This is a genomic window from Rhodococcus sp. NKCM2511 (assembly GCF_014905595.1).
GTDB classification, from domain to species: domain Bacteria; phylum Actinomycetota; class Actinomycetes; order Mycobacteriales; family Mycobacteriaceae; genus Rhodococcoides; species Rhodococcoides fascians.
This window is the reverse complement of record NZ_BNHJ02000003.1, coordinates 56,962-113,764: the sequence shown is the minus strand read 5'-3', so window position 1 is coordinate 113,764 and position 56,803 is coordinate 56,962. Positions and strand designations below refer to the sequence as shown.

At 64.8% G+C, this 56,803-nt stretch carries 54 protein-coding genes and 1 pseudogene (1 of these 55 cut by a window edge); 20 read left to right on the top strand and 35 right to left on the bottom strand.

What is annotated here, in order from left to right; translation table 11 throughout:
• Window positions 1-36: 36 nt before the first annotated feature.
• The 4 genes from JLZ96_RS19950 to JLZ96_RS19935 all read right to left on the bottom strand — a co-directional run bounded on the left by JLZ96_RS19950 (window position 37) and on the right by JLZ96_RS19935 (window position 5,978).
• A complete protein-coding gene (locus JLZ96_RS19950) occupies window positions 37-1,788 on the bottom strand; it encodes a CocE/NonD family hydrolase (protein WP_201011090.1) in 1,752 nt (583 codons plus the stop codon).
• Window positions 1,785-2,993: a lipase family protein gene (locus tag JLZ96_RS19945; protein ID WP_032369919.1), complete on the bottom strand. Its 1,209-nt coding sequence runs from the start codon at window positions 2,991-2,993 to the stop codon at window positions 1,785-1,787. Before JLZ96_RS19945 ends, JLZ96_RS19950 begins: the two co-directional genes overlap by 4 nt.
• A 91-nt stretch (window positions 2,994-3,084) precedes the next feature.
• On the bottom strand, window positions 3,085-4,527 hold the full coding sequence (locus JLZ96_RS19940) for an MFS transporter (protein WP_201011089.1): 1,443 nt from the start codon (window positions 4,525-4,527) through the stop codon (window positions 3,085-3,087).
• Window positions 4,524-5,978 carry a condensation domain-containing protein gene (locus JLZ96_RS19935; RefSeq protein WP_201011088.1) on the bottom strand — a complete coding sequence of 485 codons (1,455 nt, stop codon included), beginning with the start codon at window positions 5,976-5,978 and terminating at the stop codon, window positions 4,524-4,526. Before JLZ96_RS19935 ends, JLZ96_RS19940 begins: the two co-directional genes overlap by 4 nt.
• 260 nt (window positions 5,979-6,238) lie before the next feature.
• Between JLZ96_RS19935 and JLZ96_RS19930 the strand changes: the two genes are divergently transcribed.
• Window positions 6,239-7,261 (top strand): alpha/beta hydrolase family protein, encoded by a 1,023-nt coding sequence (locus tag JLZ96_RS19930; protein WP_201011087.1) that lies wholly within the window; start codon window positions 6,239-6,241, stop codon window positions 7,259-7,261.
• 36 nt (window positions 7,262-7,297) lie between these two features.
• Window positions 7,298-8,262, top strand: a pseudogene (locus tag JLZ96_RS19925) (glucosyl-3-phosphoglycerate synthase).
• A gap of 176 nt (window positions 8,263-8,438) precedes the next feature.
• Here the strand turns inward: JLZ96_RS19925 and JLZ96_RS19920 are convergent.
• The 10 genes from JLZ96_RS19920 to JLZ96_RS19875 form a co-directional block, all read right to left on the bottom strand.
• Window positions 8,439-10,028, bottom strand: coding sequence for an AMP-binding protein (locus JLZ96_RS19920; RefSeq protein ID WP_032381245.1), 1,590 nt, complete (start codon window positions 10,026-10,028; stop codon window positions 8,439-8,441).
• A 100-nt stretch (window positions 10,029-10,128) separates the two neighbouring features.
• Window positions 10,129-11,397: an ABC transporter permease gene (locus JLZ96_RS19915; protein WP_027498372.1), complete on the bottom strand. Its 1,269-nt coding sequence runs from the start codon at window positions 11,395-11,397 to the stop codon at window positions 10,129-10,131.
• A complete protein-coding gene (locus JLZ96_RS19910) occupies window positions 11,394-12,614 on the bottom strand; it encodes an ABC transporter permease (RefSeq protein ID WP_032365197.1) in 1,221 nt (406 codons plus the stop codon). Before JLZ96_RS19910 ends, JLZ96_RS19915 begins: the two co-directional genes overlap by 4 nt.
• A complete protein-coding gene (locus tag JLZ96_RS19905) occupies window positions 12,607-14,109 on the bottom strand; it encodes an ABC transporter ATP-binding protein (RefSeq protein ID WP_201011086.1) in 1,503 nt (500 codons plus the stop codon). Before JLZ96_RS19905 ends, JLZ96_RS19910 begins: the two co-directional genes overlap by 8 nt.
• 18 nt (window positions 14,110-14,127) lie before the next feature.
• Entirely contained in the window at window positions 14,128-15,219 is a 1,092-nt protein-coding gene (locus JLZ96_RS19900) for a BMP family protein (RefSeq protein WP_236254174.1), read from the bottom strand.
• Between the two features lie 77 nt (window positions 15,220-15,296).
• Complete coding sequence (locus tag JLZ96_RS19895; protein WP_048316288.1) at window positions 15,297-16,727, bottom strand: nucleobase:cation symporter-2 family protein; 1,431 nt, start codon at window positions 16,725-16,727, stop codon at window positions 15,297-15,299.
• 57 nt (window positions 16,728-16,784) lie between these two features.
• Window positions 16,785-17,291, bottom strand: a complete 507-nt coding sequence (locus JLZ96_RS19890) for a YbjN domain-containing protein (protein ID WP_094665551.1) — start codon at window positions 17,289-17,291, stop codon at window positions 16,785-16,787.
• Window positions 17,288-18,616 carry a D-inositol-3-phosphate glycosyltransferase gene (gene mshA / locus JLZ96_RS19885; RefSeq protein WP_032369922.1) on the bottom strand — a complete coding sequence of 443 codons (1,329 nt, stop codon included), beginning with the start codon at window positions 18,614-18,616 and terminating at the stop codon, window positions 17,288-17,290. Before mshA ends, JLZ96_RS19890 begins: the two co-directional genes overlap by 4 nt.
• Window positions 18,617-18,683: 67 nt before the next feature.
• Window positions 18,684-19,532: an alpha/beta fold hydrolase gene (locus JLZ96_RS19880; protein WP_201011084.1), complete on the bottom strand. Its 849-nt coding sequence runs from the start codon at window positions 19,530-19,532 to the stop codon at window positions 18,684-18,686.
• A gap of 11 nt (window positions 19,533-19,543) precedes the next feature.
• Entirely contained in the window at window positions 19,544-20,845 is a 1,302-nt protein-coding gene (locus tag JLZ96_RS19875) for an ROK family transcriptional regulator (RefSeq protein WP_201011083.1), read from the bottom strand.
• Window positions 20,846-21,178: 333 nt separating this feature from the next.
• Here JLZ96_RS19875 and JLZ96_RS19870 point away from each other — a divergent pair, with 333 nt between their 5' ends.
• Window positions 21,179-21,934, top strand: a complete 756-nt coding sequence (locus tag JLZ96_RS19870; protein ID WP_027498379.1) for an SDR family NAD(P)-dependent oxidoreductase — start codon at window positions 21,179-21,181, stop codon at window positions 21,932-21,934.
• Between the two features lie 70 nt (window positions 21,935-22,004).
• Here the strand turns inward: JLZ96_RS19870 and JLZ96_RS19865 are convergent, their stop codons facing one another.
• From JLZ96_RS19865 to JLZ96_RS19855, 3 genes are all read right to left on the bottom strand, one after another.
• On the bottom strand, window positions 22,005-23,243 hold the full coding sequence (locus JLZ96_RS19865) for an Ig-like domain-containing protein (RefSeq protein ID WP_201011082.1): 1,239 nt from the start codon (window positions 23,241-23,243) through the stop codon (window positions 22,005-22,007).
• Window positions 23,244-23,365: 122 nt separating this feature from the next.
• Window positions 23,366-24,916, bottom strand: a complete 1,551-nt coding sequence (locus JLZ96_RS19860; RefSeq protein WP_032390621.1) for an MBL fold metallo-hydrolase — start codon at window positions 24,914-24,916, stop codon at window positions 23,366-23,368.
• Between the two features lie 61 nt (window positions 24,917-24,977).
• Complete coding sequence (locus JLZ96_RS19855) at window positions 24,978-25,994, bottom strand: UDP-N-acetylmuramate dehydrogenase (protein ID WP_201011081.1); 1,017 nt, start codon at window positions 25,992-25,994, stop codon at window positions 24,978-24,980.
• A 58-nt stretch (window positions 25,995-26,052) separates the two neighbouring features.
• Here JLZ96_RS19855 and JLZ96_RS19850 point away from each other — a divergent pair, with 58 nt between their 5' ends.
• From JLZ96_RS19850 to JLZ96_RS19835, 4 genes are all read left to right on the top strand, one after another.
• Window positions 26,053-26,562 (top strand): DUF2505 domain-containing protein, encoded by a 510-nt coding sequence (locus JLZ96_RS19850; protein WP_032365188.1) that lies wholly within the window; start codon window positions 26,053-26,055, stop codon window positions 26,560-26,562.
• Window positions 26,563-26,640: 78 nt separating this feature from the next.
• Complete coding sequence (locus tag JLZ96_RS19845; RefSeq protein WP_032365187.1) at window positions 26,641-27,144, top strand: DUF2505 domain-containing protein; 504 nt, start codon at window positions 26,641-26,643, stop codon at window positions 27,142-27,144.
• Between the two features lie 77 nt (window positions 27,145-27,221).
• Window positions 27,222-27,917: a methylase gene (locus JLZ96_RS19840; protein WP_032386176.1), complete on the top strand. Its 696-nt coding sequence runs from the start codon at window positions 27,222-27,224 to the stop codon at window positions 27,915-27,917.
• A 26-nt stretch (window positions 27,918-27,943) separates the two neighbouring features.
• Window positions 27,944-28,885 (top strand): N-acetyltransferase, encoded by a 942-nt coding sequence (locus JLZ96_RS19835; protein WP_201011080.1) that lies wholly within the window; start codon window positions 27,944-27,946, stop codon window positions 28,883-28,885.
• Between the two features lie 3 nt (window positions 28,886-28,888).
• Here the strand turns inward: JLZ96_RS19835 and JLZ96_RS19830 are convergent, their stop codons facing one another.
• Window positions 28,889-29,476 (bottom strand): type IV toxin-antitoxin system AbiEi family antitoxin, encoded by a 588-nt coding sequence (locus JLZ96_RS19830; protein ID WP_032365186.1) that lies wholly within the window; start codon window positions 29,474-29,476, stop codon window positions 28,889-28,891.
• A 110-nt stretch (window positions 29,477-29,586) separates the two neighbouring features.
• Here JLZ96_RS19830 and JLZ96_RS19825 point away from each other — a divergent pair, with 110 nt between their 5' ends.
• The gene (locus JLZ96_RS19825; protein ID WP_027498387.1) at window positions 29,587-30,333 is read left to right on the top strand and encodes a DUF2993 domain-containing protein; all 747 of its coding nucleotides are present in this window, start codon (window positions 29,587-29,589) and stop codon (window positions 30,331-30,333) included.
• A 61-nt stretch (window positions 30,334-30,394) separates the two neighbouring features.
• Here JLZ96_RS19825 and deoC read toward each other — a convergent pair whose 3' ends face one another.
• On the bottom strand, window positions 30,395-31,045 hold the full coding sequence (gene deoC / locus JLZ96_RS19820; protein ID WP_032369790.1) for a deoxyribose-phosphate aldolase: 651 nt from the start codon (window positions 31,043-31,045) through the stop codon (window positions 30,395-30,397).
• Window positions 31,046-31,103: 58 nt separating this feature from the next.
• Here deoC and JLZ96_RS19815 point away from each other — a divergent pair, with 58 nt between their 5' ends.
• Complete coding sequence (locus tag JLZ96_RS19815; RefSeq protein ID WP_201011079.1) at window positions 31,104-31,946, top strand: class I SAM-dependent methyltransferase; 843 nt, start codon at window positions 31,104-31,106, stop codon at window positions 31,944-31,946.
• Window positions 31,947-31,959: 13 nt separating this feature from the next.
• Complete coding sequence (gene purU, locus JLZ96_RS19810; RefSeq protein WP_032365183.1) at window positions 31,960-32,844, top strand: formyltetrahydrofolate deformylase; 885 nt, start codon at window positions 31,960-31,962, stop codon at window positions 32,842-32,844.
• 10 nt (window positions 32,845-32,854) lie between these two features.
• Here the strand turns inward: purU and JLZ96_RS19805 are convergent, their stop codons facing one another.
• From JLZ96_RS19805 to JLZ96_RS19785, 5 genes are all read right to left on the bottom strand, one after another.
• A complete protein-coding gene (locus tag JLZ96_RS19805) occupies window positions 32,855-33,886 on the bottom strand; it encodes an alpha/beta fold hydrolase (protein WP_201011249.1) in 1,032 nt (343 codons plus the stop codon).
• 73 nt (window positions 33,887-33,959) lie between these two features.
• The gene (locus tag JLZ96_RS19800) at window positions 33,960-34,250 is read right to left on the bottom strand and encodes a DUF2516 family protein (RefSeq protein ID WP_027498392.1); all 291 of its coding nucleotides are present in this window, start codon (window positions 34,248-34,250) and stop codon (window positions 33,960-33,962) included.
• A 67-nt stretch (window positions 34,251-34,317) separates the two neighbouring features.
• Window positions 34,318-35,112, bottom strand: coding sequence for a heparin-binding hemagglutinin (locus JLZ96_RS19795; RefSeq protein ID WP_032365180.1), 795 nt, complete (start codon window positions 35,110-35,112; stop codon window positions 34,318-34,320).
• Window positions 35,105-35,572 carry a helix-turn-helix domain-containing protein gene (locus tag JLZ96_RS19790; protein WP_027498394.1) on the bottom strand — a complete coding sequence of 156 codons (468 nt, stop codon included), beginning with the start codon at window positions 35,570-35,572 and terminating at the stop codon, window positions 35,105-35,107. Before JLZ96_RS19790 ends, JLZ96_RS19795 begins: the two co-directional genes overlap by 8 nt.
• 73 nt (window positions 35,573-35,645) lie before the next feature.
• The gene (locus JLZ96_RS19785; RefSeq protein ID WP_027498395.1) at window positions 35,646-36,920 is read right to left on the bottom strand and encodes a DUF445 domain-containing protein; all 1,275 of its coding nucleotides are present in this window, start codon (window positions 36,918-36,920) and stop codon (window positions 35,646-35,648) included.
• Window positions 36,921-37,060: 140 nt separating this feature from the next.
• Between JLZ96_RS19785 and JLZ96_RS19780 the strand changes: the two genes are divergently transcribed.
• Window positions 37,061-37,738, top strand: a complete 678-nt coding sequence (locus JLZ96_RS19780) for a TetR/AcrR family transcriptional regulator (RefSeq protein WP_228139367.1) — start codon at window positions 37,061-37,063, stop codon at window positions 37,736-37,738.
• On the opposite strand, the gene JLZ96_RS19775 is transcribed toward JLZ96_RS19780, so the two are convergent.
• Window positions 37,735-37,908, bottom strand: coding sequence for a hypothetical protein (locus tag JLZ96_RS19775; RefSeq protein ID WP_167326064.1), 174 nt, complete (start codon window positions 37,906-37,908; stop codon window positions 37,735-37,737). The genes JLZ96_RS19780 and JLZ96_RS19775 overlap by 4 nt on opposite strands.
• Window positions 37,909-37,980: 72 nt before the next feature.
• On the opposite strand from JLZ96_RS19775, the gene JLZ96_RS19770 reads away from it, so the two are divergent.
• A complete protein-coding gene (locus tag JLZ96_RS19770) occupies window positions 37,981-38,526 on the top strand; it encodes a type 1 glutamine amidotransferase domain-containing protein (RefSeq protein WP_176457040.1) in 546 nt (181 codons plus the stop codon).
• Between the two features lie 16 nt (window positions 38,527-38,542).
• Window positions 38,543-39,532, top strand: a complete 990-nt coding sequence (locus tag JLZ96_RS19765) for an iron-siderophore ABC transporter substrate-binding protein (RefSeq protein ID WP_201011078.1) — start codon at window positions 38,543-38,545, stop codon at window positions 39,530-39,532.
• 1 nt (window position 39,533) lies between these two features.
• Here JLZ96_RS19765 and JLZ96_RS19760 read toward each other — a convergent pair whose 3' ends face one another.
• The gene (locus JLZ96_RS19760; RefSeq protein ID WP_027498399.1) at window positions 39,534-39,995 is read right to left on the bottom strand and encodes a PPOX class F420-dependent oxidoreductase; all 462 of its coding nucleotides are present in this window, start codon (window positions 39,993-39,995) and stop codon (window positions 39,534-39,536) included.
• Window positions 39,996-40,027: 32 nt separating this feature from the next.
• Here JLZ96_RS19760 and JLZ96_RS19755 point away from each other — a divergent pair, with 32 nt between their 5' ends.
• On the top strand, window positions 40,028-40,885 hold the full coding sequence (locus JLZ96_RS19755) for a PPK2 family polyphosphate kinase (protein WP_032381231.1): 858 nt from the start codon (window positions 40,028-40,030) through the stop codon (window positions 40,883-40,885).
• A 79-nt stretch (window positions 40,886-40,964) separates the two neighbouring features.
• Here the strand turns inward: JLZ96_RS19755 and JLZ96_RS19750 are convergent, their stop codons facing one another.
• The 4 genes from JLZ96_RS19750 to aceA form a co-directional block, all read right to left on the bottom strand.
• Window positions 40,965-42,005, bottom strand: a complete 1,041-nt coding sequence (locus JLZ96_RS19750; RefSeq protein WP_048316316.1) for an NAD(P)-dependent alcohol dehydrogenase — start codon at window positions 42,003-42,005, stop codon at window positions 40,965-40,967.
• A 96-nt stretch (window positions 42,006-42,101) separates the two neighbouring features.
• A complete protein-coding gene (locus JLZ96_RS19745) occupies window positions 42,102-42,383 on the bottom strand; it encodes a hypothetical protein (protein ID WP_205914000.1) in 282 nt (93 codons plus the stop codon).
• An 85-nt stretch (window positions 42,384-42,468) separates the two neighbouring features.
• Window positions 42,469-43,344 carry a 3-hydroxybutyryl-CoA dehydrogenase gene (locus JLZ96_RS19740; RefSeq protein ID WP_201011077.1) on the bottom strand — a complete coding sequence of 292 codons (876 nt, stop codon included), beginning with the start codon at window positions 43,342-43,344 and terminating at the stop codon, window positions 42,469-42,471.
• A 164-nt stretch (window positions 43,345-43,508) separates the two neighbouring features.
• Entirely contained in the window at window positions 43,509-44,798 is a 1,290-nt protein-coding gene (aceA, locus tag JLZ96_RS19735; protein WP_027498404.1) for an isocitrate lyase, read from the bottom strand.
• 532 nt (window positions 44,799-45,330) lie between these two features.
• Here aceA and JLZ96_RS19730 point away from each other — a divergent pair.
• Window positions 45,331-46,245, top strand: a complete 915-nt coding sequence (locus tag JLZ96_RS19730; protein ID WP_201011076.1) for a DUF559 domain-containing protein — start codon at window positions 45,331-45,333, stop codon at window positions 46,243-46,245.
• An 86-nt stretch (window positions 46,246-46,331) separates the two neighbouring features.
• Here the strand turns inward: JLZ96_RS19730 and JLZ96_RS19725 are convergent, their stop codons facing one another.
• A complete protein-coding gene (locus JLZ96_RS19725) occupies window positions 46,332-46,736 on the bottom strand; it encodes a hypothetical protein (RefSeq protein WP_032389035.1) in 405 nt (134 codons plus the stop codon).
• Window positions 46,737-46,884: 148 nt separating this feature from the next.
• Between JLZ96_RS19725 and ramB the strand changes: the two genes are divergently transcribed.
• The gene (gene ramB / locus JLZ96_RS19720; RefSeq protein WP_027498407.1) at window positions 46,885-48,297 is read left to right on the top strand and encodes an acetate metabolism transcriptional regulator RamB; all 1,413 of its coding nucleotides are present in this window, start codon (window positions 46,885-46,887) and stop codon (window positions 48,295-48,297) included.
• Between the two features lie 17 nt (window positions 48,298-48,314).
• Window positions 48,315-49,088: an LLM class flavin-dependent oxidoreductase gene (locus JLZ96_RS19715; RefSeq protein ID WP_201011075.1), complete on the top strand. Its 774-nt coding sequence runs from the start codon at window positions 48,315-48,317 to the stop codon at window positions 49,086-49,088.
• 26 nt (window positions 49,089-49,114) lie between these two features.
• Here the strand turns inward: JLZ96_RS19715 and JLZ96_RS19710 are convergent, their stop codons facing one another.
• Window positions 49,115-50,110, bottom strand: a complete 996-nt coding sequence (locus tag JLZ96_RS19710) for an MBL fold metallo-hydrolase (protein ID WP_236254173.1) — start codon at window positions 50,108-50,110, stop codon at window positions 49,115-49,117.
• Between the two features lie 9 nt (window positions 50,111-50,119).
• Window positions 50,120-51,442, bottom strand: coding sequence for a malate dehydrogenase (quinone) (gene mqo / locus JLZ96_RS19705; RefSeq protein WP_201011074.1), 1,323 nt, complete (start codon window positions 51,440-51,442; stop codon window positions 50,120-50,122).
• A 70-nt stretch (window positions 51,443-51,512) separates the two neighbouring features.
• On the opposite strand from mqo, the gene JLZ96_RS19700 reads away from it, so the two are divergent.
• The 3 genes from JLZ96_RS19700 to JLZ96_RS19690 all read left to right on the top strand — a co-directional run bounded on the left by JLZ96_RS19700 (window position 51,513) and on the right by JLZ96_RS19690 (window position 55,644).
• Window positions 51,513-52,175 (top strand): TetR family transcriptional regulator, encoded by a 663-nt coding sequence (locus JLZ96_RS19700; protein ID WP_201011073.1) that lies wholly within the window; start codon window positions 51,513-51,515, stop codon window positions 52,173-52,175.
• A gap of 95 nt (window positions 52,176-52,270) precedes the next feature.
• Window positions 52,271-53,710, top strand: a complete 1,440-nt coding sequence (locus tag JLZ96_RS19695) for a gamma-aminobutyraldehyde dehydrogenase (protein WP_201011072.1) — start codon at window positions 52,271-52,273, stop codon at window positions 53,708-53,710.
• Window positions 53,707-55,644 (top strand): primary-amine oxidase, encoded by a 1,938-nt coding sequence (locus JLZ96_RS19690; RefSeq protein ID WP_201011071.1) that lies wholly within the window; start codon window positions 53,707-53,709, stop codon window positions 55,642-55,644. The genes JLZ96_RS19695 and JLZ96_RS19690 overlap by 4 nt, the downstream gene beginning before the upstream one ends.
• Before the next feature lie 97 nt (window positions 55,645-55,741).
• On the opposite strand, the gene JLZ96_RS19685 is transcribed toward JLZ96_RS19690, so the two are convergent.
• On the bottom strand, window positions 55,742-56,170 hold the full coding sequence (locus JLZ96_RS19685; protein WP_052053133.1) for a hypothetical protein: 429 nt from the start codon (window positions 56,168-56,170) through the stop codon (window positions 55,742-55,744).
• Between the two features lie 223 nt (window positions 56,171-56,393).
• On the bottom strand, window positions 56,394-56,803 hold the 3' portion of the coding sequence (locus JLZ96_RS19680) for a hypothetical protein (protein ID WP_201011070.1). 112 nt of this gene lie beyond the right edge of the window; 410 of the gene's 522 nt are visible here — the last part of the coding sequence; its start codon lies beyond the right edge, outside the window; its stop codon occupies window positions 56,394-56,396.

The window sequence follows — 56,803 nt, the reverse complement described above, 5'->3', positions numbered from 1 at the left end:
ATCACAGCGAGCCTTTCGGGTGAGCAAAATCGAAGATCACGGGACTACGGGAAGAGAGAACTGGTTGATCGGATCCGTCGAGGACACGGTGACGTCCGCTGGGCCCGGCCCACCTGCGAAGGACGGATCCGTCGCGGTGATCTCGACGGCGACGCGATGACCGCGGTCGAATCGATGGACGATGCTGGGCAGCGAGATGGTCACCGGTTCACCGGATCCGGTGAGTACGGCGGGTGCAAGGAGTCCGTGAATCGGGCTCCGCGCACCGTCGGGTGCTACGTCGAGCACGGTGACGAAGACGGTCGCGGGACCGGACACCGTGGGACCGATGGACAGTTCCGGTGCGCCGACGACGTCGATGGGTTCGGTCAGTGGCGGCGTCGTCCAGTTCGCGGCAGAGCCGGGTAGCGAGACCCGCGGCACGGGCAACTCGGCCGCGAGATTCGGCAGTCCGAACGTGGTGGGCATCGACGCACCTGCACCCCGAATCGTCTGCGTCCACACTTCGTTCGACGAATCCCCCTCCGCCAGTGATCCATTCGAAAAACGGAACGTGCGGCGAGCACCGACGGGAAATGTCTCGGATTCGACGTAGGCCGGCGACGCGACACCGGTATAGGGCACCCAGTCCCGGAAGTAGGTGAAAGCCGGTCCTGGGTCGACGTCACGATCCTTGAGGTGTCGGTCGAGCCAATTGCCCACCAGTGCCGCTTCGTGCTGAGTGAACGGGTCGGGGGCCTTGATGTCGAACTCACCCGGATAACCCTTGCGATCGTTGTGTCCCCACGAGTGCCAGACCATGGACGTTTCCACTCCCCGCGCCCGCAGGGCCTCGAATGTAGCTGCGGCCTCGTCGAGACTGAACAGCGAATCTTTCTGCCCCTGCGTGAGCAACACCGGCACATCGACTCGATCGAGATAGTCCACCGGTGAGACATGACGCATCGCCGCCAGAGTTCCCGGGTCGGGTTCGCGATTGGCCGTGAAGGCGGACGCGGCGTCGCACACCCACTGGGCGTAGTTCGGGCACCCCTGTGCCCGTGCCGGATCGACGGCGTATCCGCCCGGTCCGGTCAGAACGGCACCGGCGGCCAGAAATGCCGAACCGAACACGCTCTTGACCGGCCCGACGGATCTGCGGCCGGCCCCGTCCGGTGCCAACGACCGCGCCAGATCGTTCCAGGTGATCATCGACGCGACGGTGTCCAATCGTGGATCGACCGCCGCCGTCGCCAATCCCGTTGCGCCGGCATAGGAACCGCCGAGGTAGCCGACGCGCGGGTCACCCGGCGCGTCGAGGCGAACCACATCCAGTGCGGGGGCGGCCACCGTCCGTGCGGGATCGGTGAACACCCCGCCGCTCGCACCGGCGAGATAGCCGATCAGAACCGATGCGGCCATGCCGTCGTAATCGGGATCGGCGAAGTAGATCTTGCATGTCGAGCCGCCGAAACCCAGAGCCGAGTACGTCAGAACCACGTAGCCGTGAGTGGCGAATCTGGCAGCGGCACCGGCCTGGTCGTCCTTGGATCCGCCGAAACCGTTGCTGGTCAGAATGGCTGGAGCTCGGTGGTCCGGTCCCAGCCCGACAGGAACGTACACATCTCCGACGACGGTGCAGTGCTGGTCGTGTTCCGGCCCCACTACGACGTCGAAGTACCGAGTCTGCACCGAGAAGTCGCCGAGCGTCTGCGGTGCCAGGACCGGAAGATCCGCTGCATATCCGGGCGCGGAAGCCGCGACCAGTGCCGTCGTCACAGCAGCGACGACGGTTGCCAGTCGTCTCATCGGAGGCAGTTCGTCGGCGGCGCGACACCCCGGAACCTGTTGTCCAGGAATGTCAGTGCCGCGGGAAGGCCCTCGAACGCAGCCTGGATGTGCTGCGGTGCGTGCACGACGTCGAACTGCAGTGTGGCACCACTCGCGCAGTACCGAGCAGCAGTGTCACGCAACGCACCGATCGGAATGAGCGGATCGTTGTCGCTTCCCCACAGAAGTGTGGGTGCCGTCGGCACACCGGCGTACTTGACCAGACTGTTCTCGTCGATGATCTGCTGCGCCTCGGGGCTGTCCACCAACGACGTAGTGGTCGAGACCGCCAGCGCGCTCTTGAAGGCTCCGGTCGCAAGGATCACCGGCGTGCACGCATTCGACACCTGATCCTTCAACGCCAGACCGGTGGGATTGAGCTGCGCGGTGATCGGCAGGCGATCCGGGTATTCGCGTTCGAGTCCGAGGGCGGCCGCGAACGCGAGACCGAATGCCTGATGGGGCTGAAAACCCAACGCGCGAGCAATGTTGTCCAGATCCGCAGGCACACCCCCGGCTGCGGCACCCACGATGTTCAGCTCGGGTGCATAGCTGGGAGCGAGCGCCGCGGCCCACGCCGTCGCCATACCGCCGCCGGAGTAACCGGCCATACCTACCGGACTCGCTACCAAACCGAGTTCCGGCACGCGCTGTGCGGCGCGGACGCCGTCGAGCGTGATCTGTCCGCCCAACTTGGCTGCGCCGTACGCACTTTTCGGCCCGAGGTGGTCCGGTACCGCCACGGTCCATCCACGCATCAGCGCGAGGTTGAGAAATTCACGTTCCTGCACACCGGTCGTCGGGTCGGCACCGAACAGGGACTCCGACGGTGCGCACTGCAATCCGAGCGCATTGACGAACGGCTGATACGACAGCAGAGGCCCACCGGGTGCACGGTTCGTCGGTGCCAGAACCGTTGTCACTGCGGCGATGGCGTCGCCTCGGGAATCGGACGACCGGTACTGGAGCTGCCAGATGTCGGCACCGGGATACAGGGGGCTCGAAAACCGCCGACTGGCAACGACATCGCCATTGTTCTTCCCGTTCAGGTCCGCAGGCGCCGCATACAACGTGCCGGGTACCGGGGCCGGATCACCGGGCGCAGCCGACGCATGGGGAGCAGATACGAACAACAGCGACATCAACCCGACGACGAGTGTCGAGGTCACGAGGGTGCGAAACATGGTGTAACTCTTCTCGATTTCGATCGGCCCGAACTCCTGGTCCGGGTGAGACATTGTCGGATACTGTTGCGGAACAATCACTTACGAATATTCACGGCACACCCTGGGAGACCATCGACGAGCTGCGTTCGATGACGCCGCGGGGCAGCGCGGCCGCGAATGCGGTGGCCACCACCATGGTCGCGGCCAGCCCGAACAACACCGTCCGCTGAGACGCCAGATAGTCCGCGGCAACCGGCTCCGCAGGAAGCAGACCGAAGTACAGGGCCCCGGTCACCGCGGTTCCCACAGCCGATCCCACTTGTTGGACGGTCGGCAGAATTCCCGAGGCCGAGCCGATGGCGTGCGGGGCCACCCCCGCGACGATGGTGCTCTGCAACGGCGCGATCACCGACCCGAGACCCGCGCCGAGTACCCCGAGCGGCACGACCGCCCACCAGGGAAAGCCGGCACGGTCCAGGTATTCTGTGGTGACGCCGAGAACGAGCAGAGCCAGTCCCATAGCGGCCGCGCCGGCCGCAACGACGCGAGAATCCCAGTGGTGGAACGAGATCGGCGCGGCCACGGAAGCGAGCACCGCCCCGAGCGCGAAGGGAACAGTGATCGCTCCCACCGTCGACGCGCTCTCACCCAATCCGGATTGCAGTGTCACCGACATCGTCAGAACGAACCCGGTGAAGGTCCCGTACACGAGAGCCGATACGGCGCATCCCACGGAGAATCCTCGCTCACCGAAGACGCCGATGTTCACCATGACGTGTGCTCCTGCAGCACGTCGACGACGCTCCCACATCGCGAACCCGGCCAGTGTCGTCAGACCGAGCGCAACCGCGGGCAACGCTGCGGCGACACTCGAGCTGATCATGACGGGACAGACGATCAGCAGGGCCCCGATCGACCATAGGACGGCACCGACCGGGTCGAACCGCCCGCCGTGTCCGGCCGGGACCTGCTCGGTACCCGATGCCACGAACCTGCGGCCGAGAACGATCGCCGCCGCCGCGATCGGGACGTTGATCAGAAACAGTGCTCGCCAACCGGTTCCGAGGATGTCGAGGTGCAGCAGCGCTGCGCCGATGGACGGCCCAGCGAGTCCGGCCAGCCCCGCGGTGCCACCGTACAGCGCGAACGCGGTGGTGCGCCGCGTGCCGGAGTAGGCCGCTGTCACGATCGCCACCGTCTGCGCCGACATCGCCGCTCCCGCGAGCCCCTGCAGCACGCGGGCGAGGACGAGCAGTTCGACGGTGGGCGCGTAGGCGCAGAGCACCGACGTCACGGCGAACAGTGCAGTGCCGGTGACGAATACCGTTCTGCGCCCGAACACCTCACCTGCGCGCGCCATCGTGAGCAGCGCGCAGGCGAAGGCGAGCAGATATGCCGTCGGGATCCAGACCTGCTGGGTGCCCGACGCGTCGAGGTCACGCGCGATCGTCGGCAACGCCACGGTGACGGCGGTGACGTCGATCATCTGCATCGTGACGGCCAGCAGGCAGGCACCCAGCGTCAGCCACGACCCGCGGCGAGGGAGCGTCATACCCTGCTGACGTCCGGAAGCTCGTGGGCCAACACGTGAGCCTCGGGTGGCTGTGGGATGTAGTCGCCCTTGTCGACCACGGCGGCGTAGATTTCGGAGATCTTGGAGAAGTACAGGTCGATCGAACGATCGGCCTCGTCGGTGCCCGGGTACAGGAACTCGACGCCGGTGTGGTCCTCGAAGCGGTTGATCCACATGAAGACTTCCTCGGAACTGCCGCGGTTGCCGTACAGACCCGCTCCCGCCGCATCCAATTCGGCTTCGCCCGGCAACTTGCGAACGTCGACGTACGAGATCATCGGCGCGGTCCATCCCGGCTGCGTCGTGATTCCGTGTTCCGGCAAGGCCAGCTCGAGCACCCGGTGGTACGAGGTGTTCGCCAGCAACTTTCCGGAGTCGAATGCTGCCTGTGCGAGCACTGCGAGGGTACGGAACGTCGGCTGCTCACCGAGGTCGAATTGCACCGGAATCAGGCTCGAATACCACCCGATCGACGCGAATTCGCCCGGGGTCGCCCGCGTGCTCTTGGGCGTCAGACCGAGGTAGCTGCCCCGGCCGGCGAGCTCGTACTCCGCCAGCGCTGCGGCGGCGAAGATTCCGCCGATGAACTTGACTCCCACGGCTGCACACGCCTCGTCGACTGCCTGCGCGGTGGCACCGTCGAACAACGGGAACGAGCTGTGCGAGGTCCGCGTGTAGTCGATGCTGCTGCGTCCCAACGGAAGTGGGAACGTCGGCAGATCGCCCCCGTTGTCGGTGACCAAGTCGATCCAGGTCCGAACCGCGGGGCTCTCGAGAGTCGTCGCGTCGCTCTCGAGACGTTCACGCTGGCAGTACTCGAGGTAGCTGCCCGGGGTGAACAGGCCGTCGGACTCCCCCGTCACCGCGTTGCGATATAGCTGGCGCAGTTCGTAGTAGGTCAGGGCCTGCGAGATGCCGTCGGTGTCGAGGTGATCGACCGCCGCGTACACCACGAAGTGATCGTCGTGTTCGATCGTTCCGAACGAGAAGCAGTCCCAGCTCTCGGGACCGGGCGTGCTGTCCTGCACGTGACGCCGAATGGCCTCGGAGTCCGCAGGCGTTCCGAAATCGGTCGCTTCGAGCGCGATGTCGGCGACGTCGACGAGGTGGCGCGTCGAACCCTCGGCCGTCGTCGAGAACCAGCTACGGAACGAATCGTGTCGGGTGACGAACGTGTTGAAAGCTCGTCCCATCGCGGTGCGGTCCAGTGCGCCTTCGATCTTGAACGTCACCAGGCACAGCCGGGAGAATCGGAACGACGATCCCCGGTTGCGGTAGGCGGCTTCGAGATACGCCTGCTGGATGTGCGAGGGCGGTGCCGGGTGAACGGGCGCAGCCGCGGCAGCAGCTCGTGAGGCGACGGTGGGTGACCACGTGGTGAGCGGTCCTGGAGCGGGCTTCCACTCGTCGATGAGTCCGAATGCGACCACGACACAACCTTTCGAAGGAGACAGAGCGATTCGACGCGGCGAGGTGCGTCGGAGGGGCCAGTGCATCACCCGGGCAGAGGCCGAGAAACCCCGTCGACGAGCATTTTGGAAAATTGACAACGATTCGCGGGATATCTGTGTCAGAACTGAAGGATCGTCAACATTGTTGTCGACACCAGTGATCCGCATTACCGTCCAAAGGCACATCGCGCTCGCCGGAGATTTGTCGTGCGCGGCTCCCACAATGTCAGGAACCGTTGATGCCCAGTCGATTTCGCCTCGGTCAGGCGACCTTGTCGGCGCTGAGTGTGCTCGCTACCGTCGTCGTTCTCCTATCGACTACGGCGGGGTCGGCTTCCGCCGACACCGTCTCGTCGGTGGTCGGCGTCGAGGGAGTTGCCGACCGACGAGACATCGTATGGGTGCATTCGGCAGCCATGGACCGCGATATCCAGCTCGACGTATTTCGGTCGGCGCAGCCCGGTTCACCCACGCTCTATCTACTCAACGGAGCGGCGGGCGGTGACGGGGGAAGCAGCTGGTTCGATCAGACCGACATCGCCGGCTTCTTCGGAGACAAGAACGTCAACGTGGTGGTTCCGCGGGGCGGCGCTGCGAGCTATTACACCGACTGGTTGCACGACGATCCGGTACTGGGCCGAAACATGTGGTCCACCTTTCTCGGTCGCGAACTTCCTCCGTTGATGGATGCTCTGCTCGACGGCAACGGGGCCAATGCGGTCGCCGGGATCTCGATGGCAGGCACGTCCGTTCTGCAGTTGGCCATCGCCCATCCCTCGGTGTATCGATCCGTCGCCGCGTTCAGTGGATGCGCACGCACCAGCGACCCGGTGGGTGCGATGTACGTCAGGTCCGTCGTCGAGGCCCGCGGCGGTGGGTCGACCGCCAACATGTGGGGACCACAGGGCAGCGCCGACTGGATTGCCAACGACCCCTACGTCAATGCCGAGGGGCTGCGCGGCATGGCCGTCTACATCTCGTCCGGAACGGGAGCGCCCGGTGCGTTCGACGTGCCGGGCGGCCCCGGTATCGGCAGCGATTACGGCAAGCTCGCACAACAACTCGCCGTCGGCGCAGTGATCGAAGCAACGACAGATGTGTGCTCGCAACAGATGCGGAAACGGTTGCAGGAGTTGAACATCGAGGCCACCTACAACTTCCGACCCAACGGGACCCATTCCTGGGCCTACTGGCAACAGGATCTGCACGATTCGTGGTCGGTGATCGCACCGTCGTTGGGGCTGCCGACCGGCCCGTCCTGAGCCGTGCACTCCTCGAGCGATGACGAAGGAAAAGCGATGAACCGAACCGACGTTGCGGGCACTCCGGCTCTGGCTGCCACCTGGGCCCGCTCTCCGTGGCCACTGGCAGACATCATCCGGGCCAAACGTGGCCGGACCGTCTCGGTCGTGCTGCCCGCTCTCGACGAGGAAGAGACCGTCGCCGGCGTCATCGCCTCGATGACTCCCCATCTGGGCAGCCTGATCGACGAGCTGGTGGTGCTGGATTCGGGGTCGACCGACCGCACCGCGGCGCGGGCCCGCTGCGCCGGTGCCACCGTCGTCTCCAGGGAGGACGCCCTAACCGGCACACCCGTGGTTCGCGGCAAGGGTGAAGCGCTGTGGCGCGGAGTGGCCGCCACCTCGGGCGACCTCGTGGTGTTCGTCGACTCCGATCTGGTCGATCCCGGTTCGCACTTCGTTCCCTCCCTCGTCGGTCCACTGGTCATGTCCGACGACGTCGAGTTGGTCAAAGGCTTCTACCGTCGGCCGCTGACGATCGGTGACACCACCGACGAGGACGGCGGCGGCCGCGTCACGCAGCTGACGGTACGACCGCTGCTGACGGCGCTTCGGCCCGAACTCGCCGGCGTCTTCCAACCGTTGGGCGGGGAATACGCCGCGACTCGTCGCCTCCTGGAAGCACTTCCGTTCGCCCCCGGCTACGGCGTCGAGATCGGTGTACTGCTCGATACGTGCGACCGTTGGGTATCGGCGCGATCGGCCAGGTCGGACTGGGAACCCGACGGCATCGAAATCGGCCGACGTCGGAGTTGGCTGTCATGAGTCGGCAGATCATCGCCACGATGTTCTCGCGCCTGGGTCTGAGCGATTCCGGAGCCGGGTTCACCACGTTCTCCACCACCGGAACTCAGCTCTCGATGAGCGTGGCACCGTTGTCTCTCGTCGACCGTCCCCCACTGACCACCCTGGACGAATACAACCGCCTCACCCGATGCCCGGCGATGAGTGCACCCGGCTGATTCGAGCGCGGTTTCACGACAACCTCACGCCCCTGCTACCGACTGAGCGCCCATGTTTGCGCCCGAGGAGGGTCGCGCGGTCGGAAAAAGGGGTGTGCACTATCGAAACGTCTGCGCCACAACACAACACCCCGCCCCACTGAGTGTGGGACGGGGTGTTGTCGTGGAACGGAGTATTACTTTCCGGCCTCCGCTGCCCGCAGATCCTTACGAAGAATCTTGCCGGCCGCAGACTTCGGCACGATGTCGATGAACTCGACGCGTCGAACCTTCTTGTGTGGGGAGACGCGCTCGGCGACGAACGCGATGATGCCCTCTTCGTCGATCGTGGCACCCTGCTGGCGGACGACGAACGCCTTGGGGATTTCCTCGCCCTCGTCGTCGAGAACACCGATGACGGCCGCGTCGGCGATTTCCTCGTGCGTGAGCAGCAGCGCCTCGAGCTCCGCCGGGGGCACCTGGTAGCCCTTGTACTTGATCAGTTCCTTGAGGCGGTCGACGATGTAGACGACGCCCTCGTGGTCGGCGACGGCGATGTCGCCGGTGTGCAGGTAACCGTCGGAGTCGAGGGTCTCCGCGGTAGCGGAAGGATTGTTCAGGTATCCCGCCATCACGTTCGGTCCCTTGACCCACAGCTCGCCCGGCTTGCTCAATCCCTCTGTGGGCAGCTCGATTTCCTCGAGCGTGCCCGGGTCGACGAGCTTGTTCTCGGTGTTGGCCAGTGGCTGGCCCACCGAGCTGAGCGGCATGTCGTCGCGATCGAACGGGATCGCGTGGCTGACCGGGCTGAGCTCGCTCATGCCGTAGCCCTGACGCACCCGCGTGTTCAAGCGCTTGGCGACGGCCTTGCCGAGCTCTTCGTCCAACGGTGCCGCGCCGGAGAAGATGGTGTGCACGCTCGAGAGGTCGTACTGATCGATCATCGGGTGCTTGGCGAGCGCAACGGCCACCGGCGGGGCGATGAACAGGTAGGTCAGCTTCTGGTCCTGGATGATGCGCAGGAACTCGACGAGGTCGAACTTCGGCATCGTGACCAGGTGCGCGCGCAACTTGAGGGCGATGTTGAGCAGCACCGTCAGTCCGTAGATGTGGAAGAACGGCAGCAGCGCCAGGATCGCGTCGTTGCTGTCGATGCCCACGCGCGGTTCCATCTGGGCCACGTTGGCGACGAGGTTGCGGTGCGTGAGGATGACGCCCTTGGGCACACCCGTCGTGCCGGACGAGTACGGCAGCACGGCAACGTGCGTCGCCGGATCGAACGAGACCTCGGGAGCAGGCGCGCCCTGGGTGAGCAGGTCCCGCAGACTCGGGTGGCCCTCGGCGCCGTCGAGCACGATGACGTGATCGGCGTCGATACCCACCTTCTCCGCGGCGGCCTTGGCCTGCGGGTACAGCGGGGAGACGGTGAACAGGAACTTCGCGCCCGAGCCGGTGAGCTGCTTGGCGATGTCCTCGGCGGTGTAGAGCGCATTGATCGTCGTCGCGGTTCCGCCGGCACGCAGAATGCCGTGCAGCACCGAAGCGAATGCGGGGACGTTCGGCGAATGCAGTCCGACGACGTCGCCGACCTCGAGCCCACGGGCAGCGAGCGCCCCGGCGATCGCGTCGACCTGGCCGATCAGGCTCTTGTAGGTGGTGACGTCACCCGACGTGCCGTCGATGAGCGCAGGCTTGTCCAGATCGGACTCGGCGATGGACCCGAACAGGAAGTCGTAGACGCTCAGATTCGGGATCTCGACGTCGGGAAAGGGACTGCGGAAGCTCATGGCTCTCCTTCGAAAAACTGCGGCAACAATGATCGAACCTTACAGTGAAAGCGGTCACATCGGACTTACGACCCTACCGCTGAGTCAGATGGCGAAACCGTCAACTCCTGGACGCGTACGGTTTGCCCGCCGCGGCCGGTCCTCGCACGTGGCCCACCAGGCCGGCGACGGCGAAAATGGTGACCACGTACGGCAGCATCAGCATGAACTCGCTCGGCACCGGGGACCCGATGATGCCCAGTACGTTCTGCAGATTCGACGCGAATCCGAACAGCAATGCGGCCAGGGTGGCCCGCACCGGATCCCATCGGCCGAAGATGACCGCGGCGAGTGCGATGTAGCCGGCACCTGCGGTCATCTCCTTGCCGAAGGCTCCGACGGACCCGAGCGTGAAATACGCACCGCCGAGCCCGGCGATGGCACCGGCGAGGCAGACGTTCCAGAACCGCGTTCGGGCCACGTTGATTCCGACGGTGTCGGCGGCTTGCGGATGCTCACCGACGGCACGTAGTCGCAGACCCCACTTGGTATGGAACAGACCGAAGAACACCAGGGCCACGGCGATGTACATCAAATAGACGATCAGTGTCTGTCGAAACAGCACCGGACCGAGGATCGGAATCTGCGAGAGCACCGGAATGTCGATGCGCGCGAAGCGCGGTGGCGAATTCAGCGTCTCGGCGTTCTTGGTGAGCACCACCGAGTACAGGAAGCTCGTCAGTCCCACGACGAGCACGTTGAGCACCACACCGACGATGACTTGATTGACGAAGTAGCGAATCGAGAACACGGCCAGCAGAGACGCCGTCAGTGCGCCTGCGACCAGAGCGGCGAGCAAGGCCACGTAGGTCGAACCGGTGATCGACGCGACGACGGCGCTGACGAAAGCCCCTGCCAGCAGCTGCCCCTCGATGGCGATGTTGATGACGCCGACACGCTCGGAGATCACTCCGCCCATCGCACCGAAGATCAGCGGTGTGCTCAAAGCGACTGCGCCGATGAGCAATCCGGGTACGGGGATCGTCTCCCCGTCCGCGGCCCACGCGAGAAATCCGAATACGAACAGCACTGCGAACACGGCGAGCAGCCACAGCGGCGTCGACCGGTAACGCGACGCCAACAGGGCCGCGTAGCCGGTGATGACGGCCAGCAATACGACCACGACCAGGCCGGCACCGTACGACGGTACGCCGACGGCGGGCAGTGCGAAGAAGTCGTCTTCGGAGGCCAGCGCGAATGTACTGGTGCCCGAGCCTTTTCGGACGACGAACAGCACCAACGCCAGCAGTGTCACGACCCCGAGGATCGTGGGCACCTTCCAACTACGACCGAGGACCGTCTCTGCGGGTGAGTCGACGGAGGTGGTCACAGTGCACCCACCTTCGCGGTCTCGGCTTTGGCGAGTTTCTCTTCACCGGGTTTGGGCAATCGGAACACTGCTCGCACCAACGGCGGTGCGGCGATGAACAGCACGATCACCGACTGCACGACGAGCACGATGTCGATGGGTACGCCCTCGGCCGCCTGCATGGCGAACCCGCCGGCCTTGAACGCGCCGAACAGGATTCCCGCGAAGAAGACGCCCCACGGTTTGGATCTCCCGAGCAGGGCCACGGTGATGGCGTCGAATCCGATACCGGCGTCGATGTCGGCACTGAAGCCGGTGGTGACCGTACCGAGCACCTGAGCCACACCGGCCAGGCCGACGAGAGCTCCGGACAGGATCATCGCGTAGAGGTAGATACGGTTGACGTTCATGCCGGCGACGCGGGACGCGTGCGGGTTCTCACCGACGGCGCGGAATCGGAATCCGAGGCTCGATCGTTCGAGCAGCCACCACACCGCGACCGTCACGAGGATCACTAGCACGAACCCGAGATGCAGGTTGTACTTGTCGCCGAACAGCTTCGGGAACACGGCCGTCGATTCGATGGGGGCCGTCTTGGGATTGTTCGATCCCGGAGCCTGCAGCGCACCGGGAGTACGCAGCAGGTACGAGATGAGATAGAACGCAACGTAATTGAGCATGATCGTGACGATCACCTCGTGAGCACCGGTGCGGGCCTTGAGGAATCCGGCGATGCCGCCCCAGACCGCGCCGCCGACAACGCCTGCGACAACGGCCACCAGCAGATGGATGCCGGCGGGCAGGCTCACCCCGAAACCGACCCAGCCCGCGCATGCGGCGGCGATCAGCATCTGGCCACGACCACCGATGTTGAACATACCGACTCGAAAGGCAAGGGCCACACCGAGTCCGGCGACGATGAGCGGTGTCGCGAATGTCAACGTCTCGGTCAACGGCCGGATGCCGTTCTCGAACCCGGGACGACGGAAGTTGTACACCGACCCCTGGAACAGCGACGAATACGCGCCGGACACCGAATCCCAGATCGCCGTCAGCATGTCCGACGGACGGGAGAAGAAGTAGCCTGCCGATTCCTGGACGCCGGAGTTGGTCGCGGCAATGAGGACGGCACCGACGATCAGCGCAAGCAGGACCGCGAGAACCGAGATGATGGCACTGCCGGTGAAGATCTGCCGAAGTACGACATGAGCTTTCGACGGCTGCTCGGTCTCACTCACCGCGCTCGCCGCCCATCATCAATCCGAGTGTTTCGCGGGACGTATCCCCGGGGACGATTCCCACGATTGCTCCTCGATACATGACGGCTATGCGGTCGGCCAGTGCGGCGACCTCGTCCAGTTCGCTCGACACCACGATGACCGGGATCCCCGAATCCCGGGTGGCGACGATGCGCTTGTGTACGAATTCGATGGATCCCACGTCGATTCCGCGAGTGGGCTGCGCGGCGACGAACAGTCGCAGATCGCGGCTCAGTTCGCGTGCGAGCACCACCTTCTGCTGGTTACCACCGGAGAGGCGTCCGACAGCGGTTCCGATTCCCGGTGCCCGCACGTCGAATTCGGTCAGTTTCTCCGACGCGAACGTGTCGAGATACTCCCGCTGTACCGCTCCGCGCCGCACGAACGGCTCACTGATGGAGCGGTCGAGCATCAGGTTCTCGGCAATCGAGAACTCCCCCACCAGGCCGTCGACGGTCCGGTCCTCGGGCACGAACCCCACGCCGGCGTCGAGCACCTGCTGAACTGTCTCCCCGACGAGCGAGCGGCCGTCGAGGGCGATCTTTCCGGATACGTTCTCCTGCAAGCCGAGTAGCGCCTCGACGAACTCCGTCTGGCCGTTGCCCTGCACGCCGGCGATGGCGAGGATTTCTCCCGCGGCGACCTCGAGACTGATGTCGTCGACGGTTTTGTTGCCCTGGGCGTCGAACACCGACAGGTTCTCGACGACCAGTGCGGCAGCACCCGGCTCGGCCGGTTCCTTCGAAACTGTCAGCTGCACATCACGTCCCACCATCAACGCGGCGAGTTCGGTGTTGCCTGCCGTCGGCTTCGCTTCGCCGACGACCTTGCCGAGCCGGATGACGGTGATCTTGTCTGCTACTTCGCGTACTTCACGGAGCTTGTGGGTGATGAACACGATGGTGGTGCCCGACGCCGCAAGTTCCCGCATGATCCGCATCAGATCGTCGGTTTCCTGCGGCGTCAGCACGGCCGTCGGCTCGTCGAACACGAGCACCTTGGCTTCTCGAGAGAGCGCCTTGACGATCTCGACCCGCTGCTGCACGCCGACGGGGAGATCGTCGACGAGAGCATCGGGGTCGAGGTCGAAGCCGAACCTCGCGGATATTTCTCGTACCAGCTTTCGCGCTGCCACGAGGTCGAGTCGTCCACCGAGCGAGGTGGTTTCGTTGCCGAGCACGATGTTCTCGGCCACGGTGAACACCGGAATCAGCATGAAGTGCTGATGCACCATGCCGATTCCTGCAGTCATCGCTTCGCCCGGTCCGGCGAAGTTCTGCTCGACGTCGTCGAGCAGGATCTGGCCCTCCTCGGCGCGGTACAGGCCGCTGAGCACGTTCATCAACGTGGACTTGCCTGCGCCGTTCTCACCGAGGAGGCAGTGGATCTCGCCGGATTCGACCGTCAGATCGATGTGATCGTTGGCGATCAACGAGCCGAATCGTTTGGTTATACCGCGAAGTTCGAGCTTCATATCCCTTTACGACCGGGGCTACTTGGGTGCCGACGGCGATTCGACGGTGATGGACCCGTCGACGATGCCGGCCTTGATCGTGTCCAGTTCGCCCTGCAGCGCGGGGTCGACCTGGGACTCGAAGTCGTGGAACGGCGCGATGCCGACGCCGTCGTTCTCGAGGGTGCCCACGTACGGGCTGTTGTCGAACTTGTCTGCACCGGAGTTGGCCACTACCTCGTCGACACTGGTCTTGAGGCCCTTGGTCACCGAGGTGAGCAGCAGGTCGCCGACCGACGGGTCCGACTCGAAGACGTCGGCGTCCGCACCGATCAGTGCGACCGGACGAGAGGAGTCCCGAATGGCCTGCGCCGCACTCTGATAGATGGGTCCACCGACCGGGAAGATGACGTCGGCGTTCTGGTCGATCAGGCCCTGGGCGGTGTTCTTGGCGACCTCGTTGGCGGTGAATCCGCCGGTGAACGAGCCGTTCTGGGAAGGCACGTCCCAGCCGATGACGCGGACTGCCTTGCCCTTCTGCTCGTTGAAGTAGTTCACACCGTCGGCGAAACCGTCCATGAAGATGGTGACGGTCGGCAGCTGCGAGCCGCCGAAGGTGCCGACGACTCCGGTCTTGCTGTAGCTGGCGGCGGCGTAACCGGCCAGGAATGCCGACTGCGACGCGTCGTAGGTCAGCGGCTTGACGTTCGGCAGATCGATCGAGGAGTCGTCGATGATCGCGAAATCGATGTCGGTGTTGGCCTCGGCCGCGACCTTGGTGGCGTCGGCCAGGTCGAATCCGACGGTGACGATCAGGTTGCAACCCTGATCGACGAGGTTGTTGATGTTGGGGGCGTAGTCGGTGGGCGACGTGGACTCGACGGTGCGCGGCTCGACGCCGAGCTCGCCTGCGGCCTCGGTGAGTCCTTCGAAACCGAGCTGGTTGAACGACTTGTCGTCGAATCCGCCACTGTCGGAGACCATGCAGGGCAGGAAGTCACTCGAGCCGCCCTCGCCGGATCCTTCGTTCTCGGGTGCGGATCCACAGCCTGCGATCAGGGCGATGGCACCGAGCGACGCGACGCCGCCGAGTGCTGCCTTCCGCGTACTCGTGCGGGTAACGAATGACAAGATGTCCTCCAATATCGATGTGTGTTTCGTCTGTTTCGGGACGGTACTCGCGCGAACCTGGGTGCGCAGGATTTCACTCAGGTATCGGTGTCGGGCGCGACCTTGCCGGGCAAGGTTCCGCCTTTGCCGAGTACCCGTGCTTCGTCCTCGCGCACCATCACTGCCGGGCCCGCGGCGACCACCGATGGATTCGACGGCGTACCGGGCTTGAATACGTTGAAGAATACGTTGAGCACCACTGCGACAATGCTTGCGGCACTGATTCCGGAATGGAACACCGTGACGAACCAGTCCGGGAACTCGTCCCAGAAGTCGCTCGCAACAACAGGAATGAGACCGAAAGCCAAGGTCACCGCCACGATGACGACGTTGGCGTTGTTGTCGTAGTTCACCTTGCCGAGGGTGCGGATTCCACTGGCGGCGACGGTTCCGAACAGGGCGATTCCGGCACCGCCGAGCACGGGCAGCGGAACCACGCCGACCACCGCCGCGAGAACCGGCGAAAGACCCAGCAGCGCAAGCACGCCGCCGCCCAGGGCGACGACGAAGCGGCTCTTGATGCCGGTCATCGCAACCAGTCCCACGTTCTGTGCGAACGCCGTCGCGGGGAACGTGTTGAAGATGGGGGCGACGGCCGAGGAGACCATGTCTGCACGCAAACCGTCGCCGACACGTCGGGAGTCGACGTCGGTTCCGACGACCTCTCCCACGGCCAGGATGTCGGCCGTGGTCTCCACCATCACCACCAGGATCACGATCGTCATCGACACGATCGCGCCGACGGCGAAGATCGGCGAGCCGAAGGCGAACGGGGTGGGCACCGCGACCACCGCGGCGTCCCCGACGCCGCCGAAGTCCGTCTTGCCCACGATCAGTGCTGCGATCGTCCCGACGACGAGCCCGAGCAGGATGGACAGGCGCGAGAGCACCTTGATCTTGGTCATCACCAGCACCGCGAGCAGGGTGAACATCGCCAGTCCGATGTTGCCGGGGTCCAGGTACTCGGGGTTCGGCGCACCGCCCACCATTTCCTGGCCAGTGATCCAGCGCGCGGCCACCGGCATCAGCGACAGCCCGATGACGGTGATGATGCTTCCGGTCACCAGGGGCGGGAAGAATCGGACGATCTTCGAGAAGAACGGGGCGATGGCCAAACCGATCAGCGCGGCCACCAGGACGGCCCCGAGGACCGTACGGAGCCCGGTCCTACCGTCCTCGGCGCTGCCGATGATGGTCAGCACCGTCGACACCGATGCAAACGAGATGCCTTGCACCAGCGGCAGTTGCGAGCCGAAGAAGGGCACTCCGACGGTCTGCAGCACGGTCGCGACGCCACTGACGAACAGCGCGCACGAGATGAGCAGCGCTTGATCGGCCCCGGACAGGCCCGCTGCTCCGCCCACGATGATCGGGACGGCGATGACACCGCCGAACATGGACAGGATGTGCTGCATGCCGTAACCGAACATCTGCAGCAGCGGCGGGCGAGTGTCCTCGGGCCTGGTCATGACCTCAGGCTAGGAACCGGACGTTACCGAGGGCAATACCCAGCCGTTTCCGGCGAGTTACGGATGTTCCGGCTCGTCGCTGCTGCCACCGGCCACCAGGTGCTCGAACGCCTTCAGATTCGCGAGCGATTCTCCGCGTGACACACGCCAGGCCCATTCGCGCTTGATCGACTCCGCGAAACCCAGCTCGAGCAACACGTTGAAGTCGCCGTCGGCGGCCTCGAGGGTCTGACCGAAGATCCGATCGAGTTCGTCACCGTCGACGGCGCGCAACGACATTCGGCCCACCAGGTAGATGTCACCGACCTTGTCGATCGTGTAATGCACTCCGTACAGCCGACGGTTGCGACGCAGCAGGTATTTGTAGACGCCCTCGAAGTTCTCGTCGGGCTTGCGGCAGACGAACGCCTCGATGCGCACCCCGTGGTGTCCGACGGTCACCATCGTCGTCGTCTTCAGTTTGCGTTCCCCGGGCAGTTCGACGGTGAACACCTCGCCGCGCCGCGTGTAGTCCAGTTCGCGGTCCTTCAGGACCCGGTCGATCAGTTCGGCGGTTTCGCTCATGCAGTCACTGCTCCCGATCTGCGCAATTTCGACAATCCTCGGACTCGACGCGGCGAGAATTCACTCGGTGCCTCGCCTCGATCGAAGTGGAATCGGGCCTGCCGGTAGCTCTCGATCAGGCCGTCCGCGGTGTGTTCCCACGAGAAGTTTCGCGCATGGAGCGGTGCGGCAATTGCCATCTCGGACAACGCCGCTCGATCGACGAGCATCGACGCCAAGGCGTCGGCCCAGTCCGTGATGCGGTGTCCCTGCACCAGTCGCCCGGTTTCACCGGATCGCACCGCGACACCGAGCCCGCCGACATCTGCTGCGAGAACCGGTGTTCCACAGGCCTGGGCTTCGATCGCCACCAGACCGAACGATTCGTTGTAGCTCGGCACCGCCACGAGATCGGCGGCTCGGTACACCTGCGCCAGGCGCGCGGACGGCTGCGGCGGCATGAACGTCACGTGCGGGGTGATCCCGAGCGTATCGGCCAGATCGATCAGACTGTCGGGTCGGTCCAACCCGCTGCCGGACGGTCCGCCGACGATCAGGATCCGCAGCGGCATGCTCGGATGTCGTTGCAGCACTTCGGCAGCCGCTGCGACCAGAACATCGGGGGCCTTGAGCGGTTGGATCCGCCCGACGAACGCGACGACGGCCTCGTCCTGCGAGAGTCCGAGTGCGGCACGTGCAGCCCGCTTGTCTCCCGGATTGTATTGCGCCAGATCGGCTCCCGGGGCAACCACGTCGATCGACTCCTGCCGAGCCCCGTAGATCTCGACGAGCGATTTCGCTTCCTCGGTGGTGTTGGCGATCAATCGATCGGCCTCGGCGACCACCTGCTGCTCACCGATCTGACGGGCCGCGGGCTCGGGTGCGTCGCCCTGAGCCAGGGACGCGTTCTTGACGGCGGCGAGGGTGTGCGCCGTGTGCACCAACGGCACTCCCCAGCGATCACGCGCCAACCACCCCACCTGACCCGACAGCCAGTAGTGCGAATGAACCAGGTCGTAGTAGCCGGGCTCGTGCCGAGCTTCCTCGCGGAGCACCCCGGCCGCGAACGCACACAGTTGAGTGGGCAGGTCGTGTTTGTCCAGACCCTCGAACGGCCCCGCGACGATGTTGCGTACCAGCACCCCGGGAGCGGCCTCGACGACCGGCGCGTCGCTCGACGACGTCGCGCGGGTGAATATCTCGACCTCGACGCCGCGTTCGGCCAACTGCTTGGCGCTCTGCAGTACGTAGACGTTCATTCCCCCGGCATCGCCCGTTCCGGGCTGCGCCAGCGGGGAGGTATGCAAGGACAACACAGCGACCCTGTTCAGCCGGCGTCCAGTCACTTCTTCAGCGTGCACGCCTCCACATTACGTCGCCACGTCTGCCGCTTCGCACGGCCTGCGCTTTTGCTCACCCGTCCAGACCGTCGACGAATTCGCTCACCTCGCCGAGAAAGCGCTCGGGATCGGCGACGAACGGGCCGTGGTCGACGCCGTCCCAGTACGACGCGCCGGCTCCGGGAATGAGGTCCGCGGCGTGCCGACCGGCCGAGACATCGACGACGGTGTCGTCGGTTCCGTGCAGCACGAAGGCGGGGACATCGAGGTTGCGCAGCAGCTCGTCGTGGCCGACGGTGCGATCGAACAACGCGGCGCGAACCCTCGGCCGGGTGGACAGGGTCAGCCCGAACAGGGCCTGCGCCTCGGTGCCCTTTCCCTCGACAGGGCCCGTCAACGCGTTACCGAAACTACCCAGCGCCTTGATCGCGATACGCGGTTCTTCCGCCATCGCCCCGGGGATCGCCGCCCGCATGGCCGTGCCCACCCGTCCGCCTGCCTCGCCTCTGCCGATACTCGTGATCGCGCCCACGAGCACGATGCCCGCGATCGCGTCCGAGCCGTGAGTCGCGAGATAATCGCAGATCACCAGCCCGCCGTACGACCACCCCAGCAGCACTGCGCCCGCCGTGATGTTCTCGGCGTCCAGCACCGCGGCCACGTCCCCGGCCCAGATCTTCGAGTCGTCGTATCCGGCCTCGGGGGCATCGGAGTAACCGTGGCCACGCAGGTCGACGGCGACGACGCGGTAGCGCGACGAAAGATCGGCCAGCAGCCCGTCGCCCCAACACGACGAACTCTGCGCCCACCCGTGCAGCAGAACCAGCGGTCTCGCCGCCGGGTCACCGGTGACGCGATAGACGATGTTCGTTCCGTCGATGCCGGTGGCCTGCCGAACCGGTCCTGCTGCAGGGGTGCTCATGTGGGGTCAACTTACGCGGCTGCTCGGCGCATCGAGGCCAGTGGATCCGAGTACAGGGAACTGAGCGAAACCACCGTTGCGGCGAACTCCTGCACCCTGTCGCCGAATCCGGTGACCCGAATGTCCCTGCGCGGCAACGTCGAATTGGCGGCGAAGGCCTCCCCCACGTGCGGAATCCCGGCGGGATACGCCGTGAACGCCTGGCCACCGAGTACCACTCGATCCGGATTGAACATGTCGCGTAACAGGGCGACCGTCCGACCCAACGTGACGGCCCGTTCGACGAGCAAGTCCCTGGCCGCCTCCGAGCCGTCGGTCGCGGCTCGGTACACAGCGGAGATAGTCGGCCGGGCTCCGCGGGCTACGCTCGCGAAAATTCTGCGGTCGATCGCCGCGGTCACGATCGCGCGATCGCTGACGGCCGCTTCGAGGCAGCCCCGGTTGCCGCAGCTGCACAGCACCGACGAGCCGGTGGGCAGGTGAGCGATCGACCCGGGTCCGCTGGACGGAGTGTGCACGCGGCCGTCGATCGTCAGCGCCATACCTGCGCTCTCGCGTGCATAGAAGTAGAGCGAGGTGCCGGTGCTGCTCGGCGGAGCAGCGGTATCCGATACGCGGGGCGCGAGCAGAAGTTCCGACGCCGCCATCGCTTCGACGTGGCCGGAAACAGAGATCGGTAGCCCCAGCCCACCGCCGATGACACCCGCCACCTGGGCGTTCTCCCAGCCCAGACGCGGATGATCGACGGTGCCGGTCGTCGTGTCGACACGGCCGCCGAGGGCAACCCCCACCCACAGTGGGGTGCGCCGATGCCATCTGCCGGCGAAGGCCCCGGCACTGCGGGTGATCGAAGCGAGCGCCGCATCGGCGGACCCGCTCGGCGTGGGAATCTCCACAGCCCCCAGGATCTTTCCGCGCGGATCGCTGACGATGATCCCGGTGACGACGGCACCGATATGGATCCCGATGGTCGAGAACGGCTCGTGATTGACCTCGAACGGCACGCGGGGTCGTCCGATCGCACCGGCGGCCGTGAGGTCCGCGCGCTCGCGCAGCAATCCGACGCCGAGCAGAGCGGACACCTGACGATTGACCGTGGCAATGCTCAAACCCGTTGTGCGCGCGGCACTGTCACGCGAGATCGGGCCCTCGACGCATGCGACCCGCAGTACCGACGCCGCGGGACTGTCGGCAATCCGAAGATCGGGCGCGACGAGCTGGACCCGCGATCGCAGCGGGCTGTGGGAGGTGGACCGCGCCGGCGAGCGCAGCGCGGTGGGGCGAGAGTGGTGGTGCAGCGTGGATACGGACATCCGTCGTGTTCCTCAGCAGTGGAAGACTCTCGTCTCGTGTGCAACGTCGACGAAAGAGCGAAGTGATGCAGGTCAAGGGGTGAGGCGGACCGGAGAGGTCCACGTCACGCGAATCGACTGCCCATAGCGCGAGAAGGCTAGAGACAGGTTCCTTGGCCGAGACAACACAATTCCCGAGGAAGCGGGAGGCGAGACCCGAGGGACGCGGTCACATAGGTGACCCGCATCGCGGTGGTCTCGCTGGCGGACATGAACCCAAAATTAGCACTCGAAGCCCGATTGTCCAATCGGGCCCGTCCGGATGCGCTGTTTCTCCCGCACTAGAATTTCTCCATGACCTCGCCCGAACACATCGCACCCGATACCCGCATCGCCGTCGTCACCGGAGCGAGTTCCGGCATCGGCGCGGCCACTGCGCGGCAACTCGCCGCCGACGGATTCCACGTCGTCATCGGCGCACGCAGGCTCGACCGACTCGAAGAACTGGCCTCGGAGATCGGCGGCACCGCCCTGGAACTCGATGTGACGGACGAGGATTCGGTGGCCGCCTTCACCGCCGTCATCCCCCGCGTCGACGTCCTGATCAACAATGCCGGTGGCGCAAAGGGATTGGCCCCGGTGATCGACGCCGACCTCGACGACTGGCGCTGGATGTGGGAGACCAACGTTCTCGGCACACTCCGCGTCACGAAAGCGTTGCTGCCCAAGCTGATCGATTCCGGAGACGGCCTGATCGTCACCATCACCTCCGTCGCGGCATTCGAGGCCTACGACAACGGCTCGGGATACACCTCCGCCAAACATGCTCAGGCCGTACTGCATCGGACGCTGCGCGGCGAGCTGCTCGGCAAGCCGGTGCGGTTGACCGAGGTCGCACCGGGTGCCGTCGAAACCGAATTCTCACTGGTCCGCTTCGACGGCGACGCGGCCAAGGCCGACGCGGTCTACCAGGGCATCACGCCGTTGGTCGCAAGCGACATCGCCGAAGTGATCGGCTTCGTCGCCTCCCGCCCGTCGCACGTCAACCTTGACCAGATCATCATCAAGCCACGCGATCAGGCCGGTCCGGGGCGCTTCTCCCGTAAGTAGTAGTGCGCTGCGCGCAGTGGTGCGGTTAAGTGCCCCCTGGGGTACATAACCGCACCACTGCCGTAGGCACTCACCCAGCGGGCGCAGGTGCCGTTGTCGTCGCGGGTGCCGTTGTCGCAGGCGTCGTCGATGCGGCTGCTCCGCCGGCAGGAAGAGCCGACATCGACTCCCAGGTCGGCCAGTCGATGGCCCAGTCGTACAGGTCACCGTCCGCTGCGGAGAGGTCGATGCGGGTGCCGGTGACCTCCACCGGGTCGCCGTACATAGCCGTGCCGAAGTACTGCTGCGCGTCCTCGGTCGAGAGGTTGATACATCCGTTGGTGACGTTCGATGCGCCCTGCACGCCGGTGGTCAGTGGGTTGGCGTGAATGAACTCGCCGTTGTTCGAGATGCGCACCGCCCAGCGTTCGCGCACGTTCTCGTAGAACGGCGGGTTCGACATCAGGAAGTCCTCGTGCTTCTCGGTGACGACGTGGATGCCGCTGCGGGTGACGTTGCGATCCTCGTTGCCCTCGCCGTAGCTGACGGGAATGTCCATGATCGTCGCGCCGTCACGCACCACCTGCATGCGGTGGCTGGTGGCGTCGGCGACGACGACCTGGCTGCGTCCGATACTGAAGTTCAGGGTGACGTCGTCGGCCCCGTAGGCACCGTCGCCGTAGTTCACGCCGTAGAGCTTGGCGTTCACCGAGACCGTCGTGCCGGGCGTCCAGTAGTTGGTGGGACGCCAGTGGATGCGCGAGCCGTTGTCGTCGGGGAACCACGCCCAGGCACCGGGCGTCGGCGGATTGGTGGTGACGGTCAGCGCCTTCTCGACGGCTGCCTTGTCCTCGATCGCCGAGTCGAACTGCAGGATGATCGGCGCTGCAATGCCGACTTCCTGGCCGTCGCCGATGTTGGTGCTCACCGAGGTACGGCTGTCCGGTTCGACGGTGGTGAAGCTGCCCTCGATCGGCACGGTCTTGTTGTCAGCGCCGACGGCGGAACCGGACCACGTGTATTTCACCCCGTACCCGAGTGGCTCGGTGACAGCGTAGGACGCCTTGTCGGGTGCCAGCGCGCCCTGAACGACCTTGCCGTCCGGGTTCGTCAACTCGACCTGGGTGAGCGTTCCGTTCGTCACCGACACCGAGATCGGTGCCACCGGGCTGACGTCGGTAGCACCTTCGGCCGGGTTCTGCGTGATCTGCGCGACGGGCGCTGCCTCGGTCGTCGGTGCCGAAGCACCGGGGCTCTTGTCGCCCGATCCGACGGTGCAGCCGGCTACTAACGCAACCAGTGCGACGAGCACGGTGACCAACCACACCATGCGCGTCCGTTTTGTCTGTTCTACCTGCTCATGCACGTTGTCCAACGTACCTGCGTCTGCGAACTACCCCACATTTCCCACTGTTTTTGGGGGCAGTCTCACAGCGAACCGTCAACGACGAGTCAGAGCTTCTGCGAGCGCAGCTCGTGTCCCTTCGACGTCAGGCAGCGGCCCGAGTCCAGGTTCCAGTCCCAGCCGTGCAGGTTGCAGGTGAGCTTGTTTCCCTCGACGATGCCGAACTTCGTCAGGTCCGCCTTCAGGTGCGGGCAGCGACGTTGAATTTCGTAGCCGCCCATCGTGATGGTTGCCGTGTCGTCGTGCGCCTCGGAGAACCAACCGTCCGCGTAGGCGATGCGTTCGTCGGTGAGGCACTTGAAGAACGTGTACAGGAACTCGTTGTACCCGCCGACCCGTCGGGCCCGGAACCGGGTGGACAGGAAGATCGAGTTGACCCAGTCCGGCTCCTGATCACGCACTGCGGTGCGTACGAGTTCTGGCGGGATGGTGAAGCTGTAACGGAATTTCTCGTTCGAGATCGGTTCTCGGACAATCCTTTTCGGGAAGTCCAGCACAACTGTCTCGTCGCCCATCGTAATTCCGACGGGGTAGCCGATGCCGTCGCAGATCAGATCCGTCTGCGCCATGATCGGCTCGAAGAGTCCGCGCAGCGGCTCGAGGAGCGGCTCTCCCTCGGCCGGTGCCCAGCCTGCCTTCTCGGCCGCGATCACCGACGCCTGACGCTGGGCGTAGGCCTCGATGTAGTCGGCTTTGCCGGTGGTGAAGATGGCTTCGGCGTCGGCCGTGGCGATGGGATGCTCGTGGGACTTCAGATCCGAACCCTCGAATGTGGCCGTCGTGCCCGGAATCATCAGCAGACCCTTGTCGTGCCCGTGCAGTCGCATCTGCTCGAGAAACACCATCTGGTCCGGGAACACGTTGGCCGGGTCGCCGTAGACGTCGTTGAGCGAGCGCAGTTCGTCGTCGAGGAAACACGGCGGGCCCGCGGACGGAATGACCCACGTGGAGCCGACCTGCTCGATGTACTGACGCGCACGATCCATCTGTCGCTGACGCTTCTGGATACCGAAGTTTCGCTTCGCCCGCGAGACCATGTCGTAGACCATCGGGTACCAGATCGCGCCCGAATACTGCAGCATGTGGACGTCGACCGGACCGAATTGCTCGGTCATCATGTCCAGGTCCACCGGCCGCGCGTCGTTCATGTTGAACGCGACGGTCTTCCCGTCGGACACCACCAGGCCGGAGTCGCCGATCGGGCCGTCGGCAGGCGCGCGGAGCGCGATGATCATGATGTCGAGATCGCCCTTGGGCCCGGTCAGCGTGTGCTTGACCGAGTCGGTGGTCTCGTAGAACTTGTGGAAGCCGAGCTTCTCCAGCTCGTGCTTGAGATCGAGCACCGGGTAGTCCGGCAGCAACACCGTCGCGTCCTTGTTGACGTGTTCGGCCAGGTTCTTCGGATCGAAGTGGTCCTTGTGCAGGTGCGAGACGTAGAGGTAATCGCAATCACCCAACTCGTCCCAGTCCAAGCCCGAGTTGTCGGGGAAAGGGAACCACGACGCGTAGAAAGACGGGTTCACCCACGGATCGCACAGGATGCTCCCCGCCTCGGTCCGAATATGGAATCCCGCGTGCCCCACGCTGGTGACCTGCACTGACTTACCTCCTACGAGCCGAACTCTCGAATCTCCATCGTATGCGCCGTTTCGAGCGTCCCTAACCCAGAGCGCAGTTGACGAGGTCACACTCGGGGGTCAGCGTGACCCCGAACTTCTCTCGCACACCGTCTCGGACGTGCGCGGCAAGAGCCATGATGTCCGACGCGGTGGCCCCACCCCGGTTGGTGATCGCGAGTACATGTTTGGTCGACAGAGCCGCGGTACCGCGGCCGAACTCGGTGCCGTAGCCCCGCGGGAATCCCGAGTTCTGAATGAGCCAGGCGGCCGGAATCTTCGTGCCGGCCGGATCGGAAAAGCTCGGCGCGTGGGTTGCCTGCTCCGGCACCTCCGGCAACACCGGGTTGAGGAAGAACGACCCCACGCTCCACGTGTCGTGATCGGCCGCATCCAGCACCATTCCACGCTCACCGCGCAGCGCGAGCACTGCTGCGCGCACGTCCGGTACCGGAACGACGTCGCCGATCTGCACATCGAGCCGCTCCGACAACGCCGCGTAGCGCACCGGCAGCGATTCGGTGGTCTTCTTCAGCGCGAACGTCACGTCCAGAATCACGTAGCGCGACGATCGCTTGAACACCGACGACCGATGCGTTCCGAATCCGCACTGCTCCGGCGTCCACACCGAGGTCTCCTGCGTCTGCCGGTCGTAGACGGTGAGGCTGTGCAGCAATTCCGACGTCGACGCGCCGTAGGCCCCGACGTTCTGAATGGGCGTCGCGCCCGTCGTTCCAGGAATCCCCGACAGCGCTTCCATCCCGGACAGACCCGCATCGATCGTCGCCTGTACGACGGCATCCCACTCGACACCGGCGTCCACGGTCACCCGCTCGCCGTCGATCTCCAACCGCGAGCCGGTCACCCGAACCACCCGGCCGTCGAACCCGTCGTCGCCGACGACCAGGTTGGATCCGCCGCCGATGACCAGCACGTCCGTCCCTGCACGGTCCGCGTCACGCACCAGGGAGACCAACTCGTCAGCGTTCGTCGCGACGGTGAATTCACGGGCTGGGCCGCCCACCCGGATGGTGGTGAGTTCGGAAATTGCAGTAGGCACGGACCCTCACGCTACCGGTCGCGCACGAACGTCCTCAGTCACCCGGTAACCTGCGGGGATGCCTCGCCCTATTGAGCACAGCTCGACTGTGCCCGCCTCCGCCGACAAGGTCCACGCAGCGCTGACGTCCGAGCAGTACTGGAAGGACCGCATCGAGCAGATCGGCGGCCCCGGTGCCAGCTTGAAGAGCGTCACCGTCGGCGACGGCACCATCGACGTCGTCATGACCCAGTCGGTCCCCGAAGAAGAGCTGCCGTCCGCGGTCACCGCCTTCAAGAAGGGCGACCTCATCATCGAACGCACCGAGAGCTGGGGACAGTTCGACGGCACCCACGCCGCGGGCACCTTCGGAGCCACCGTCGAAGGAGCACCCGCGCGCATCACCGGCACCACCACCCTCGACGGCAAGGGCGAGACGACCACCGTCGCTCTGGCCGGCACCACCGAGGTCAAGGTCCCCATCTTCGGCGGGAAGATCGAAGCGATGATCAGCGAGCAGGTCCTCGCCCTCATCGACAACGAGCAGGACTTCACCGGTAACTGGATCGCCGCGCAAGCAAGCAGCTGAGCCTGGTCGTTCCGCAGGCTCCACTCCTGGGTAACCTGGTCGCTCCGCAGGCTCCGCTCCTGGGTAACCTGGCGCACTATGGCTCGCCGAATGAACTACTCCGCCCGGTTCACCCACTCGACGCAGCAGGTCTATGCAGCGCTGTCCAGTCGCGAGCACTGGGACGCGCGCATCGAGGAGATGCGTAAGTATTCGGAGAACGAGCTGAAGAGCTTCGAGGTGTCCGACGCCGGAATCGACATCGTGATGCACCACGTCATCCCCCGTACCGAATTGCCCGACATCGCACAGACGGTGATGAAGAAAGACATGGTCATCACCCGCAACGTGCATTTCGACGCGTACGGAGAAACCACGGCGGGGCACTACGACGCGTCGATTCCGGCCGGACCCGGCTCACTGAAGGGCACCACGTCACTGTTCCCCACCAACGGTGGCTCGACGCTGCGCACGTCCTCCGAGGCCAAGGTGTTCCTGCCGTTCATCGGCGGCAAACTCGAGCAACTGATGCTCGTCAACCTCATCGACCTGTGGCGCGGCGAGGGCGAAGTGACCGCCACCTGGCTCGAGAAGAACGCCTAGCCCTGAACAAGCCTGAGGGTGTCATCACCCGCGGCACCACCGGTATCAATCGGTTGCGTCGCAGCGACCGGTGGTTGATGCACGATCCCGATGTCCGACGCGTCCTGCGCGAATCACCGGACCCCCTCGTCGTCGACCTCGGGTACGGGGCGATGCCGAACACGACTCTCGAACTCGCGGGCCGACTTCGCACCGTCAGGCCCGATCTCCGAGTCACCGGTCTGGAAATCGATCCCGCGCGGGTGGTCGAAGGAAGCGGCGGCGTCGAATTCGCCCGTGGCGGTTTCGAGTTGGCCGGACTGCGACCGAATCTGGTGCGGGCCTTCAACGTGCTGCGGCAATATCCCGAGGACGCGGTTCCCGGTGCCTGGCACCGCATTCTGTCGGGCCTGGCGCCCGGCGGCCTGTTGGTCGACGGCACGTGCGACGAACTCGGTCGACGCTGCGCGTGGGTGCTGCTCGACGCCGATGGGCCGCGATCTCTGACTCTGGCCTGGGACCCGTTCGATGTCGAGATGCCGTCGGACATCGCGGAGCGGCTTCCGAAAGTGTTGATACACCGCAACATCGAGGGCGAGCTGATCCACGATGTGCTCCGCCGAGCCGACCGCGCATGGTCGGTCTCGGCACCACTGGCCCCGTTCGGACCCCGCCTGCGTTGGCGGGCGGCATTGAAAGTGCTTGCAGAGCAAGGACTCCCGGTCGCACTCCCCCGCCGCCGCATGCGAGACAACGTGCTCACAGTGCCCTGGTCGACGGTCGCCCCGACGTGACCGATCCTGCTGCGAAGGAAATACGCATGAACACACCTGACGCTCTCACGGTGAGGCCGTGTGTGCGCGACGACCTCGAAATACTCGAGCAGTGGCGCACTGTGGATCCAGTCGAGTGGGTCGATTCGACTCGCCTCCACGAGGACATGGCATCGGGCAATTACCGGTTCGAGTGGATATGGCTCGCCGAACGCGCCGGCCGTCCGGTCGGGCGCGCGGTGTGGTGGGGCCGTTCCGACGCAACGAGCCCGGTCACCCTCGACTGCTTGTCGGTCGCCCCGGACGAGGAGAGACCGGACGACGTCGGCGCCGCCCTGGTCGGTGCCGCCCGTGCAGCGTTCGATCACAGCATCGCACTGGAGTTCAATGTCGATGTGCCGGTGGGGAACTCGATGGACGACTCCCTGTCGCGGGCGTTGGCGTGGCGCGCATCGGCTGCGTACGGAGGCGGATTCACCCGCACGACCGAACGCGTCTCGTTCGCCCGGACGGCTGACGCCCCGCCGCCCGAGACGTCGACCCGACTGCACTTCTCGGCGGGCACCGATGCAGAATTCCTCGAGGTGTTCGAAGCCGTCGCAGCCGGAAGCCTCGACTCCCATACTCGAGAGATGGTCGCCGAGCACGGCGTCGCCGCACTCGCCGCGGACGATCTCGTCTTCTATGGTTCGCTACCGGGGCGGCGGGAGTCCTGGCAGATCGCCGGCCGACTCGACGGCACGACGGTGGGCTTCGTCGTCCCGACCAGAAATGCCTACGACGCGGCCATTAGCTATCTCGGGGTGCTCCCCGAGCATCGTGGTCAGGGCTATGTCGACGATCTACTGTCCGAGATGGTCCGGATACACCACGACGACGGGCAGCACCGCATAGTCGGAACCACCGATGCAGCAAACGCACCCATGCGAGCAGCCTTCGAGCGCGCAGGCTTCGTCGTCACCCGCACCCGTATCGTGCACGCGGGCTAGCGATCACGTACAGGCGGACAGTGCCAGTTCGACGCGTTCGGCCACTCGATCGGTGCTGCTGCCGGCCTCGGAGTACAGCGCCTGCGGGTCGACGCGACCGATAGCCACGGCGTCGCCCACCACCTCGTCGAGGGTGATCTGCGAGATGCCACCTGCGGCGAGGTCGAGGACCGTGCGTACGGGAGTGGTGATGTTGAACGTGCCGGCCGATTCGACGTCACGCGGCTCGAGCCGCAGTCGATGCACTGCCAGGCGAGTGTCGGTGAGTCGTAGGTCTCCGAACGCGCAGAGATGTACGAACTGCGGGTGCAGGTGTCCGAAACCGTGCAATTCGGCGGCGCTCTGGTGTGAGATCACTGCCTCGCCGCCGAACCACGCGCACCACATAGCGAACACTTCGAGTTCGCTGTGCGGCCACTGCCCGAGCCGAAACAGGTTGCGCTCGACGCGAGTCCACGTGGCCGTCGCCAGGTTGACGCGCACCATCGCAGAGTCGAAGCCGAGTTCACCGGCCTGTTCGGCGGTGAAGTAGCCGTCCTGCCGGGTAGCGAGCGAGTGCAGCTCCTGCACACTCGGTCCTATCGTGCTCATGCAGCAAGAGTACGTCAGAATGTGTTACACATCACAAACTTTCGAATCGAATCCCCGGACTCGGCGAGTTTCACAGAGCTTGCTCAGAAACTTCGGGAAGACTGCCGGGAATGACATCCTCAGCCAGGCGCAGCACAGTACCGCTGATCGCAGTCTCCGTTGTTGTCGTCCTCCTCGTCGCCGTCATCGGCGGAGAACTGTTCGTTCGGCAGCAGATCAAATCCTGCCTCGCCGGCCAGCTCGAGTCCGAGCTGGGCAGCCAGGTGGAGGTGGGTCTCGGCTTCAAGCCGGTCTTGCTGTCCTTGGTCGACAAGAAGGTCTCGTCGGTGACCGTCGACAGCGACGATGCTCGATTCGGCCCGGCCGAGGGCATGGTCGTGCACGCCGAGGCGAACGATCTGAACCTGACCCAAAGCGCCGACTCGGGCGGCACCATCGGTAGCTCGAGTGCCGACATCTCGTGGTCGACCGACGGCATCACCCGCACCCTGCAGAGCCAGGGCATCGGTGCCATCGTCTCCGGGGTCACGTCCGACGCGTCGGCGGGCACCCTGGAGTTCGCCGTCGGCGCGCTTGCGAAGCTGACCGTCAAGCCGCAGGTCACGGGCGGCAAGGTCGACGTCCAAACCGTCGACGCATCGATTCTGGGCCTGGGAATCCCCACCGATCTGGTCGATTCCGTCGTCGGCGTGCTCACCGACAGCCTGCAGGCGTACCCGCTGGACATGGCTCCGACGTCGCTGACCGTCACCGACTCCGGCATCGAGCTCGCCCTCGAAGGCGGCCAGTACACCATCCCGGCCACCCAGCAGAACCAGAATCAGCAGACGCCCGAGGGTTGCTCGCTGGTTGCGTAATCCATGTGAGTGGAACTTCGTAGCCCACTACGAGTTTCCGTGCACGTGCGACGCAGTCGCTCTAGTTCAAACCGTCGAGTACCGCGCGGGTACCCGATAGCCCCAACCGCGTGGCACCGGCGTCGATCATGGCCAGGGCAGCGTCCGTGGTGCGGATGCCGCCGCTGGCTTTGACGCCCAAACGTCCGCCGACGGTCTCGGCCATCAGCCGCACCGCCTCGACGCTCGCGCCGCCAGCGGGATGGAATCCGGTGGATGTCTTGACGAAGTGAGCTCCGGCCTTCTCCGCGGCGCGGCACACTTCGACGATCGCCTCGTCGGACAGCGCTGCCGATTCGATGATCACCTTGAGTACGGCGTCGCCGATGCCTTCGCGAACGGTCACGATGTCGGCCAGAACGGCGTTGTAGTCCCCGGCAATGGCCGCGCCGACGTCGATCACCATGTCGACCTCGTCGGCCCCCTGCTGCACGGCCAGTCGCGCCTCGGATCCCTTGATCAGCGAATGATGCTTGCCCGACGGGAATCCGGCCACCGCAGCGGTGAGCATGCCCTCGGCGCGAATCGGCAGCATCGACGGGGAGACGCACACGGCGAGCACTCCCAGCTCGCGGCCTTCCTCGATGAGGGCCTCCACGTCGGCGGCCGTGGCCTCCGGCTTGAGCAGGGTGTGATCGACCATTCCGGCGAGGGCGGCGCGGGTGAGTGTCATGAACCCAGCTTTTCACAGCACCGCATGTCGCGGCCCTGTCGGTCTACCATTCTGGGCTATGGACGCAGCCTCGCTCGCCGACACGTTCAACGCCACCAGCAGGGAGTTCAACGCGGTGACGCCGCTGGTCTGGGGCCCGGCCGGGCAGTCGCTGACGTTCGCTCTGGGGCTGCGATCCGGCGACGCCGTACTGGACGTGTGTTCCGGCACGGGGGCGTCGGCGCTTCCCGCCGCGGCAGCTGTCGGCCCGGACGGCCTGGTCCATGCCGTCGACCTGGCCGACGACCTGCTGGAGGTGGGCCGGGTGAACGCCACCGAGCGCGCCCTACGCAACATCGACTTCGTCGTCGCCGACGCCACGGCCTGGGAACCGCCGTCGACCGTTCCCGACGCCGGATACGACGCCCTTGCGTGTTCGTACGGCATCTTCTTCCTGCCGGATCCCGAGCGGGACTTCTCGCGTCTGGTGTCGCTGGTCCGGCCGGGTGGCGGCGTCGGGGTGACGGTGTGGCGTCAGGGCGCGATCGAGGCGTTCTCCCGTGCGTATTTCGAGGTGATCGCAGCACATTCACCGTCCACCGAGCAGGTGGGCCGCCTCGCGCAAGAGGGGTACGACAAGCACCCGATCCGGCGGATGGAGACGGCCGATCTGCTCGGTACGTGGCTCGCGGCGGCCGGTACGACGGACGTCCGGGTGGTCGAGCTGAGTAATCATGTACCCGCCACGGAGTCGTTCGTGTGGAGCTTCGTGTTGGGCAGTGCTCTGCGCGGTGCCCTCACCCCGTTCGACGACGCAGCCGTCGGGCGGATTCGAGCGGACTTGTTCGCGTCGCTGACCGAGCGCGTCATCGATTCGATCGATCTCGGGACACTGGTGGCAACCGGGTTGCGAGCGCCCTGAGAGAATTGCCCTCATGAGTTCTTCCGTGTCCGAGGATCGCCGCTACGTTCTGTCCCTCGGTTGCCCAGACAAGACGGGCATCGTCGCCCGTATCTCCACGTTCCTCGCCGAGGTCGGCGGCTGGATCGTCGAGGCCGCCTATCACGCCGATCCCGATACCGGTTGGTTCTTCACGCGTCAGGCCGTGCGGGCCTCGTCGGTGAGCATGAGTGTCGAGGATCTGCGTGCCCGCTTCGCCGAGGTGGCTGCCGAGCTCGGCCCGGAAACCGAATGGGCACTGCATGATTCGGGCGCACCCAAGCGAGTCGTACTGCTGGTGAGCAAGGAAGCACACTGCTTGCACGATCTCCTGGGCCGCGCGGCCGGCGGGGAGCTACCCGCTCAGATATCGGCGGTGATCGGCAACCACAGGTCGCTCGAGCCCGTCGCTGCGGCGCACGGAACACCCTTCCATCACGTCGAGTTCGCGAAGGACCCGTCCGAGCGCGGACCGGCTTTCGAGGAAGTCCGCTCGCTCGTCGACTCCTACGACCCGCACGCAGTGGTGTTGGCGCGCTTCATGCAGGTGCTGCCCGAGTCGCTGTGCGAGCACTGGGCCGGTCGCGCCATCAACATCCACCACAGCTTCCTGCCGTCGTTCGTCGGTGCTCGGCCGTACCACCAGGCGTTCGCCCGTGGCGTCAAGCTCATCGGCGCGACGTGCCATTACGTGACCGCCGAGCTCGACGCGGGACCCATCATCGAGCAGGACGTCATCCGCGTCGACCACTCCGACGAGGTGACCGACATGGTGCGTCAGGGGCGCGACATCGAGAAGCTGGTGCTCTCCCGCGGTTTGCGCTGGCACCTCGAGGATCGCGTCCTGGTGCACGGACGCAAGACCGTGGTGTTCAGCTAGACCGTTCGGGTCACAGGTTCCGCAGGCGAACCACTTCGGCGTTGAAGTCGTCGATCGCTTCCACCGAGCTCATGTGGCCGATTCCGGGGATCACGATCAGTCGGCTCAGGTGGTCGTGGTCGTCGAGTGCTCGGGCGAGCTTGCGCGCGTGCACGGGCGGGGTCAGTCGATCCGCAGATCCGACGAGCACGCTGGTGGGCACGGACATGTTCTCGAGCGCCTCGCGGATGTCGAGGTCGCTCAGCGCAGCGCCCCAGATACCCCGGGTACGCGGCGCGCACTCGAGCACGATCTTCTCGCAGAACGCCACCTCGGCGGGCGTGGCACCGGGGGCCATCGAGATGTACTTGATGGCTTGGCGGGTCACCGGGGACGGCCGCAGCGGTAGCGCGGAGCTCAGCACAGCGCGTCCCACCGGAGCGGGTACCCGTGGGAAGCGCTGCGGCAACGGGATGACGGTGGTCTCTCGGACGAGGGAATCCGTCGCCGTGCTGGCGAGCAGCACGGCGCTGACCAGGCGGTCGACCTGGTCGGGGTAATTTCCGGCCCACGCCATGATCGACATGCCGCCCATGCTGTGCCCCACCAGGACGGTCTTGTTGTCCTCGGTGACGGTGGCCGAGAGAACGGCCGACAGGTCGTCGGCCAGTACGTCGGGGCTCAGCGGACGCGTTCCGACGTCGCTGCGCCCGTGTCCGCGCTGGTCGTAGACGATGACGCGGTAGCGACCTGCGAGCGCATTGATCTGCGGAAACCAGTAATCGGCCGAGCAGGTCCAACCATGACTGAACAGGACTGGTTCGGCATCGGGGTCACCGTAGCTCCGCACGTGCAGGTGTGCGCCGTCGTCGGTGACGACTTCGGTGACGGTCGGCTCGGCCGTGGGATGCTGCAGCAACTCGTCCGGCTGCACGTCCGTGGTCTTGGTGAACGAATGCAGTCGACGTCGCCGAACGACGAAGGCCCCGATGCTCGCGACAGCGGCGATGCCTCCGACTCCGAGCAGCGAACGTTCGATTACCTTGCGTGAAACCACTGATATTCCCCTCTACCTGTGACCCCCGAGCGGGTGCGGTAGAGGTTACGCCCAGCGCCGAACGGGCGTCGAAGCCCCTCTACCAGCGCGGTCCGCGCTGAATTCCGTCGATCTTGGGACGCACGTCCACCAGGTACACCGCGATCGCGACGACTCCGATGATCCAGAACATGATGACGATCGGGCCGATCAGCGTCAGCAGCAGCCCGACGGCCAGAATGCCCAGCCAGGCGTTCTTGGTCAGCTTGCCGGTGGCCGGAAAAGCGTCGGCACGTTGGCGTAGCGCGTGGAAGATTGCGTACGCAGCCCCTGCAATCGAGATGATTTGCAGGATCAGGAAGATCGTCTGGGAGAAGCTGCTCGCAATCACGTCGCCCAGTGTACGAGAAACGACCCCTGCACCGTGCGGTGCAGGGGTCGTTTTCTTTACGAGTGCTTTAGCTGGTGGTCTTCTTGGCCGGAGCCTTCTTGGCAGCCGGTGCCGGTGCGGTCTTCTTGGCGGCCGGTGCCGGTGCCGCCTTTTTGGCCGGTGCCGGAGCAGCCTTCTTGATCGGTGCATCGGCGGTGCCGCGGGTCTTGGATTCGACCTTGCCTGCCACGCCGCTCACCTTGTCGGACGCCTCTACGGCCTTGTCCTTGGCTTCGTCGCCGGCTTCGTCGATGTTCTCGGCGAGCTCGTCGGCGGCCTCGGAGATCTCGTCGGCACCTTCGCGAACCTTGTCCGACGCGATGCCGGCCAGAGCTGCGGCGCGCTCGCCGACCGCGCGGGTCTGCGATGCGACAGTTCCGAGAGCGTGCTCGGTGAGGTCGACGACGTCGTTGGCGGCGGAGTTGGCGCGTTCGAGGCCTTCTTCGACTGCCGGGGTGCGGCGGATGCGCTCGACGGTCTCTTCGCCGCGCTCGGCGAGCGAGGTGTACAGGTCGGACGCGACCTTGAGGTACGCCTCGGCTACCTTGCGAAGCTCGTCCGGGGTGAAGCGCTCGCGGAGCTCGGCGATCTCGTCGGGCAGCTCTGCGGGCAGGTTCGTCAGGCGCTCGCGGAGCGACTCGACGCCCTCGGTGACCTCGTCGGAGAGGTCTGCGATGCGAGCGTTGACCTCGCTGGTCCGGCTCTCGGCGCGCGAGCGCACCTGTGCCACGACGTCTGCGACGGCCTGGACGACTGCGTCGCCAGCACCGACAGCTGCGTAAATCGGAGTCTTGACGTTCTCGAAGTTCTTGGAATCAGACATCTGGTGTCTCCTGTTCGTCGGTTTCGGGCTCTTGCGTCGACTCGTTCTCACGACAGAACGAGTCGTAGATCTCGATCAGCACTTGCTTCTGCCGTTCGGTGATGTGCTCATCGCCGAGCAGAGCTTCGCGCACCGGACCGTGGGGACGCGCTTCCAAGATCCCGGCCCGGACGTACAGCACCTCGGAGGAGACGCGCAGACCCTTGGCTATCTGCGCAAGCACTTCTGCGGACGGATTGCGTAGTCCGCGTTCGATCTGGCTCAGATACGGGTTGCTCACTCCGGCCCTGCTCGCGAGCTGCCGCATGGATACTTGTGCGGCTTCTCGCTGGGACCGGATGTAGCTTCCGATGTCCTGGGCTGCAGTCGTGACGACTGCGGCGACAAGGTCTCCGGCCTCGGCGACCACCTGCGTCGCCTCGGTCGCTTTGGCGACCAGATCCCCCTCGTTCTCGGCCATCTCGGCCTCCTGGTTTCGGTGTCCTACTGGACGGTACCGAAGGGTGCTAACTATTGCAAGCACTCTGCTAGCACTAGTGCCCGAAGATCAGATCGGAGACGGTGTAGATCGCCAGGCCTGCGATGGAACCGACGACGGTGCCGTTGATCCGGATGAACTGGAGGTCCCGTCCGACCTGCAGTTCGATCTTCCTGCTCGCTTCCTCGGCGTCCCAGCGCGCGACGGTGTCGCCGATGATCGTCGTGATCTCGTCGGCGTAGTTGGCAGCGATGTAACGGGCCCCACCCAGCAGCCATCCGTCGGCTTTTCCGCGCAGTTCGTCGTCGTCGCGCAGTCGAATGCCGAAGTTGGCCGTGTTCTCCTTGATCTTGTTGCGCAAAGTACTCGTCGGATCGTCCACCGACTCGGTGATCAGACGCTTGGCCACCTTCCACGTCGACGCGGCGAGCCCGGTGATCTCCTCGCGGCCCATGATCTGTGCCTTGAGCTTCTCGGCCTTCTCGATGGTGGCCGGATCGTTCTGCAGATCGTTGGCGTAGTCGACGAGGAACTTGTTCGCCGCCAGGCGCACCTCGTGTTCGGGATTGGAGCGGATCTTCCACGTGAACTCGACGAGTTCCTTGTAGACCTTCTCCCCCAGCAGCGTGTCGACGAACTTCGGCGACCAGTTGGGCGAGTCCCGGGCGACCACACGATCGATCATTTCCTGGCTGCCCAGTGCCCACTGATGAGCCCGCTCGGCCAGCATGTCGATCAGCGGCAGCTGACGGTTCTCGCGAAGCAGCTCGTCGAGGATGCGGCCGATCGGCGGACCCCATTGCGGATCGGCCAGTCGGCGCACGATGGTGCTGTCGATGACGGCGGTGATGTCCTCGTCGTTGAGCACGTCGACCACGCCGTGCAGCACCGTTGCCGCCTCGGCCGCCACCCGTTCCGCATTGTCGGGTTGGGCGAGCCAGGTGCCGAGCCGCAACGGCACCTGAGCCGACGCGACCTTCTCCGAGACGACCTCGGGCGCGAGGAAGTTGCTACCGACGAACGAGCTCAGGCTGGCACCGAGCTGGTCCTTCTTCTTCTTGATCAGGGCTGTGTGCGGAATCGGAATGCCCAGCGGATGCTTGAACAGGGCCGTCACTGCGAACCAGTCCGCCAGCGCGCCCACCATGCCTGCCTCCGACGCCGCTCGGACGTACCCCACCCATGCCCCGGCCCCGGTGGATTCCTGCCAGCGGCAGAAGAGATAGACGATCGAGGCGAAGACGAGGAATCCCGTCGCGACGGTTTTCATCTTGCGGAGGTCGCGACGCTTGGTCTCGTCGTCGAAGTTCATGAGCTGCACACCCGACATTGTGCCCAGAATCGCAACCGATCAACCGGGCACGGCCCCCTCCTGTGTCGTACCCGACGCATAAGGTGGGTGACGTGGTGAAAAATAGTGCGGCGGCAGCCTCGGAGGACGCCCCCGAGGCGGACGCGGACAAGCCCAAGATCGAGAAGCCGGACGGCCGCAAGCGTCGCTGGCGAGAGCACAAGATTGCCCGACGCGAGGAGCTCGTCGACGGTACGTTGGCCGCGATCCGGCTGCGTGGTCGAGAGATCGGGATGGACGAGATCGCGTCGGAGATCGGTATCTCGAAGACGGTGCTCTATCGGTATTTCACCGACAAGAACGATCTGACCAGCGCGACGATGTCCCGGTACGTCGAAACCACCCTCGCGCCGCGCATCTACTCCGCGATCTCCCACGAGCTCGACGAGTACGAGCTGACCCGGGTGGTGGTGACCGCCTACGTCGAGACGGTGGCCACCGATCCCGAGGTGTACCTCTACGTGATGGCCAACAACGCCGGCAACAACCGGGACGTGGTGGCCGAGTCCGAGCGCATGATCGCCGAACTCCTCTCCACCGTGTTGGGTGAGCGGCTGCGCCAACGCGAGATGGATTCGGGCGGCTCGGTGCCGTGGGCGTTCGCCATCGTCGGCGCAGTCCAGTTGGCCACGCACTGGTGGATCTCGAACAAGTCCATGTCCGCCGATGACCTGATCGACTACCTCTGCATGATGATGTGGGGCGGCATCCACGGCGTGGCCATGGCCGACGGCTCACCGGCCAAGTTCAAGTCGCAGCCGCATCCTCTGGTGGACGACGAGCCGGGTAAGTCCTAGCGCTCGTCGTATTCGTCGTCGAGCGGAACTTCGGTGCGTTGTTCGATGACGTCCGTGGCGTCGGCCTCGACGGGGAGATCGCCCGCATCCGGCTCGTCCGGTTCGTCCGCGATCGGCAGATTCTGCTCGACGCGATCCTCGGTCGGAGATTCGATCGGTGATTCGCTCATGTGTCCATTCGTACCACTGCCGCGCACACGGTTCTCGTTTGAAACTCGATCGCGCCGGTAATCCGAACGAGCATGAGCAACGAAACATTGTCCGGACGCCGCATTGCCGTTCTCGCCACCGACGGTGTCGAGCAGGTCGAATTGGTGCAGCCTCGTGAAGCCGTCGAAAATGCTGGTGCCACAGTCACATTGGTGTCGCTCGATCACGGCGACATCCAAGCCATGAACAGCGACGTGAACGCAGGCGACACGTTCAGTGTCGACAAGATCGCGGGCGAGGTATCGGTCGACGACTTCGACGCGTTGATCCTGCCCGGCGGCACCACGAATCCCGATCAACTGCGCGTGGATGCGGACGCAGTGGAGTTCGTGCGCGCATTCGTTCAGGCGCGCAAACCGGTCGGAGTCATCTGCCACGGCGCGTGGACGTTGGCCGAAGCAGACGTACTGAAAGGCCGCACGCTGACGTCCTACCCGAGCATTCGGACCGACCTGCGCAACGCCGGTGCGACTGTCGTCGACGAGGAAGTGGTCGTGGACGGCAACCTGGTGTCGAGTCGTAACCCCGACGACCTGCCTGCCTTCTGCGCGAAGATCGTGGAGCACTTCCGCGCTTGATAGGTTAGCGTGCCCTATGCGCATTTCTCGATCTCTGGCCCTGCCTGCGGCAGCCGTGGCCCTCGCTCTGACCCTGACCGCGTGCGGATCCGGTAATTCCGACGGCGGCGACTCGGCCGACTCGGCTGCTGAAGGCACCGTCGTCACCGACATGTTCGGGGAGGTCGAGGTGCCGGCCGACCCCCAGCGAGTAGTTGCACTCGGCTGGTCCGACGCCGAAACCGCACTGGCTCTCGGCGTGCAGCCCGTCGGAGCCAGTGACTGGCTCGGCGTCGGAGGCAACGGCCTCGGCCCCTGGGTCACCGAAAAGTACGACACAGACCCGACGATCCTGGCCACCTACGACATCGACGTCGAATCGGTCGCCGCCTTGGCACCGGACCTGATCCTGTGGACCAGGAGCACCAACGACAAGGCCGTGTACGACCAGCTGTCCGACATCGCCCCCACTGTCGCGGCCCCTCCGGGAACCGACGTCGCCTACGGCACCACATGGGACGGGCAGACCGAGATCGTCGCCGAGGCGCTCGGAAAAGTCGACGAAGGCAAGAAGCTGATCGACGACACCAAGACCCAATTCGCCGAGACCGTCGCTGCCAACCCGGAATTCGCCGGCAAGTCCGTCGCCGTCGGCACGCTGTACAGCGGCCAGAGCGGGGCCTACGTACGCGGCGACACCCGAGTCGACTTCCTCGAAGCACTCGGACTGACGAACGCCCCGGCCATCCAGGACCTCGCCCAACCCGGGAAGTTCAGCGTCGACCTCTCCGAGGAGAACATCGCGAACCTCGACGCCGACCTGACGGTCATGTTCCCCATCGGCAGCGGACCCGAGGTCATCACCGAGAACCCGCTCATCCAGGGACTCCCGTCGGCCCGCGACGGACGCCTCGTCGTGCTCGGTGACACCGACCTGTCCAACGCATTCTCGGCCGCCTCGGTCGCGGGAACCCGATACGCACTGGACAACGCAGTGCCACTGTTCGCAGCACCACTGAAGGCTTAGCTCACACTCTGCCCGGGGGAAATCCACCCGCGGCGATCGGGCCCCAGGTGTCGATCGTGATGCGGATCAACGACTTTCCCTGCTTCACCATCGCTGCGCGGTACTCGTCCCAGTCCGAGTGCTCGCCGGCGATGCTGCGGAAGTACTCCACCAGAGGCTCGACGGCGTCGGGGAGATCGATGATCTCGGCCGTCCCGTCGACCTGGACGTAGTCGCCGTTCCAGTCGTCGCTGTGCACCAACACGGTGACGGCCGGCGTGCGGCGGATGTTGTGCACCTTGGCGCGCTCGGGGTAGGTGGCGATGACGATGCGGCCTTCCGAGTCCACTCCTGCGGACACCGGGGAGACCTGCAGACCGTCGTCGCGCTTACGCGTGATCAGGGTGTGGTGGTGCCGCGGAGATACGAATTCGAGCAGTTGCTCACGCGACACAGTCTCGGCTTTTGCGATGGTAGGGGCCATGAATCCCATGGTAGAGAAGTAGTCTTCCGCCTATGGCCGACAAGTCGAAACTGTGGACGCTCTCTCCCGTCGATGTGCTGCGCGCCAGTGCCTCTCCTCGTGTGGAGGACATCGATTTCACCGCCACTCCGGGGTTCGACGGCGCGAAAGCACACGGCAACGACGTCCTCGAGCAGCGCGGTGCGGTCCTTGCGGCGCTCCAGGAAAAGCTCTATGCCCACGGGCGCGCAGGCGGCACCAAGTCGGTTCTGCTCGTGCTGCAGGGCATGGACACTGCGGGCAAGGGCGGCATGGTCAAGCACGTCATCGGGATGGTCGATCCGCAGGGCGTCGACCTCGCGTCGTTCGGGGTGCCGACCCAGGAGGAGAAGCAACACCACTACCTGTGGCGCATCCGCAAAGCTCTTCCGCGCGCAGGCCGAATCGGGGTGTTCGATCGGTCCCATTACGAGGACGTTCTCGTCGTCGCGGTCCACGACCTCGTGCCACGGCAGGTGTGGGAGAAGCGATTCGACGAGATCAACGCCTTCGAGAAGGAGTTGGTCGACGAGGACACAGTCGTCGTCAAGGTGGCCTTGTTCGTCTCGGCCGACGAACAGAAGAAGCGACTGCAGGAACGGCTGGATCGACCCGAGAAGCACTGGAAGTACAACCCGGGCGACGTCACCGAGCGTGGTTTCCTGCCGCAGTACCGGACGGCGTATCAGCGGGTTCTCGATCGCACGGATACCGACCACGCACCGTGGTACGTCGTCCCGTCCGACCGCAAGTGGTACAGCAGACTGGCCGTCACGGAAATTCTCATCGACGCGCTCGAAAAGCTCGATCTCGATTGGCCCGCAGCCGATTTCGATGTCGAACACGAGAAGCAGCGACTCGCCGAGAGCTGAACCCCCGTCGAAGGCGTGAATGGTCCATCGACCCCCGTCTGGGCAGGTCGATGGACCATTCACGCGTCCAAGGAGACAGTTACAGCGTGGCTGCGTCGATCACGAAGCGGTAGCGCACGTCGGACTTGACGACGCGGTCGTATGCCTCGTTGATCTTCTCGGCCGGGATGACCTCGATCTCGGCACCGATGTGGTGCTCGGCGCAGAAGTCCAGCATTTCCTGGGTCTCGGCGATGCCGCCGACCATCGAGCCCGCGAACGAGCGACGGTTGGTCAACAGGGCGAATGCCGGGATATCGAGGGGCTTCTCGGGAACACCGAGCTCGACGAGGGTGCCGTTGCGGGCCAGCAGTCCCAGGTACTTGCCCATGGGCAGGTTGGCCGAGACGGTGTTGAGGATCAGGTCGAACTTGCCCTGCAGATCCTTGAGCGCGGTGGTGTCCTTGGTGGCGTAGTACTCGTCGGCACCGTAGGCCTTGCCGTCTGCTTCCTTCGCATCCGTCTGGCTCAACACGGTGACGTGCGCGCCCATGGCGTGAGCGATCTTGACGCCGATGTGTCCGAGGCCGCCCATACCGATGATGGCGACCTTCTTGTCGGGGCCGGCTCCCCAGTGCTTGAGGGGCGAGTACAGCGTGATGCCGGCACACAGCAGCGGCGCTGCGACGTCGAGTTCGACGCCTTCCGGGATTCCGAGAACGAACTTTTCGGTGACGACGATCTGGGTGGAGTAGCCACCGTTGGTGAACTCACCCTCGTAGGTGGTGGAGTTGTACGTCTGGACGACGCCCTTGGTGCAGTACTGCTCGTCGCCGTCGAGACATGCCTCGCACTTGCCGCAGGAGTCGACGAAGCAGCCGACGCCCACGCGGTCGCCGACCTTGCGGGTGGTCACCTCGGAGCCGACCTCGGCCACGATGCCGGCGATCTCGTGTCCGGGAACGACGGGGTACGTGGTGCCGCCCCACTCGTTTCGGGCGGTGTGGATGTCGGAGTGGCAGATCCCCGCGAACTTGACGTCGATGAGGATGTCGTGCGGTCCGACTGCGCGTCGCTCGATCGTCGCCTTCTCGAGCGGAGCGTCCGGAGCGGTGGCCTGGTAAGCGGTAGCTGAAGTCATGTCTACATTGCTACCTACGCATCTGTGTAAGCGCAACACAGCTACCGCTGCGACCAGGCTATTCCTGCTCCGGACGAGTCGTTCGCAACAGTAACGTCAGCTGTTCTTGGCGATATTGACGCCGAGCCATCCAACATACGCTGCCAGACCGACCAGTCCGATCTTGCGGGTCTTGGGGTACGCGATCGCCACGCCGACGGCCAGTTCGGTGGCCCCGTTACGACTGATCCAGGTTCGAGTGTCCTTGGGGAACGGAAGCTTGGTGATTCCCTCGAAGGCCTCCGGCACCACGAAATGGGCCGCGCCTGTTGCGGCCAACCCGATTCCGAATGCCTTGGGCACCAGACCGTTCGACTTCTTGGACTTGCTCACTGACATGCTCCCTGGGATCGATGGATTTGCACCGGCAGACCGACAATAGCGCTCGGCAAGCCGCTGCGCGGCGACCCGCCCGAGACGCCCACTACTTTGCTACGCGGCCGTTCTCGTAGCGGTAGAACCCGGCCCCGGTCTTCTTGCCCGTCTGTCCCGCCTCGACCATGCGCAGCAACAGCGGCGGTGCCGCGAACAGCGGCTCGTCGAATTCCGAATACATGGAGTCGGCAATGGACTTGACGGTGTCGAGACCTACGAGATCCGCGAGCGCGAGCGGTCCCATCGGGTGCGCCAAACCCAGAACCGTCGCTTTGTCGACGTCTTCCTTGGTGGCGAATCCCGACTCGACCATGCGGATCGCCGAGAGCAGATACGGAACGAGAAGTGCGTTGACGACGAAGCCCGAGCGATCTGCGGATCGCACCACCTGCTTGCCGAGAACATCTCCGGCGAAGGCTTCGGCGCGGTCGGCCACCGCATCGGACGTTGTGCTCGTGGTGACCAGCTCGACGAGCGGCAATACCGGAACCGGATTGAAGAAATGAAGTCCGACGACGCGCTGCGGTGCCGTGGTGGCCGACGCGAGCGTCGTGATCGGAATAGACGAAGTGTTGGACGCGAGCACGGCATTCGCGTCGGACACCACCGCATCGAGTTCTGCGAATATTGCCGACTTGATCTCTTCGTCCTCGAGGACTGCTTCGACGACGAGTTGACGGTCTGCGAAGTCCGCGAGGTCGCAGGTGAACCGCAACCGGGAGGCGGCGTGTTCTCGTTCGCGCTCGGTGATCTTGCCGCTGCTCACTCCGCGGTCCAGTGATCGCAGGATGCGGCTGCGGCCGGCCGTCGCCAGTTCGCGAGTCTGTTCGTAGACCGCCACGTCGACGTGCGCGCGGGCGCAGACCTCTGCGATTCCCGCACCCATCTGTCCGGCTCCGACGATCCCCACCCTCTCCACCGTCACAGCAAACTCCTAGCGAATAATGTTGCAGCACAACAGCTTAAAGCGAGATGAGGGTAACCCTTCCGGGGTACGCCCAGAACCCAGGCGATACAAATCAGGCGGCCCGCAGCGAAACGCTGGGGCCGCCTGACTAGTGCGCTGAAGATCCGGGGAGGCGGGCTAGCTCAGTGGAACTGGCCTTCTTCGGTGGAGCCCTTCAGTGCTGCCGTCGAGGTGTTGGGGTCGACGGTGGTGGCGATGCGGTCGAAGTAGCCCGCGCCGACCTCACGCTGGTGCTTGATGGCGGTGAAGCCACGCTCTTCGGCAGCCTTGAACTCGCGCTCCTGCAGGTCGACGAACGCGGTCATGCCTTCGCGGGCGTAGCCGTGTGCCAGGTCGAACATGCCGTAGTTGAGCGAGTGGAAGCCCGCGAGGGTGATGAACTGGAACTTGAAGCCCATGGCGCCGAGTTCCTTCTGGAACTTCGCGATGGTGGCGTCGTCCAGGTGTGCCTTCCAGTTGAACGAAGGCGAGCAGTTGTAGGCCAGCAGCTGGTCCGGGAATTCGCTGCGAACCGACTCGGAGAACTTCTTGGCGACCTCGAGGTCCGGGACGCCGGTCTCCATCCAGATGAGGTCTGCGTACGGTGCGTAGGCCTTGGCGCGAGCGATGCAGGGCTCGATGCCGTTCTTGACGCCGAAGAAGCCTTCTGCGGTGCGGGTTCCGTCGAGGAACTCGCGGTCACGCTCGTCGACGTCGGAGGTGATCAGCGTGGCTGCCTCGGCGTCGGTGCGGGCGATGATGACCGAGGGGACGTCGGCAACGTCCGAGGCCAGACGGGCGGAGGTCAGGGTGCGGATGTGCTGCTGGGTGGGGATGAGCACCTTGCCACCGAGGTGGCCGCACTTCTTCTCCGATGCGAGCTGGTCTTCCCAGTGCACACCGGCAGCGCCGGCCACGATCATGGCCTTCTGCAGCTCGTAGGCGTTCAGTGCGCCACCGAAGCCTGCTTCGGCGTCGGCCACGATGGGTGCAACCCAGTTCTTGACGGACGTGTCGCCCTCGATCTTGGCGATCTCGTCGGCGCGCAGGAGCGCGTTGTTGATGCGACGGACGACCGACGGAACCGAGTTGGCCGGGTAGAGGCTCTGGTCCGGGTAGGTGTGGCCCGAGAGGTTGGCGTCGCCGGCGACCTGCCAGCCGGAGAGGTAGATCGCCTGGAGGCCGGCGCGAATCTGCTGCACGGCCTGGTTGCCGGTGAGGGCACCGAGCGAGTTGATGTAGTCCTCGTTGTTGACGAGATCCCACAGGATCTCGCTGCCGCGGCGAGCGAGTGTGGCTTCTTCGACCACAGTGCCCTGGAGGTCGGAGACCTGCTGCGCGGTGAAGTTACGGGTGACGCCCTTCCAGCGCGGGTTGGTGTCCCAATCCTGCTGAATCTCGGCGGTGGTCTTCGGGGTGCCGGTGGTCGACATCGGAGCTCCAGTCTCTTCTCTGCTTCTCGGCCTGCCGCGAGACGAATCTTCACATCGTTGCCAGGCCCTTCTGGTGTACTCCAAAACAATGGCACACCCGAAAACAGGCGTCTACCAGTTGTTAGTGCCAATCTTGGCTAGCTTTCCAGAGCCCTTTGCTAAGTCTGCGAATTTTCGGGGCTCGCATACCTCGCCGATCGGGCAGCGTGGTTACTCGTCGGTAGCGACGAATCCCCAGTTGGTGAACGGAATGAACAAAATTCTTTACGGGACGCTTGTACGGTTTGAATCGAGCGTCTGAATCGAGTCAGAAAACAGCTTGGTAGTGATGGACGTCACACACGCTTTGTCTCACGATGTGGACGCTGCACAAGGTGCTCCACTCGCGATCTCTCGTTGGAGAATCCCCCGTGCGAGTGCGTCGAGTGGAGCAGGAATTGCACCATCCACAAGCCATCGGCCATGCACAGGCCATTCCATTTCCCCAGGTCGACCGATCAACGCCCCACAACGACGCACCGATGCTGCAGCCATGACACACCACAACCCCAGAGGTCATTCCGCAGGCTCCACTCCCACCCCCGCAGGTCATTCCGCTGGCTCCACTCCCACCCCCGCAGGCTCCACTCCCACCACTTGGGGGGATCTCGTCACCGCAGGGATTCACCCCAGCACCATCTCGCGTCGCTTCACGCGCGTCCTGCCGACGGTCCATATGCGCGGGGAGCCGTCGACGATGGACCGTTGTCGGGCGATCACGCTGTGGCGACCCGACGCCGTCCTCAGTCATCGATCGGCCGCGTACCTGCGCGGCTGGACCACCGAACCGACAATGCTCGACGCCACCGTCCCCCGAACTGCGCGGCTGAGACCTCCGTCTTGGCTTCGGCTGCACCGTCGCGACATGGACTCCACGCTCGTCGACGAGGTCGCGGCGCTGCCCTGCACCATCTCTGCGCAGACGATGCTCGACTGCCTGGCGCTACTCCCCCGCCCCGATTCCGAGTTGCTGATCGACGAGCGCCTGAAGTTCGGAATGGACCCGGCTTCGCTGCTATGCCTACTCGACCGCTTCCCGGGTCGGCACGGGAACGTCGAGCTGGCTCGTCAGGTGCGGCTCGCGGTATCGAGATTTGCGTCGGAGCCCGAGCGCGCCCTGGGCCGCGCAGTGCATCGACTCGGCCTGCGCCTGGAGATGAACGCTGCAGTCGGTCCGTTCGTGTGTGATTTCGTCGACCGCCGCAGCCGAACGATCATCGAAGTCGACGGTCGCGAATTCCACAGTGCAGCAGCCGTATTCAGCAAGGATCGCCGACGACAGAACGCGCTGGTCCTCGATGGCTGGTTGGTGCTGCGCTATTCGGCGTTCGATGTGCTCACTGCACCCGATCGCGTTGCGGGCGAGATCGCAGCGGTGATTCGACGACGACGGGCATCGCGGCGATGACTGCACACAATGCTCCACTTCCCGGGGCGAGCACGAGATTCATCGCGCCTGTCCCAGGGAGTGGAGCATCAGTTGCAGAGAAGGGCTCAGATGCGAACGCCGGTGCGCTCGTTGCTGGAGGCCACCACTCGCGAGGTGACCGGCACCCGGCGCGACGCGATGACCCCCAGCGCACCCATGGCAGCGATCACGAGTCCGCCGACGATGGCGAACAGGTCCGCGGCCAGCAATCCGGAGGGGAAGACCATCAGCGCGGGTGAGACGGCGAGCAACACACCGAGGCCGACGTGGGTCCAGTGGCTCTGCCTGGACGCGGATCCGATGGCCCAGAGCGCCGACGATGCCGCGAGTATGCCGAGCACCAGGATGGCTCCGGTGACTTCTTGGTCGCCCTGGACGGGAAGCCAGACGGTGGAGGCGACCAGAACGGCTCCGGTGACGAAGACGACGACGTCCCTGACGATTTCCGATGTGCGCTGACGATTGGACATGACCGCTCCTCGAGGTGCGTGATGAATAGCTCGTATATCGGTATACGCCTTTACTTCGGCTAATGTTCCCGACGGTCACCGAATCGTGACCCAGCAGCTAGTTGCGAACGGTGTTAAGGCAATTCTTCGCAGGCGTAGCCTGGCAACCGTGTCCAAGACTTTCGTCGGCGTTCGCCTTCGGCAGCTCCGCAGCGAACGCAGCATGAGCCAGGTATCTCTGGCGCAGAAGCTCGGTATCTCGGCCAGCTATCTCAACCAGATCGAGCACGACGTACGCCCGTTGACGGTTCCGGTACTGCTGCGGATCTCGGAGGTCTTCGGCGTCGACACCTCGTTCTTCTCCTCCGAGGACGACACCAGGTTGGTTGCCGAGTTGCGCGAAGTCGCACTCGATCAGGACATGGGCATCGACGCAGATCCGCACGAGATCGCGCAGATGGTCAGCTCGCACCCACAGCTGGCTCGGGCAATGGTCAATATGCATCGCCGATACCGCAATACGACGGCTCAGCTGTTGGCAGCGACCGAGGAACGATTCTCCGACGGCAGTGGCAGCGGCTCCATCAGCAAGCCGCACGAAGAGGTGCGCGACTACTTCTATCAACGACAGAACTATCTGCACGAATTGGATACCGCCGCAGAGGCATTGACGTCGAGAATTCGGTTCCATCGCGCCGATGTGGGCGGTGAGATCGCGAAGCGGTTGCGCACGGTGCACGACGTGCAGATCGTCAATCGCATCGACCTCGGTGAGAACGTGTTGCATCGGTTCGACCCGCAGACGCGGGTGTTGGAGATTTCTCCTCACCTCTCCGGCGGGCAGAAGGTGTTCAAGTTCGCCGCCGAGCTCGCGTATCTCGAATGCGGTGATCTGTTGAACAAGATGGCCGACGAGGGAAACTTCACGAGCGAGGCGTCGAAGAAATTGGCGGTGCTCGGGTTCGCCAACTATTTCGCGGCCGCGACGGTGTTGCCGTATCACCAGTTCCACGATGTCGCCGAGGATTTCCGATACGACATCGAGCGGCTGTCGGCCTTCTTCTCGGTGAGTTACGAGACCATCTGTCACCGACTCTCCACGCTGCAGCGCCCCGAGATGCGCGGTGTTCCGTTCTCGTTCGTCCGAGTCGATCGCGCCGGAAACATGTCGAAACGACAGTCCGCCACCGGCTTTCACTTCTCCTCCAGCGGCGGCACGTGCCCTCTGTGGAACGTGTACGAGACGTTCGCGTATCCCGGCAAGATCATGACGCAGATCGCCGAGATGCCCGACGGCCGCAACTACCTGTGGATCGCGCGGACAGTGGAACGCCGCGCCGCTCGATACGGGCAGCCCGGCAAGACTTTTGCCATCGGCCTCGGTTGCGAACTGCGCCATGCCGGACGGCTCGTCTATGCCGATGGATTGGACGTGCAGGGCTCGGCGGTCGCAACTCCGATCGGAGCGGGTTGCCGGGTCTGCGAACGCTCGAACTGCCCGCAGCGTGCGTTTCCGCCGCTCGGCAAGGATCTCGACATAGACGAGCACCGAAGCTCGGTGTCCCCGTACCTCGTTCGCTGAGTAGAAAGAGAATTCCCATGACCCGAATCGGCGTTGTACTCCGGCCCGAGATCGCCCCGGAGGCGCTGGTCGACGCGGCTCGCGCAGCCGATGCCGCGGGCGTCGACGAGGTCTGGCTGTGGGAAGACTGCTTCTTCTCCGGCGGGCTGTCCACTGCTGCACTGATTCTCGCGAGCACCGATCGCGTGAATGTCGGCATCGGGGTGTTGCCCACTCCGATGCGGAACGTGGCGTCGACGGCCATGGAGATCGCGACCGTCGCTCGGGTCCATCCGGGCCGGCTCCGCGTGGGGCTCGGCCACGGCGTCCAGTCGTGGATGGGCCAGATCGGCGCGCGAGTGCAGTCTCCGCTGACGTTGCTCGACGAGCAGATGACGGCGCTCACCGCGCTGTTGGCGGGCGAGAGCGTCATCGTGCAGGGTCGGTACGTCTCGCTCGACAATGTGCAGCTCGATTGGCCTCCGCTGCAGGCACCTCCACTGCTCGTCGGGGCCACGGGCCCGAAAACCCTTGCTCTGAGCGGCCGCAGGAGTGTCGGCACCATTCTCACGAGCGAGACGGACCCGGATCAGCTGCGGACTGCCGTCGGGCATATCGCCGCAGGGCCGGGTCACGACATCGTCGTCTATGTCGCCGTCGGATCCGATTCCGATGCCGCCATGAGCAATCTGCAGCGCTGGATCGATGCGGGCGCGACCACTGTCGTACTCGAACCGACTGCAGAACAACCGGATCCGACCCCACTGTTCGCGCACGCCGCGTCCTTGACAAAGGAGTTTGGAGCCCGGTAACCAGCAGTCTCAGCGAAAGACTGACACTAGCGCTCCCGCAGATAGCGTCCCGCGTCGGCGAATGCGCGTGCTCGACGCGTCAGCGTGGGTGGCGCAGCGGGTTCGCCCCGCCACAGGCGGTAGAGCGTGCTCATGCTGAGGATGAGTCGCTCCGGCGAATCCCAGTGCGCGTAATGGCCGAATTCGGGTGATTTGAGCAGGTTCAGGGCGGCCTCGGTGGAGCCGAGGCCCGCGTCGAAGCACGCTCGTCCGGCCTCGCCGACCCAGGTCCAGTAGCTGCGCACGGCGCGTATTTCGTCGGTGCCGCACAGGGGGCCGTGGCCGGGGACGTACACGTCGGCGTCGAGTTCGAGGAGGTGGTCGAGGGCGTCGATCCAGTTTTGCAGCGGGCCGTGCCAGAGCACCGGGGTGGCGTCGATGAAGAGCAGGTCGCCCGCGAACACGACCCCCACGTCCGGGAGGTGAGCGATGAGATCGCCTTCGGTGTGCGCCGGACCGAGGTAGCGCAGGTGAACCAGTCGTCCTGCGACATCGATGGTTTCGGTGGTTTCGAAGGTGTGATCAGGCAGCCGGGGCAGCGCCGACGGAAACAGCGCATCGCCGCGAACACGGTTCATGTAGGAGCCCATCGCACCGATCGGTCCCGGCACCCAGCCGACCGCCTTGCCGAAGGACGCGAATGCGGATACACCCTTCGGCGGAGTCTCCTCCTTCATCGCGTGCAGCGACGCCGCACTGGTGGTGATGCGTGCGGAGGCGGGCACGCTGTCGTTACCCCACCAGTGATCACCGTCCGAATGCGTGTTGAGGACCTCGGTGATCGGTGCGGCGGCAACCAACTCGGCGGTGTCGGCGGCAACCCGCTCGGCCCAGTTCACGTCCCAGACGGTGTCGATCAGCATCGACGCCGAACCGGGTGCCACGACGAGCCCGGTGTTGGTCTGCCCCCAACTGCCCGGCGGACGCATGAAGGCCCAGGTATCGTCGGCGATCTGCTGGTATCCCACCTCGGTGTTTCGCACTGCCACAGGCTATCCGCTGAGCATCTCCTGCAGTCGACCATTCCACTGGCGCTCCGGAAAACATCGACCCAATACCTCCAGCATGATGGGAACAGCGGTGGAGGCGCCGGGCGATGCGCCGAGCACGGCGGCGATGGAGCCGTCCTGCGACGCGATCACCTCCGTGCCGAAACGCAATTGCCCGTTCACGACGATCTGGGCGCGCTGTCCGGCGGGGACCACGGACCAGTCCGACGGATCGGCATTCGGTACGAATTGGCGCAACGCAGCGATCTTCTTGGCTCGGGTGGCCGTCAATTCCGACAGCAGCAGACCTATCAACGGCGTGTTGTTGCCTGCCATCGACAGCAGTGACCCGATGTTGTGCCGGTCGATCGACGTCGGGAAGTCGAGCCACGATCCGTGTTTCAGAAACCGAGGATTCGCGCCGGCGTACGGTCCGAAAAGTATGGACCGCCGCCCGTCGACGATGCGGGTGTCGAGATGGGGCACCGACATCGGAGGCGCTCCGATGGGCGGAGTTCCGTAGACCTTCGCGTCGTGTCTGTCGACCACCTCGGGCCGATCACAACGCAAGAACTGCCCGCTGATCGGTAGTAGTCCGTAACCGCGGGCCTCGGGAATCCATGCTTTGCGCAACAGCTTCAGAGCCCAGCCACCGGCACCGACGAACACGAATCGCGCGCGCTCGATCGATCGACCACCGCGCACTCGCAGGGACCAGGATCCGTCCCGTTCCTGACTCATCCCGGTCACCTCCCGCCCGGTCTCCACGCGCGCACCACGTCCACTCATGTCCCCCAGCAACTGCCGCGTCAGTGCACCGAAGTCGACGTCGGTTCCGGTCGCATCTCGGGTGGCGGCCCAGTCACCTGTTCGTCCCGCCGACACCAGCGGTGCCCACTCGTCCAGTACCGCAGCATCTTCGGTGTACTCCATGGCTCGAAACAGCGGATGCGCGGTCAACGCTCGATGCCTGGCCCGCAGCGATCGGACGTTCTCCGCCCCCTGCACCAGGGTCATGTGCGGCACCGAACGTACGAAGCTGGTGTCGGCCAGCGTCGACCAAAAACGTCGCGTCACGGCGAACTGCTCGGCGATCGCGACGGCCCGGTCGATATCAACGGAGCCGTCGACTCTCTCCGTCGTGTAGTTGGTTTCGCACAGGCCGGCGTGGCCGGTCCCGGCATTGTTCCACCCGTCGGAGGCTTCCATCGCTACCTCGGGCAATCGTTCGAGGACCCGAATCGACCAGGTCGGCTCCACACGTTGCAGCAGCGTGCCGAGCGTCGCGCTCATCACCCCACCGCCGACGAGGATGACGTCATCCATCGTGCACCCCTCTCTCGTACTAAGTACAAGTCACGCTAACACCGACTCGTACGGCTGTATAGTTCTGCCGGTGCCTCGCTTGACCAGGACTGCCGTCGTCGACGCCGCGCTCGAAGTCGCGTACCGACGCGGACTCGACTCGCTCACCATCCGCAAGATCGCCACCGAACTCGGTGTCTCTCCCATGGCGATCTACTGGCATGTGAAGAACAAGGACGAACTGCTCGACGCCATGGGCGACCGCGTCTGCCAGGATCTCGAGATCACCGTCGATCCCACGGCGACGTGGTGGGAGCAACTGCGCACCGTGCTCGAGGACTTCATGCGCGCCTTGCGCGCACATCCCGGAGCAGCGACCATCGCCGTTCCACGAATGCTGTTCTCCCCCAACAGCAGAGCGGCGATGGAGCTCAGCCTGAAACTTCTCGGCGAGGCCGGCTTCTCCCTGTCCGACGCCACCCAGCTGGCCCGTCACGGCGTTCGAGTCGCCATTTCGTTGATCACGGAGCCGCTGTTCACGGGTGTCGAAGTCGAGCCGGAGCGTCGGGCACACGTCGAACACGAGGTGGCGGAAACGATGGACTCCCTCCATCCCGACGAGTTTCCCAATATCCTCGCCGCAGCCTCGTATCTGAGCGACGTCAGCGCGCGGACGGCGTTCGAGAAGCTCGGGCTGGACACCTACATCGCCGGTGTCAGGGCCCTGGCCGAGGAGACTGACGTTTCGTCCTGATTACTCGCATCGTCGTGTACATCTTGTCGGGTGGCAAAGTCTCGCCCGCGGGTGCAGGCTTTGCAGAACCGAAATAGTCGACGCTAGGGGTTGTGATGACGGTGCCTGTCCTGCAGAACTACATCGACGGGGCATTCGTGACGCCCTCGGGTACCGAGATGCTCGATGTCGTCAGTCCGGTGGACGAGTCGGTGGTCGCTCGAGCGCCGATTTCCGATGCCGCCGATGTCGATGCCGCAATGTCGGCTGCCGCCAAAGCTTTCGAGACCTGGGGCAAGACGACTCCGAGTGAGCGGCAGAAGGTACTGCTGAAGCTCGCCGATGCCATCGAGGCCCACAGCGACGAGATCGTCGAGGCGCAGAGTCGTAACACCGGTCAGCCGAAGGCCACCATCGCCGCCGAGGAAGTCACCGTCGGAGCAGATCAGATTCGGTTCTTCGCCGGGGCTGCACGGATGCTCGAAGGCAAGTCGGCCGGCGAGTACATGGACGGGTTCACCTCGTACGTACGCCGCGAGCCGATCGGCGTCGTGGGGCAGGTGACGCCGTGGAACTACCCGTTCATGATGGCGATCTGGAAGATCGGGCCTGCGCTGGCAGCCGGCAATACCGTCGTTCTCAAGCCGAGCGACACCACCCCCGAGAGCACCCTGGTGCTGGCGAAATTGTCGAAGGGCATCGTCCCCGACGGTGTGCTGAACATCGTGCTCGGCAACGGCGGCACCGGCGCAGCCATCGTCGAACACAAGACGCCCGGCCTGGTCTCGATCACCGGTTCGGTGCGGGCAGGCATCGCCGTCGCCGTCGCCGCCGCCAAGCAGCTCAAGCGCGCGCACCTCGAACTGGGCGGCAAGGCACCGGCCATCGTGTTCGACGACGTCGACATCACCAAGGCCGCCGACGGCATCGCCGAGGCCGCGTTCTTCAACGCCGGCCAGGACTGCACGGCGGTCACTCGCGTGTTGGTACACGAGTCGGTACACGACTCGCTCGTCGACGCACTCGTCGCCAAGGCGAAGACACTGAAGGTCGGATTGCCCGACGACCCCGACACCTTCCTCGGCCCACTGAACAACGTCAACCACTTCGGCCAGGTCAGCTCCAAGGTCGACGGTATCGGCGCGCACGCCACCATCGTCACCGGCGGAAAGCGCATCGGCGACAAGGGATTCTTCTACGAGCCCACGATCATCACGGGCGTGCAGCAGTCCGATCCCATCGTGCAGGAGGAGACGTTCGGCCCGGTGCTGACGGTGCAGAAATTCTCCGACGAGGCAGAGGCGATCGAGCTGGCCAACGACGTCGACTTCGGTCTCGCGTCGAGCGTCTGGACGTCCGATCATGCTCGCACGCTATGTATTTCGGCGGCTCTGGACTTCGGTGCCGTCTGGGTCAACTGCCACATCCCGTTGGTGGCCGAGATGCCGCACGGCGGCTTCAAGTACTCCGGTTACGGCAAGGACCTCTCGGCCTACGGCGTGGACGATTACACCCGCATCAAGCACGTGATGAGCTCGACGGAGACCATCGCATGACATTCCATCCCCTGGACCCACTCTCGAGCGACGAGTTCTCTACCGTCGCCGAGGTTCTGGGCCGGGAACACGGTGTCGGCGACGGGTGGCGATTCGCCTCGATCGAGATGATCGAACCGTCCAAGTCCGAGGTCGCCGCATTCGATGCGGACGGTACCGTCCCCGCCCGTCGCGCAGTCTCGGTGGTGTTGAACCGCGCCGAGAACAGCACGTTCAAAGCCGTGGTGTCACTGGACAACAGGAGCACCGAATCCTGGACCCACATCCCGGACGTGCAGCCCAACTTCACCGTCGACGAGTGGGAAGAGGCCGACGCGGCTCTGCGCGCACACCCCGATGTGATTGCCGCGCTTGCCGATCGAGGCATCACCGATCTCGATCTGGTGTTCATGGACACCTGGACGTACGGCGAGGCGGTGACGCCCGAGAAGTACAAGGGTCGACGCCTGGGCTGGTCGGACACGTGGGTCAAAGCCGCAGAGGGTGCCAATCCGTACGCGGGTCCGGTGGGCGGCTTCCACTGCGTCATCGACGCCAACACGATGGAACTGCTCGAGATCGAGGACACCTACCGCGTCGAGCGGCCGGAGATCATGGGCGAGTACGTGCCCCGCCATATTCCGGAGCGCATCCGCAACGCCAGCAGCCGTCCGCCGCTGAAGCCGCTCGAGATCACCCAGCCGGACGGCCCGTCGTTCGAGCTGGACGGCAACAAGCTGACGTGGCAGAACTGGTCGCTGCGCGTGGGTTTCAACTACCGCGAGGGCATGACGCTGCACGCCGTCACCTATGACGACAACGGGAACACGCGATCCGTCGCGAACCGAATGTCGTTCGCGGAGATGATCGTTCCGTATCGTGACCACACCGAGGATCACTATCGGCGCACCGCATTCGACATCGGCGAGTGGGGCCTGGGCTTCATGACGACTTCGCTCGAGCTCGGCTGCGATTGCCTCGGTGAGATCCGGTACCTCGATGCCGTGCTGCACAACAGCAAAGGCGAGCCGTACACGATCACCAACGCGATCTGCATCCACGAGGAAGACAACGCGGTGCTGTGGAAGCACGTCGATCACGACGCCGGGGCAGAGGTGCGTCGGATGCGCCGTCTCACCGTCAGCTTCCACGCCACCGTCGCCAACTACGAGTATCTCGTCTACTGGCGCTTCTATCAGGACGGCAACATCGAGTGCGAGGTGCGCGCCACCGGCATCATGGTCGTCACCCACTTCGAGGAGGGCGGCACCCATCCGTCGGGCACGCTGATCGACAATCGCACGTATGCGCCGTACCACCAGCACTTCCTGGTCGCCCGGCTCGATCTGGACATCGACGGCACCGAGAACACCGTCTATTCCAGCCAGACCCAGATGGTTCCGATGGGTCCCGACAATCCGTACGGCCTCGCCCTGACACAGGTGAACACCCCGCTCACCACCGAGTCCGAGGGTAAGCAGGATTACGACTGGAACACGCAGAAGGCGTGGAAGGTGGTCAACGACAACGTCACCAACGGTCTCGGTACCCGGCCGGCGTACAAGTTGGTGCCCGGCTCGACGATTCCGGCGATGTTCGATCCGGCGTCGCCGATCTTCCAGCGTTCCCAGGTGATCGGTCACACCGTGTGGGTCACGCCCAATTCACCCGACGAGCGTTGGCCCAGTGGCGAGTTCGTCAATCAGAGTGGCGTCGACCATGGCCTCCCCGAGTGGACCGAGAAGAACCGTTCGATCGAGAACACCGATGTGGTGGTCTGGTACACCTTCGGCATCCATCACATCACTAGGCCCGAGGACTGGCCGGTGATGCCGTCCGACACCGTCTCGTTCTGGCTCAAGCCTTTCGGCTTCTTCGACCGCAACCCCTCACTCGACGTCGCACCATCGGAGCCGAAGCACTGCCACACCGATCCCGGCAGCACCTGTCACTGACTGGCGCGACCTGACGGCAGCCAGGACCGACAACAAAGCGAAGCGGCGCGTAGCTCACCTGAGCTACGCGCCGCTTCGCTGTCCTATGAGCCGAGGTTTAGGAGCTGCGCCGAACCTCGAACTGCTCGCCGACGACAGCAGTCTGCGATTCGGTGACGCAATCCAGGCGTCCGTCCAGACGCAGCGAGACGTTGTACTCACCCGGCTTGAGCGCGAACGTGGTGATCGTGATGCTTGTCGCGTTGTCTTCCACGACGACGCGTGGGCTCAGCGACAGCATGCCGTTGTGCAGGACCTCGCATACCTGACCCGGAAAAACGTTGTCCACATCGACGGTGATGGTTCTGGGGCCGCCCAGAACCTCGATCGTGGGAGTGCTCGACCCTACGAGTCTGAGGTAGCTCTTTTCTCTGCGCACGGTCTCGACTTCCCTGTTTGCATGCTCCACCGGAAGGTGGACGCCCGACACGGTCTCGTTGGTACTTCGTGGCGCGACGGAGGACGGATTGGTATTACACGTCGTCATCGCCGTCCACCCGAGCCTCCCTTTACATCGAACGTGCATCCGTCCGCGTTACCGAAACCGCCGCCGAACAGCACCCCTACAGCCGCAACACCGGGAAATCGCGATGTCATCGGTCAGAACATACCCTCCGGCCTGCAAATCTGCGAAACGGAGACGGTCCAACCTAAGCCTTTACGCATCCTTGCACCCTGTAACAGATCGTGCGACACATTCGAGACCAAATTCATTCGTCCGTATCGAAAGCCCGCTGCTCGGCCAGCTCGGCGGCATGCTCGGCCTTTCGCTGCCGGAGCTGATGCATCTTCACACCCACGACTACGGCAGCCAGGCCCACGGGTGCACCTATTGCGGCTCCGATCGCGACAGACCCGAGGTCGCCGCCGCCGTAATGAGCAAGCAGACGAATCATTGCGCCGCCGCCGGTGAGAAAAAGCAGCACGCCCGCCAATGCGATTCGAGCGCGCCGGAGTTCCTGCGAGGTGTACATGTCGATCCCCCGCGCGCGGGCGTATGCCAACACCACGTTCGCGACGGCCGTCAGAGCCACGAAGATTCCCAATGCCACCCAGGCCCCGGTGACACCCGCCGCGAAGGGCAGTACAGCGCCTGCGATCATTCCGATCCACAGCAGGG

Excerpts from the sequence above, each read along its gene's own strand:
- JLZ96_RS19950 (WP_201011090.1), bottom strand. The coding sequence starts at position 1,788 with ATGAGACGACTGGCAACCGTCGTCGCTGCTGTGACGACGGCACTGGTC.
- JLZ96_RS19945 (WP_032369919.1), bottom strand. The coding sequence starts at position 2,993 with ATGTTTCGCACCCTCGTGACCTCGACACTCGTCGTCGGGTTGATGTCG.
- JLZ96_RS19940 (WP_201011089.1), bottom strand. The coding sequence starts at position 4,527 with ATGACGCTCCCTCGCCGCGGGTCGTGGCTGACGCTGGGTGCCTGCCTG.
- JLZ96_RS19930 (WP_201011087.1), top strand. The coding sequence starts at position 6,239 with ATGCCCAGTCGATTTCGCCTCGGTCAGGCGACCTTGTCGGCGCTGAGT.
- JLZ96_RS19920 (WP_032381245.1), bottom strand. The coding sequence starts at position 10,028 with ATGAGCTTCCGCAGTCCCTTTCCCGACGTCGAGATCCCGAATCTGAGC.
- JLZ96_RS19905 (WP_201011086.1), bottom strand. The coding sequence starts at position 14,109 with ATGAAGCTCGAACTTCGCGGTATAACCAAACGATTCGGCTCGTTGATC.
- JLZ96_RS19895 (WP_048316288.1), bottom strand. The coding sequence starts at position 16,727 with ATGACCAGGCCCGAGGACACTCGCCCGCCGCTGCTGCAGATGTTCGGT.
- JLZ96_RS19890 (WP_094665551.1), bottom strand. The coding sequence starts at position 17,291 with ATGAGCGAAACCGCCGAACTGATCGACCGGGTCCTGAAGGACCGCGAA.
- JLZ96_RS19880 (WP_201011084.1), bottom strand. The coding sequence starts at position 19,532 with ATGAGCACCCCTGCAGCAGGACCGGTTCGGCAGGCCACCGGCATCGAC.
- JLZ96_RS19875 (WP_201011083.1), bottom strand. The coding sequence starts at position 20,845 with ATGTCCGTATCCACGCTGCACCACCACTCTCGCCCCACCGCGCTGCGC.
- JLZ96_RS19870 (WP_027498379.1), top strand. The coding sequence starts at position 21,179 with ATGACCTCGCCCGAACACATCGCACCCGATACCCGCATCGCCGTCGTC.
- JLZ96_RS19865 (WP_201011082.1), bottom strand. The coding sequence starts at position 23,243 with ATGGTGTGGTTGGTCACCGTGCTCGTCGCACTGGTTGCGTTAGTAGCC.
- JLZ96_RS19850 (WP_032365188.1), top strand. The coding sequence starts at position 26,053 with ATGCCTCGCCCTATTGAGCACAGCTCGACTGTGCCCGCCTCCGCCGAC.
- JLZ96_RS19845 (WP_032365187.1), top strand. The coding sequence starts at position 26,641 with ATGGCTCGCCGAATGAACTACTCCGCCCGGTTCACCCACTCGACGCAG.
- JLZ96_RS19840 (WP_032386176.1), top strand. The coding sequence starts at position 27,222 with ATGCACGATCCCGATGTCCGACGCGTCCTGCGCGAATCACCGGACCCC.
- JLZ96_RS19835 (WP_201011080.1), top strand. The coding sequence starts at position 27,944 with ATGAACACACCTGACGCTCTCACGGTGAGGCCGTGTGTGCGCGACGAC.
- JLZ96_RS19830 (WP_032365186.1), bottom strand. The coding sequence starts at position 29,476 with ATGAGCACGATAGGACCGAGTGTGCAGGAGCTGCACTCGCTCGCTACC.
- JLZ96_RS19825 (WP_027498387.1), top strand. The coding sequence starts at position 29,587 with ATGACATCCTCAGCCAGGCGCAGCACAGTACCGCTGATCGCAGTCTCC.
- deoC (WP_032369790.1), bottom strand. The coding sequence starts at position 31,045 with ATGACACTCACCCGCGCCGCCCTCGCCGGAATGGTCGATCACACCCTG.
- JLZ96_RS19815 (WP_201011079.1), top strand. The coding sequence starts at position 31,104 with ATGGACGCAGCCTCGCTCGCCGACACGTTCAACGCCACCAGCAGGGAG.
- purU (WP_032365183.1), top strand. The coding sequence starts at position 31,960 with ATGAGTTCTTCCGTGTCCGAGGATCGCCGCTACGTTCTGTCCCTCGGT.
- JLZ96_RS19795 (WP_032365180.1), bottom strand. The coding sequence starts at position 35,112 with ATGTCTGATTCCAAGAACTTCGAGAACGTCAAGACTCCGATTTACGCA.
- JLZ96_RS19790 (WP_027498394.1), bottom strand. The coding sequence starts at position 35,572 with ATGGCCGAGAACGAGGGGGATCTGGTCGCCAAAGCGACCGAGGCGACG.
- JLZ96_RS19785 (WP_027498395.1), bottom strand. The coding sequence starts at position 36,920 with ATGTCGGGTGTGCAGCTCATGAACTTCGACGACGAGACCAAGCGTCGC.
- JLZ96_RS19775 (WP_167326064.1), bottom strand. The coding sequence starts at position 37,908 with ATGAGCGAATCACCGATCGAATCTCCGACCGAGGATCGCGTCGAGCAG.
- JLZ96_RS19770 (WP_176457040.1), top strand. The coding sequence starts at position 37,981 with ATGAGCAACGAAACATTGTCCGGACGCCGCATTGCCGTTCTCGCCACC.
- JLZ96_RS19765 (WP_201011078.1), top strand. The coding sequence starts at position 38,543 with ATGCGCATTTCTCGATCTCTGGCCCTGCCTGCGGCAGCCGTGGCCCTC.
- JLZ96_RS19760 (WP_027498399.1), bottom strand. The coding sequence starts at position 39,995 with ATGGCCCCTACCATCGCAAAAGCCGAGACTGTGTCGCGTGAGCAACTG.
- JLZ96_RS19755 (WP_032381231.1), top strand. The coding sequence starts at position 40,028 with ATGGCCGACAAGTCGAAACTGTGGACGCTCTCTCCCGTCGATGTGCTG.
- JLZ96_RS19750 (WP_048316316.1), bottom strand. The coding sequence starts at position 42,005 with ATGACTTCAGCTACCGCTTACCAGGCCACCGCTCCGGACGCTCCGCTC.
- JLZ96_RS19745 (WP_205914000.1), bottom strand. The coding sequence starts at position 42,383 with ATGTCAGTGAGCAAGTCCAAGAAGTCGAACGGTCTGGTGCCCAAGGCA.
- aceA (WP_027498404.1), bottom strand. The coding sequence starts at position 44,798 with ATGTCGACCACCGGCACCCCGAAGACCACCGCCGAGATTCAGCAGGAT.
- JLZ96_RS19730 (WP_201011076.1), top strand. The coding sequence starts at position 45,331 with ATGACACACCACAACCCCAGAGGTCATTCCGCAGGCTCCACTCCCACC.
- JLZ96_RS19725 (WP_032389035.1), bottom strand. The coding sequence starts at position 46,736 with ATGTCCAATCGTCAGCGCACATCGGAAATCGTCAGGGACGTCGTCGTC.
- JLZ96_RS19715 (WP_201011075.1), top strand. The coding sequence starts at position 48,315 with ATGACCCGAATCGGCGTTGTACTCCGGCCCGAGATCGCCCCGGAGGCG.
- mqo (WP_201011074.1), bottom strand. The coding sequence starts at position 51,442 with ATGGATGACGTCATCCTCGTCGGCGGTGGGGTGATGAGCGCGACGCTC.
- JLZ96_RS19695 (WP_201011072.1), top strand. The coding sequence starts at position 52,271 with ATGACGGTGCCTGTCCTGCAGAACTACATCGACGGGGCATTCGTGACG.
- JLZ96_RS19690 (WP_201011071.1), top strand. The coding sequence starts at position 53,707 with ATGACATTCCATCCCCTGGACCCACTCTCGAGCGACGAGTTCTCTACC.
- JLZ96_RS19685 (WP_052053133.1), bottom strand. The coding sequence starts at position 56,170 with ATGACGACGTGTAATACCAATCCGTCCTCCGTCGCGCCACGAAGTACC.